This is a genomic window from Mesorhizobium comanense (assembly GCF_005503535.1).
Lineage (GTDB): Bacteria > Pseudomonadota > Alphaproteobacteria > Rhizobiales > Rhizobiaceae > Mesorhizobium > Mesorhizobium comanense.
On the sequence record NZ_SCNN01000007.1, the window covers coordinates 1 to 57,671 of the forward strand.

49 protein-coding genes and 1 pseudogene (1 of these 50 running past the window's edge) are annotated in these 57,671 nt (G+C 63.9%); 17 read left to right on the top strand and 33 right to left on the bottom strand.

All coding sequences use genetic code 11. The features are described from left to right. The 4 genes and pseudogenes from FFS37_RS13955 to rocF all read right to left on the bottom strand — a co-directional run. Positions 1-241, bottom strand: a pseudogene (locus FFS37_RS13955) (ABC transporter permease); the annotation flags it as partial. 89 nt (positions 242-330) lie between these two features. Beyond that, on the bottom strand, positions 331-1,314 hold the full coding sequence (locus FFS37_RS13960; protein ID WP_137931545.1) for an ABC transporter substrate-binding protein: 984 nt from the start codon (positions 1,312-1,314) through the stop codon (positions 331-333). A 496-nt stretch (positions 1,315-1,810) separates the two neighbouring features. Further along, positions 1,811-2,866: an ornithine cyclodeaminase gene (locus FFS37_RS13965; protein WP_137931546.1), complete on the bottom strand. Its 1,056-nt coding sequence runs from the start codon at positions 2,864-2,866 to the stop codon at positions 1,811-1,813. A 2-nt stretch (positions 2,867-2,868) separates the two neighbouring features. Further along, positions 2,869-3,801 (bottom strand): arginase, encoded by a 933-nt coding sequence (gene rocF, locus FFS37_RS13970; protein WP_137931547.1) that lies wholly within the window; start codon positions 3,799-3,801, stop codon positions 2,869-2,871. A gap of 131 nt (positions 3,802-3,932) precedes the next feature. Here rocF and FFS37_RS13975 point away from each other — a divergent pair, with 131 nt between their 5' ends. Beyond that, a complete protein-coding gene (locus FFS37_RS13975; protein WP_137931548.1) occupies positions 3,933-4,373 on the top strand; it encodes an Lrp/AsnC family transcriptional regulator in 441 nt (146 codons plus the stop codon). Positions 4,374-4,534: 161 nt separating this feature from the next. Here FFS37_RS13975 and FFS37_RS13980 read toward each other — a convergent pair whose 3' ends face one another. Next, positions 4,535-5,929: an aminotransferase-like domain-containing protein gene (locus FFS37_RS13980; RefSeq protein ID WP_137931549.1), complete on the bottom strand. Its 1,395-nt coding sequence runs from the start codon at positions 5,927-5,929 to the stop codon at positions 4,535-4,537. A 254-nt stretch (positions 5,930-6,183) separates the two neighbouring features. On the opposite strand from FFS37_RS13980, the gene FFS37_RS13985 reads away from it, so the two are divergent. Genes FFS37_RS13985 through FFS37_RS14000 form a run of 4 tightly spaced genes read left to right on the top strand, consistent with a single transcriptional unit; the run spans position 6,184 to position 10,651 of the window. Beyond that, on the top strand, positions 6,184-7,233 hold the full coding sequence (locus FFS37_RS13985) for a substrate-binding domain-containing protein (protein WP_171026275.1): 1,050 nt from the start codon (positions 6,184-6,186) through the stop codon (positions 7,231-7,233). Between the two features lie 16 nt (positions 7,234-7,249). Then, a complete protein-coding gene (locus tag FFS37_RS13990) occupies positions 7,250-8,752 on the top strand; it encodes a sugar ABC transporter ATP-binding protein (RefSeq protein ID WP_171026276.1) in 1,503 nt (500 codons plus the stop codon). Further along, entirely contained in the window at positions 8,749-9,705 is a 957-nt protein-coding gene (locus FFS37_RS13995; protein WP_171026277.1) for an ABC transporter permease, read from the top strand. Before FFS37_RS13990 ends, FFS37_RS13995 begins: the two co-directional genes overlap by 4 nt. 1 nt (position 9,706) lies before the next feature. Beyond that, the gene (locus tag FFS37_RS14000; protein ID WP_137931553.1) at positions 9,707-10,651 is read left to right on the top strand and encodes an ABC transporter permease; all 945 of its coding nucleotides are present in this window, start codon (positions 9,707-9,709) and stop codon (positions 10,649-10,651) included. 75 nt (positions 10,652-10,726) lie between these two features. On the opposite strand, the gene FFS37_RS14005 is transcribed toward FFS37_RS14000, so the two are convergent. The 10 genes from FFS37_RS14005 to FFS37_RS14050 all read right to left on the bottom strand — a co-directional run bounded on the left by FFS37_RS14005 (position 10,727) and on the right by FFS37_RS14050 (position 23,636). Then, positions 10,727-11,503: an SDR family NAD(P)-dependent oxidoreductase gene (locus tag FFS37_RS14005; protein WP_137931554.1), complete on the bottom strand. Its 777-nt coding sequence runs from the start codon at positions 11,501-11,503 to the stop codon at positions 10,727-10,729. 8 nt (positions 11,504-11,511) lie between these two features. Further along, positions 11,512-13,029, bottom strand: a complete 1,518-nt coding sequence (locus tag FFS37_RS14010; protein ID WP_137931555.1) for a sugar ABC transporter ATP-binding protein — start codon at positions 13,027-13,029, stop codon at positions 11,512-11,514. Then, positions 13,026-14,141, bottom strand: coding sequence for an SMP-30/gluconolactonase/LRE family protein (locus FFS37_RS14015; protein ID WP_137931556.1), 1,116 nt, complete (start codon positions 14,139-14,141; stop codon positions 13,026-13,028). Before FFS37_RS14015 ends, FFS37_RS14010 begins: the two co-directional genes overlap by 4 nt. A 28-nt stretch (positions 14,142-14,169) precedes the next feature. Then, positions 14,170-16,302, bottom strand: a complete 2,133-nt coding sequence (locus tag FFS37_RS14020; RefSeq protein ID WP_232375657.1) for an ABC transporter permease — start codon at positions 16,300-16,302, stop codon at positions 14,170-14,172. A gap of 68 nt (positions 16,303-16,370) precedes the next feature. Continuing rightward, positions 16,371-17,390, bottom strand: a complete 1,020-nt coding sequence (locus tag FFS37_RS14025; protein WP_171026278.1) for a sugar ABC transporter substrate-binding protein — start codon at positions 17,388-17,390, stop codon at positions 16,371-16,373. Positions 17,391-17,458: 68 nt separating this feature from the next. Continuing rightward, entirely contained in the window at positions 17,459-18,493 is a 1,035-nt protein-coding gene (locus FFS37_RS14030) for an ABC transporter permease (protein ID WP_232375658.1), read from the bottom strand. 39 nt (positions 18,494-18,532) lie between these two features. Then, complete coding sequence (locus FFS37_RS14035) at positions 18,533-19,852, bottom strand: pyruvate dehydrogenase complex dihydrolipoamide acetyltransferase (RefSeq protein ID WP_137931558.1); 1,320 nt, start codon at positions 19,850-19,852, stop codon at positions 18,533-18,535. Positions 19,853-19,884: 32 nt separating this feature from the next. After that, a complete protein-coding gene (locus tag FFS37_RS14040; protein WP_232375659.1) occupies positions 19,885-21,993 on the bottom strand; it encodes an alpha-ketoacid dehydrogenase subunit alpha/beta in 2,109 nt (702 codons plus the stop codon). Positions 21,994-22,404: 411 nt separating this feature from the next. Further along, positions 22,405-22,854: a VOC family protein gene (locus FFS37_RS14045; RefSeq protein ID WP_137931559.1), complete on the bottom strand. Its 450-nt coding sequence runs from the start codon at positions 22,852-22,854 to the stop codon at positions 22,405-22,407. Positions 22,855-22,886: 32 nt separating this feature from the next. Beyond that, entirely contained in the window at positions 22,887-23,636 is a 750-nt protein-coding gene (locus tag FFS37_RS14050) for an SDR family NAD(P)-dependent oxidoreductase (protein ID WP_137931560.1), read from the bottom strand. Between the two features lie 178 nt (positions 23,637-23,814). Here FFS37_RS14050 and FFS37_RS14055 point away from each other — a divergent pair, with 178 nt between their 5' ends. After that, positions 23,815-24,771, top strand: a complete 957-nt coding sequence (locus FFS37_RS14055) for a LysR family transcriptional regulator (protein WP_137931561.1) — start codon at positions 23,815-23,817, stop codon at positions 24,769-24,771. A gap of 127 nt (positions 24,772-24,898) precedes the next feature. On the opposite strand, the gene FFS37_RS14060 is transcribed toward FFS37_RS14055, so the two are convergent. The 11 genes from FFS37_RS14060 to FFS37_RS14110 form a co-directional block, all read right to left on the bottom strand. Further along, positions 24,899-27,919, bottom strand: coding sequence for an FAD-binding and (Fe-S)-binding domain-containing protein (locus tag FFS37_RS14060; RefSeq protein WP_232375660.1), 3,021 nt, complete (start codon positions 27,917-27,919; stop codon positions 24,899-24,901). After that, entirely contained in the window at positions 27,916-28,749 is an 834-nt protein-coding gene (locus FFS37_RS14065; RefSeq protein ID WP_137931562.1) for a phosphoenolpyruvate hydrolase family protein, read from the bottom strand. Before FFS37_RS14065 ends, FFS37_RS14060 begins: the two co-directional genes overlap by 4 nt. Positions 28,750-28,762: 13 nt before the next feature. After that, on the bottom strand, positions 28,763-30,082 hold the full coding sequence (locus FFS37_RS14070; protein ID WP_137931563.1) for a Tm-1-like ATP-binding domain-containing protein: 1,320 nt from the start codon (positions 30,080-30,082) through the stop codon (positions 28,763-28,765). Positions 30,083-30,286: 204 nt separating this feature from the next. After that, positions 30,287-31,363, bottom strand: a complete 1,077-nt coding sequence (locus FFS37_RS14075; protein WP_137931564.1) for an ABC transporter ATP-binding protein — start codon at positions 31,361-31,363, stop codon at positions 30,287-30,289. A 44-nt stretch (positions 31,364-31,407) separates the two neighbouring features. Beyond that, positions 31,408-32,232, bottom strand: coding sequence for a carbohydrate ABC transporter permease (locus FFS37_RS14080; protein ID WP_137931565.1), 825 nt, complete (start codon positions 32,230-32,232; stop codon positions 31,408-31,410). Next, on the bottom strand, positions 32,229-33,188 hold the full coding sequence (locus FFS37_RS14085; protein ID WP_171026279.1) for a carbohydrate ABC transporter permease: 960 nt from the start codon (positions 33,186-33,188) through the stop codon (positions 32,229-32,231). The genes FFS37_RS14080 and FFS37_RS14085 overlap by 4 nt, the downstream gene beginning before the upstream one ends. Before the next feature lie 104 nt (positions 33,189-33,292). After that, positions 33,293-34,540 (bottom strand): extracellular solute-binding protein, encoded by a 1,248-nt coding sequence (locus tag FFS37_RS14090; RefSeq protein ID WP_137931567.1) that lies wholly within the window; start codon positions 34,538-34,540, stop codon positions 33,293-33,295. 51 nt (positions 34,541-34,591) lie between these two features. Next, positions 34,592-35,227, bottom strand: coding sequence for a cupin domain-containing protein (locus tag FFS37_RS14095; RefSeq protein ID WP_137931568.1), 636 nt, complete (start codon positions 35,225-35,227; stop codon positions 34,592-34,594). A gap of 17 nt (positions 35,228-35,244) precedes the next feature. Further along, the gene (locus FFS37_RS14100; RefSeq protein ID WP_171026280.1) at positions 35,245-35,997 is read right to left on the bottom strand and encodes an SDR family NAD(P)-dependent oxidoreductase; all 753 of its coding nucleotides are present in this window, start codon (positions 35,995-35,997) and stop codon (positions 35,245-35,247) included. A gap of 315 nt (positions 35,998-36,312) precedes the next feature. After that, complete coding sequence (locus FFS37_RS14105; protein WP_232375674.1) at positions 36,313-37,026, bottom strand: FadR/GntR family transcriptional regulator; 714 nt, start codon at positions 37,024-37,026, stop codon at positions 36,313-36,315. A gap of 246 nt (positions 37,027-37,272) precedes the next feature. Beyond that, the gene (locus tag FFS37_RS14110; RefSeq protein ID WP_137931571.1) at positions 37,273-37,953 is read right to left on the bottom strand and encodes a GntR family transcriptional regulator; all 681 of its coding nucleotides are present in this window, start codon (positions 37,951-37,953) and stop codon (positions 37,273-37,275) included. Positions 37,954-38,089: 136 nt separating this feature from the next. Between FFS37_RS14110 and FFS37_RS14115 the strand changes: the two genes are divergently transcribed. From FFS37_RS14115 to FFS37_RS14165, 11 genes are all read left to right on the top strand, one after another. Next, entirely contained in the window at positions 38,090-39,211 is a 1,122-nt protein-coding gene (locus tag FFS37_RS14115) for a cupin domain-containing protein (protein WP_137931572.1), read from the top strand. A gap of 10 nt (positions 39,212-39,221) precedes the next feature. Next, positions 39,222-40,142: a fumarylacetoacetate hydrolase family protein gene (locus tag FFS37_RS14120; RefSeq protein ID WP_137931573.1), complete on the top strand. Its 921-nt coding sequence runs from the start codon at positions 39,222-39,224 to the stop codon at positions 40,140-40,142. 88 nt (positions 40,143-40,230) lie between these two features. Beyond that, on the top strand, positions 40,231-41,262 hold the full coding sequence (locus tag FFS37_RS14125; protein WP_137931574.1) for a carbon-nitrogen hydrolase family protein: 1,032 nt from the start codon (positions 40,231-40,233) through the stop codon (positions 41,260-41,262). A 50-nt stretch (positions 41,263-41,312) separates the two neighbouring features. Continuing rightward, positions 41,313-42,065 (top strand): maleate cis-trans isomerase family protein, encoded by a 753-nt coding sequence (locus FFS37_RS14130; protein ID WP_137931575.1) that lies wholly within the window; start codon positions 41,313-41,315, stop codon positions 42,063-42,065. Between the two features lie 134 nt (positions 42,066-42,199). Continuing rightward, entirely contained in the window at positions 42,200-43,252 is a 1,053-nt protein-coding gene (locus tag FFS37_RS14135) for a peptidase M29 (RefSeq protein ID WP_137931576.1), read from the top strand. Positions 43,253-43,286: 34 nt separating this feature from the next. Continuing rightward, entirely contained in the window at positions 43,287-44,597 is a 1,311-nt protein-coding gene (locus tag FFS37_RS14140; protein WP_137931577.1) for an acyl-CoA dehydrogenase family protein, read from the top strand. Positions 44,598-44,603: 6 nt separating this feature from the next. Beyond that, positions 44,604-45,896 (top strand): alpha/beta fold hydrolase, encoded by a 1,293-nt coding sequence (locus FFS37_RS14145; protein WP_137931578.1) that lies wholly within the window; start codon positions 44,604-44,606, stop codon positions 45,894-45,896. Next, positions 45,893-46,582 carry a TetR/AcrR family transcriptional regulator gene (locus tag FFS37_RS14150; RefSeq protein WP_137931579.1) on the top strand — a complete coding sequence of 230 codons (690 nt, stop codon included), beginning with the start codon at positions 45,893-45,895 and terminating at the stop codon, positions 46,580-46,582. The genes FFS37_RS14145 and FFS37_RS14150 overlap by 4 nt, the downstream gene beginning before the upstream one ends. Beyond that, complete coding sequence (locus FFS37_RS14155) at positions 46,572-47,912, top strand: glutamine synthetase family protein (protein ID WP_137931580.1); 1,341 nt, start codon at positions 46,572-46,574, stop codon at positions 47,910-47,912. Before FFS37_RS14150 ends, FFS37_RS14155 begins: the two co-directional genes overlap by 11 nt. Before the next feature lie 5 nt (positions 47,913-47,917). Then, on the top strand, positions 47,918-49,084 hold the full coding sequence (locus FFS37_RS35765; RefSeq protein WP_210240456.1) for a LysR substrate-binding domain-containing protein: 1,167 nt from the start codon (positions 47,918-47,920) through the stop codon (positions 49,082-49,084). 90 nt (positions 49,085-49,174) lie between these two features. Beyond that, positions 49,175-50,608: an APC family permease gene (locus tag FFS37_RS14165; protein ID WP_137931581.1), complete on the top strand. Its 1,434-nt coding sequence runs from the start codon at positions 49,175-49,177 to the stop codon at positions 50,606-50,608. Positions 50,609-50,806: 198 nt separating this feature from the next. Here the strand turns inward: FFS37_RS14165 and FFS37_RS14170 are convergent, their stop codons facing one another. The 7 genes from FFS37_RS14170 to FFS37_RS14200 form a co-directional block, all read right to left on the bottom strand. Further along, complete coding sequence (locus FFS37_RS14170) at positions 50,807-51,535, bottom strand: ABC transporter permease (protein WP_137931582.1); 729 nt, start codon at positions 51,533-51,535, stop codon at positions 50,807-50,809. A gap of 3 nt (positions 51,536-51,538) precedes the next feature. Then, entirely contained in the window at positions 51,539-52,246 is a 708-nt protein-coding gene (locus FFS37_RS14175; RefSeq protein WP_137931583.1) for an ABC transporter permease, read from the bottom strand. A gap of 79 nt (positions 52,247-52,325) precedes the next feature. Beyond that, entirely contained in the window at positions 52,326-53,123 is a 798-nt protein-coding gene (locus tag FFS37_RS14180; RefSeq protein WP_137931803.1) for a transporter substrate-binding domain-containing protein, read from the bottom strand. A 67-nt stretch (positions 53,124-53,190) separates the two neighbouring features. Next, positions 53,191-55,221 carry a DUF2817 domain-containing protein gene (locus tag FFS37_RS36440; protein WP_137931584.1) on the bottom strand — a complete coding sequence of 677 codons (2,031 nt, stop codon included), beginning with the start codon at positions 55,219-55,221 and terminating at the stop codon, positions 53,191-53,193. Positions 55,222-55,271: 50 nt separating this feature from the next. Continuing rightward, positions 55,272-56,393, bottom strand: a complete 1,122-nt coding sequence (gene hisC, locus FFS37_RS14190) for a histidinol-phosphate transaminase (RefSeq protein ID WP_269750875.1) — start codon at positions 56,391-56,393, stop codon at positions 55,272-55,274. Between the two features lie 45 nt (positions 56,394-56,438). Then, the gene (locus FFS37_RS14195; RefSeq protein WP_332311479.1) at positions 56,439-57,491 is read right to left on the bottom strand and encodes a 2Fe-2S iron-sulfur cluster-binding protein; all 1,053 of its coding nucleotides are present in this window, start codon (positions 57,489-57,491) and stop codon (positions 56,439-56,441) included. 65 nt (positions 57,492-57,556) lie between these two features. Next, a protein-coding gene (locus tag FFS37_RS14200; RefSeq protein WP_137931587.1) for an aromatic ring-hydroxylating dioxygenase subunit alpha crosses the window boundary here: on the bottom strand, positions 57,557-57,671 show its 3' portion. 926 nt of this gene lie beyond the right edge of the window; the window shows 115 of its 1,041 coding nt (coding positions 927-1,041); its start codon lies off the right edge, out of view — the gene reads right to left on this strand; the stop codon is at positions 57,557-57,559.

Consider the following 57,671-nt stretch of genomic DNA (forward strand, 5'->3'; position numbering starts at 1 on the left):
CCTTGGCGCTGGTCAAGGTGTGATAGAACAGGCTGCCATCCAGGGACATGCGATAGGTCGTCTGCAGCACCGTTCCGGGCGTCGGCAGGAACATGTTGGGCACGACGCGTCCGTAGGACAGCAAGGCCCAGCCACCGATCACGACAACCCACATAGCGAGGGCGAGCGTTGTCGCCGTGCTGGCGGGAATGTTCGCGAATGGGGTCGTCAGGCGTGTCCACGCCGTCCGCCTCTGTGCCATCAGCTGGCCTCCGTTGTTTTAGCCCGGGATCTTGATGCTCGACAAAATGGAGGCGGCCCGCCCGGGTCGCCTCCCTGCACCTCGAACGCTCACTGTTCCTTGATGAAGTCGGTATCGAGGATGGTTTTCGCGTCGATCGTCATCTTGAGCTTGCCGGCCTTGCCCCAGATATCCTGCGCGAAGTTCACCAGGTCGGACGCCTCGCTCTTTTCCGGCGTGCCGAAGAATTCCAGGTTGCGGGCGCGGTCGTAGTAGCGCACGCCCTTGGCGCCGGCCGCGAAATCCTCGGGCTTTTCAAGGTAGCCGCCGATGCCCTTGGCCATGATCTCATAGGCCTTCTCCGGGTTGGCCTTGATGTATTCGACCGCCTTGTAATAGCCCTTGACGAGGGCCTTCACGTCCTCCGGATGCTTTTCAATCAGGTCGCATTTGAGAGCGATCACATCCACGATCAGGCCGGGAGTTGTCGTGGAATCGATCAGCACCTTTCCCTTTCCGCCCTTGCGGACTTCGGTCAGGTGCGGCTCCCAGGTGACGGCCGCCGGAACCTGGCCGGCGATGAAGGCGGTTGCGGCATCGTCGGCCGTCATGTTGGTGACGCTGACATCGTCCTCGGTCATGCCCTCCTTCTTCAGGAGCACATTGAACCAGAATTCGGAGACGGAGCCCTCGTTCAGGGCGACGGGCTTGCCCTTCAGGTCCTTCAGCGAAGAGACGTCGGCCTGCGTGACGACGCCGTCTCCGCCATGGCTGTCGTCGAGCGCCAGAACATATTTGAAGCAGAGCTCGTCGGAGCGGTATTTCATCAGCTCGTCCACGGTGGACGCAGCGCCGTCGAGATCGCCGCCAGCGACAGCAGCCATGTAGAGCGCGGATTCTTCGATGACTTTCAGGTCGACATCGACGCCGGCTTCCTTGAAGTAGCCGAGGTCGCGGGCGAGAAACAGCGGACCATAGCCGACCCAGGTCGTCATGCCGAGACGAATGGCGCCCGCATTGGCGGGGGCGGCAAGCCCCAAGCCCAGCAGGCCCGCGCTGACCGTGGCCAGCAGGCAATTGCGGAATGTCTTCATTGTCGTGGTTCCCCTATGATTGTTGTTGGCATCGGCCTTGTTCGAGTTGCGTACGCCAAGTTGCGCCTCGGCAGTCGCCCTCTTGTTATGCGTCGCCTCCCGGGCGGACCTTGCGTGTTCTAGGTCCGGAAAGAGAGCATTGGGGCCCGATCGCAAAAAGAAGTCTTTTTCTGTCCTTTGCTTCGCCGAATCCGAAGCAGCCCATCGGCGGGCAGACACTTGGCAGAGGGGAAGGGAATACCAGGGCCTTGCTCTGGGCCGGGCAAAGCGCCTGCCGGCCAAGGTGTTGAGCAGGTATCCGGCAGTACGGCTCAAGCGCCACAGGCGCCGCACGGGCAGGCCGGGAAATCACAGACGGCCGTTATGAAATGCAAGCTGCCGGACAGCCGGGCGCGCCCGAGGAATTCTCCCCGGTCGACATCGTCGAGGGCATGAAGGTAGCGGCGGTGACGAGCTGGACGTTCGCCCGTAGCGCCTTGTTCGCTACCGGCGGCTGTCAGGCCGCCGGCTGCATTGCCGCTCTCAGCAGCATGCCGAACAGGTCGCGCGGCTCGTCGGGATCGGCGAGCAGATCGAGTTCCTCATAAAGTCCGGTCGCCTGCAGCTGGTCGCGCACATAGCGCAGCGCCGAAAAATCCTCGATCGCGAAGCCGACCGAATCGAACAGCGTTATCTGCTTGGTGTCCCGCCGGCCTTGCGTCTTGCCGGCAATCACCTGCCATAGTTCCGTTACCGGATGCTCGGGATCCAGCTGCTGTATCTCGCCCTCGATGCGCGTCTGCGGCGGGAACTCGACGAAGATGTCGGAGCGCAGCAGGATGTCCCCGTGCAGTTCGGTCTTTCCGGGGCAGTCGCCGCCCACTGCGTTGATGTGGACGCCTGAGCCGACCATGTTGTCGGTGAGAATGGTGGCGCACTGCTTGTCGGCGGTGACGGTGGTGATGATCCCGGCCCCCTCGACCGCCTCCTGCGCGGTTTCGCAGACAGTGATGTCGAAGCCCATGCCGGCCAGATTCCTGGCGCACTTGCGCGAGGCGGACCGGTCGATGTCGTAGAGCCTGAGGCGGTCGACGCCGGTCAGCGCCTTGAAGGCTATCGCCTGGAACTCCGACTGGGCGCCGTTGCCGATGATGGCCATGGTGCGGGCGCCGCGCGGTGCCAGATATTTGGCGGCGACGGCTGATGTGGCGGCGGTGCGCAACGCCGTCAGGATGGTCATTTCGGTGAGCAGCATGGGGTAGCCGCTGCCGACATCGGCGAGCACGCCGAACGCGGTGACCGTCTGCAGGCCCTGGCGCATGTTCTTGGGATGGCCGTTGACATATTTGAAGCCGTAAAGCCGCCCATCGCTTGTCGGCATCAACTCGATCACGCCATCATGGCTGTGCGAGGCGATGCGGGGCGTCTTGTCGAAAAGCTCCCAGCGGCGGAAGTCCTCCTCGATGTAGCCGGCGAGTTCGGTGAGGAAACGCTCGACGCCGATGGCGAGCACCAGCTTCATCATGCGGTCGACGCTGACGAAGGGGACGATGTTGAGCTTTGCCGCCGTCATGATCAGAAGCTCCCGGAATGGCTGCGTGTGGGGCGGTCCATGATGCGGCGTCCCATCAGGCTTGCCGTCAGGTCGACCATCAGTGTCGCGGTCCGGCCGCGCTCGTCCAGAAAGGGATTAAGCTCCACCAGATCGAGGCTCGACACGAGGCCGCTGTCCGACAGCATCTCCATGACGAGATGCGCTTCGCGGAACGTCGCGCCGCCGGGCACCGTGGTGCCGACCGCCGGCGCGATCGAAGGATCGAGGAAGTCGACATCGAGGCTCACATGCAGCAGCCCCTCTTCCCCCGCCACGCGCGCCAGGAAGGCACGCAGCAGCGGCGCGATGCCATGCTCGTCGATGGCGCGCATATCGTGCACGGTCACCCCCGCCTGGTTCAGCGCGCTGCGTTCGGCCGGATCGACACTGCGCAAGCCCATGGTGCAGATGCGGGAAGGATCCACCGCCGCCGGCAGATCGGGGAAGTAGCCGTTAAACCCCGGCTGGCCGCTGGCGTAGGCGAGCGGAACGCCATGCAGATTGCCGCTGGCGGTGGTGTCGAGCGTGTGGAAGTCCGGATGCGCGTCGAGCCACAGCACAAACAGCGGCCGCCCCGTCTCGGTGGCGCGGCGGGCAAGACCCGATACGGTCCCGGCAGAGATCGAATGATCGCCGCCCAGAAAGATCGGCATCGCATTCTCGCTCGCGGCGTAGGCGGCTTCGGCGATGGAATATGTCCAGGCCGAAATCTCGGGCAGCGCCTTCAGCGCCAGATTGCCGTGCACAATGCGCCTGGCCGCAATTGGCTGGACGGCGCCCATATCCTCGACAACGTGGCCGAGGCCGGACAGTACCTGGGCCAGGCCGGCGGTCCTGAGGGCACTAGGCCCCATTTCACATCCCATCCTGCCAGCGCCATCCTGCACGGGCGCTCCGACGATTCTGCAACGCATCGCTTTTCCTGCTGCCTGGTTCGGGTACGGCGAGACAACCATGGCGAGCCGGCGATATGAACAGATAAAATTGGCAATCCGAAAAGTATGATTTATCGTAATGGCAGCATAAATGATCAAAGTGGTAAGCCATGGATGCACTCGATGAACGGCTCGTGACCCTGCTGCGGCATGACGCCCGCCGCAGCGTGTCGGACCTCGCGGTCGACCTCGGCGTCTCGCGGGCAACGGTCAGGGCGCGCATGGAACGGCTGGAGCGTTCCGGCGAGATCATCGGCTACACGGTGGTGCTGCGCGCCGATGCCGTCGACCAGCGCATTCGCGGCATCATGCTGGTCGAGATCGAGGGCCATGCGGCCGACCGCGTGGTGCGTGCGCTGGGCGGTTTCCCAGAAGTCTCGACCATCCACACCACCAATGGCCGCTGGGACCTCGTGGTCGAGCTTGGCACGGCCTCGCTGACGGATTTTGACGCCGTGCTCAGGCGCATCCGGCTCATCGCCGGCATCACCGGCAGCGAAACCAGTCTGCTCCTGGCAACGCCGCGTACGACCCGGGCAAGACTTGGGTGATGTTGCGGCACTGGGCGAGCCGCGGTTGCGATTTGCATCCGTGGCCTGACCGTCGTGCGATTGCCCGTCGAAAAGACCATTTTCGACCGGCATGCCGGAATACGAGATCGGCCGACGGCGCCGTGATCCGCCCTCGCCCCGACGCCAATGGCCGCAGATATTCAGTAATAGTATTCTGCCCGCGAGAGGCTTCCCCGGGCCGCGTTGGCGACGACCGACAAACCGGTCGAAAGCTCGGCGATCGACCGGCAGGAATTCAGGCTGATGCGCAAATAGCGGTCAGGATCGGAGCGCTTCGTGGCAAAGGCATCCGTGGGGGCCAGACTGACGCCCTGTTCTTCGGCGATCGCGACAATGTCGTGGCTGCGCACGCGTTCGGGAAGTTCGAGCCAGATAAAGGCCGGCGCCGCCGGTGCGCGGAAAGCCATGCCCTCGAGCATTGTCTCGGCGATCGCGCGGCGCTCCCGGAACTCGTTACGTTGCAGGGAAATGAGCCTCTTGATGTCCCCATCCCTTATCCACTGAGCCGCTATTTCAAGGCCAAGCGGCGGCGTCATCCACATGGAGCGTCGAATGACGGCGGCCACGCGGCTGGCATGTTGCGGCGGCGCCGCAACGCAGCCTGCCCGCAGGCCCGGCGCGACGCTCTTGGAGAGGCTGCTCACATAGAACGTCCGCTCCCGGGCAAGGCTCGCGACCGGGGGCAGTGCATGATCATGCACGAACGCATAGACGCCGTCCTCGATCAGCATCAGCCCGTGCCGCTCGGCGATCGCCAGAACCGCCTGGCGGCGCTCCTCGGGCATCACCGCTGCCGTCGGATTGTGAAGTCCAGGCATGAAATAAAGCCATTTGGCGCCCGACTGCGCCGCCCGCTCTTCCAGAGACTCCGGGATCAGGCCGTGCTCGTCCATCGCCACGGGTTCGATGCGCAGCTGCAGTTCCGACGCCAGGGCCTTGAAGCCCGCATAGGTGAATTCCTCGGTCAGGACGATGTCGCCCGGCCGGGTAAAGGCCTTGAGGACGACATAGATCGCGTGCAGGGCGCCGGCGGTCACGACCAGATCGCCGGGGTGCACGACAAGCTTCTCGTCGGCGAGCCAATCGGCGAAGGCCTCGCGATGCCCACCTGTGCCGGTATCGGGCTGGTAGGTCATCAGCGACAGCACCCGGGGGTTGGTGCTCAGGCTCTGAAAGGCATCCGCCAACAGCCGCTGGACTTCCGGGCTCGGCTGCCGGTTGACCGCGAGGTCGATAGAGCTTTCCATTTCATCCTGAGGCGTGCCGAGCTCAGTGCGCAAACCCGTGAAGGGTTTGCGCTGGACAAACGTTCCGCGCCCGACTTCGGATGATATCAGCCCCCGCCGCGCCAGCCTGATATAGGCGCGACTGATCGTACCCGCCGTCATGCCAAGCGTATGCGCAAGATCGCGATGCGTGGGAAGCTTACGCCCGTGCTCCAGCACGCCATCGGCGATGTCTGCGGCGATTGCCCGCTCCAGCCGCTCGGCTTTCGATCCCTCGAATCGGGAGACATTCGGCTCATAGGGTGTCATTCAATTCCAATAAGGCTGGAGATGATGCTTTTGCAACCTTGATCTCAATGGCGGCAAAGGCTCCGGCTGCCAGCGGTTCATTCTGCCTATCCCCCTTCCTGACCGCGACCGTCCTGGCCATGACAGTCATTTCGCTGTCGTGGCAAAATTGATATGATGTCAATTTGATGAATTATGGCAATATTGACAGCTATCATATGCCATGATTGAACGCTGCGGCCGACTAGATCGGCTCGATAAAAAGGGGAACAATGGTGAAAATCTCAAACCGGGTTTTGAAAATCCATATCGCGGCGGCCTGTCTGATGGGCGTGTCCGCGCTGCAGGCCCACGCCGCGTCCAGATGCTATGATGGCAGCCGCAAACCGCCCTTCAAGATCGGTTGGTCGAACATCTATTTCGGGCCGACCTGGATGAAGCAGACCGGCGAGTCGATGCAAGGCGAGGTCGACAAGGCAACCGCCCAAAACCTGGTCAAGGAGTACCAGGTCACCAACGCGGATGGCGACGCCACCAAGCAGGCCCAGCAGATCCAGGCCATGGTGGACAACAAATTCGACGCAATCATTGTCATTGCCGGTTCGGCAACCGCCCTCAACAAGGTGATCGACGAGGCGTGCAAGGACAATGTGGTCGTCATCAATTTCGACAGCCTGGTCTCCACCGACAATGTCACCTCCAAGATCAACACGGATCAGGAGGCGTGGGGCAAAAGCGGCATGAAATGGCTCGCCGAAGCCATTGGCGGCAAGGGCAAGATCGCGATGATCCGCGGACCGGAGGGGGTATCGGTCAGCGAGGCGCGCTTTGCCGGAGCCCAGTCGGCGCTCAAGGATTACCCGGACATCAAGGTCGTCGGCACGGTGGCGACCGAGTACAACCTCGCGCCAGCCCAGACCGCTTTCACGCAACTTGCCTTCGCCAACCCGCAAATCGATGCCGTCTGGGCGGATATGGGACCGCAGGCCGTCGGCGCCATGAAGGCGCTCAAGCGGGCCGGCCGCGACATGGTTCCCGTGACCGGCGACAACTACCGGCCGTTCCTCGAGCTTTGGCAGGAGAACAAATTGAACGCCTGGGGGACCGGCCAGCCGAACTGGCTCGGCGCCCTTTCGATCCAGGCGGCGCTGAAAGCCCTGCAGGGCGGCAATCTGCCGGAGCACATCAAGGTTCCCCTCCCCTCGATCACCAACAGCGACCTGCCGGGATACGCCGCACGCTTCAAGGACGCGCCGACCGATGGCTATGTCCAGGTTCCGGTCGACCAGGCGCTGTTCGACCGTTTGCTGGCCAACGGCTCCTGAGCGGCGGCCCTCGCGCATGACGCTGACGGCAACCGACCTCACCAAGTCCTACGGCGAAAATCAGGTTTTGAAGGGTGTGACGATCTTCGTCGAGCCGGGCCGCGTGCGCGGCCTGCTCGGCGAAAACGGAGCAGGCAAATCGACGCTTATCCGCATCCTTGCCGGCATCACCAGGGCGGATCACGGCGAGGTCACTGTGAACGGCGAACGGATGCGATCGAACCGGCCGCAACTCTTCCTTGCGGCCGGCGTGTCGGTCGCCCATCAGGAACTCAGCCTCTGTCCAAACCTGACGGTCGCCGAAAACATTGTCGTCGCCGCCGGGCAGTATCTGGGCTTCATCGCCTATCGACAGGTGGCGGAGAATTTCGAGCGGCTGCGCCGCGAATTGGAGCTGCCGTTTTCCGGCAGTTCCGTCGTCGGCAATCTGCCGCTCGGTTCGCGGCAGCTCCTCGAGATTGCCAAGGCGCTGGCAAGCGACCCGCGATACCTGATCCTCGACGAACCGACCTCCTCGCTGTCTTCGGCGGAGTTTCAAACCATTTGCCGGGCCGTGGAGAGGCGAACCGGCCAGGGCATGGGCACGCTTTTCATTTCCCACCGCATGGAGGAGGTCCGTCGTATCTGCCGCCCCCTGACGGTCCTGCGCGACGGCAAGGTTTCCGCCGATATCGACAACGCGGAAACCGTATCCGACATGGATCTCGTCGAACGGATGACCGGCCGCGAAGCCGGCACGAAATTCCCGCCCTATCACAACGCGACAACGAACCGCGTCGCCTTGCAGGTGGCGGGGCTTGGCGCGCCGTCGTCGGTTCCCATCACCGATGTCACGTTCGACCTGAGGGCGGGCGAGATTCTCGGCATTGGCGGGCTGGCCGGCCATGGCCAGGAAACGGTCCTGAGGGCGATCTTTGGCGCCGATCGCTCCACCGGCACCCTGACCGTGGACGGATCGGCCTTCGCGCGCGGTTCGGTCGGGGCAGCCATGCGCGCCGGAATTGCCTATGTTCCTGCTGACAGACGCCAAGAAAGCCTGCTCCTGCAGATGCCGGTTTCGACCAATGCGGTCCTGCCATCGCTGGGGCGGTTGGCGCGCCACGGCTGGCGCCGGTTCGATGACGAACATCGCCATGTCCATCGCATGCTGTCGCGGTTTTCGGTGAAGGGGCGCGCCAGCGATGCAATCGCAACCCTGAGCGGCGGGAACCAGCAGAAGATCGCATTGGGCAAATGGCTCGACAGGCAGCCGAAAGTGCTGCTCCTCAACGATCCGACGCGCGGCGTCGACATCCCGACCAAGCTGCTGATCTATCGCGAGCTCCAAGCGGAAGCCGAGCGCGGCACGGCGATCATCCTGTCCAGTTCGGACACTCTGGAACTTCAGGAATTCGCCGACCGCGTCCTCATCATGCGCAATGGCCGGATCGCCACGGAGCTCGACCACGCGCAGGCCAGCGAGCAGGCGATCGTTGCCGCATCGCTCGGCGTGGCGAACGCCTCGAAAGGAACGATATGACCCATCAACAACTCACGGCCGACAGGCTGTTGCTTGAGGGACAGCATCAGCGCCTGCGTGAAACCGCGCCCGTGGTGGTCCTGGCCTGCGTATTCGCCGCCGGCTACGCGTTTCTTGCTCCCCAGTTTTTCAGCCTCCGCGGCGGCAGCCAGTTCGGGCAATTCGCCATGCCCCTGGTCGCGGTCGCGCTGGGGCAGGCTCTGGTCATGATCAGCCGCGGCATCGACCTGTCGGCCGGCTCGATCGTCAGCGTCGGTTGCGCCCTGTCGGCGGTCCTGTTCGAGAGCGGCTGGGGCGGCTCGCTGGCGACTGTCGGTTGCACGCTGGGGGCCTGCACGCTGGCGGGCTGCCTGAACGGCGTCCTGATCGGCCGGCTTGGCCTGCCGGCCATTCTGGTCACGCTGGCAACGTCCTTCGTCTACTCCGGTCTCGCGCTTTTCGTCCTGCGGCAGCCAGGCGGCGGATCCGACAAAGGCCTCGCGGCCATCTACACCGACTGGCCGTTGACCCCCATGGTCCTGGTCATCTGCCTAGGAATAGGCTGGCAGATCTTGCGGTCGACCCGGCTCGGCCTGTGCATCCATGCGGTGGGAGACAACCCGCAGGCGGCCGAAAGGCTGGGCCTGCCAAGAACAGGACTTGTGACCCTGGTTTATGCGATTGCCGGCGCCCTGTACGGCCTTTGCGGGCTGTGCCTGACGCTGCTGACTGGCGCGGGAGACCCGCTCATCGGCACACCCTATACACTGAATTCCATCGCAGCCGCCGTCATCGGCGGCGTCGCCCTGACGGGTGGCGTCGGGACATTTCGCGGTGTCATCGCGGGCGTGATCGTCCTGCTGCTTTTGACCAACATTCTGTTCGCGCTCGGCATATCGGCTTTTTTCCAGCCGATTGCCCAAGGAGGCGTGCTTGTCGCGGCCATCGCCATCCAGATGTTGAGGAGGTCGTAAGTTGCGCGCGCTTTCCACATCCTTCCATCGCAGCAAGGCATTCTTCCTGTCAGTCATCCTTGTCATGCTTTGGGTTGGATCGGCTTCGATTTTCCCCGGCTACGCAAGCCAGGGTCATGTCATGTCGATCCTCGAACTGTCGGCCATTCTGGCGATCGTGGCGGCCGGGCAGACCCTGGTGATCATGACAGGGGGCATCGATCTTTCCATAGCCGGCATCATGAATGTCGTGGCATTCGTGATCCCTGCTCTTGCCGCGAATTTTCCCGACGACAGCCTGATCCCGGTGGTGCTGGCGGTAAGCGCCGGCGGGATGATCGGACTGCTCAACGGCGTGACCGTCACCTGCCTGAAAATCCATCCGCTGATCGCGACGCTGGCCATGAGCAGCATTCTCTATGGCGCCGTTCTCATCGCCACCGGCGGATCGGCCGCGTCCACCACCAACAACTTCGTCGATTGGGTCGGTTCCGGGCGGGTCGGCTTCATCCCCGCGGCCACGATCATCTGGCTGCCCATCGCGGTTGCGATTGTCGCCATTCTGCGGGCGACGACTTTTGGAACCTACATCGCCGCCATCGGGGAAAACCACGCCGCCGCGCGGCTGTCGGGTATTCCCATCTTTCTCACGACGGCATTGACCTATGGCCTGAACGGCATGCTGGTCGGGATCGCTGCCACGATCCTGGTCGGCTACACCGGGCAGAGCTATGTCGGCATCGGATCGCCCTACCTTCTGCTCTCCATCGCGGCGGTCGTGCTGGGCGGCACGTCGATCACAGGCGGCAAAGGCAACTATTTGGGAACCGCTTTGGGCGCGCTGGCGATCACGTCGGTTACCGCCACGACCACCATGATGAACTTCAGCGACGGCGACCGCCAGATCATCTTCGGGATCATCCTGATCGCACTGCTGATCGTCTATTCACGCGCCCGTTCCATCTGACGAGATCGCAGCGGCTGCGAGGTGCCCCAATCTCCGCCCCTGCAACAGAGCAGACATGAAAGCCCCGCGCCGAGCTCAACGCGCGAGATAGCCACCATCGACGGCCAGGACATGGCCGGTGACGATCTTGGCGGCGGGCGACGCCAGATACAGGACCGCGGCCGCCACGTCGGCCGTATCGGCGAAGGCACGCATCGGCATCAGGTCGAGCAACGTCTTCGACATCGACGGGTCGTCGAGCAGGGCTTTGGTGAACTCGGTCCGCACCCAGGTCGGAGCGATGGCGTTCACCCGGATGCCACGTGGCGCCCATTCGACCGCGAGACCGCGCGTCAGGTTGATCAGGCCGCCCTTGCTTGCGTGGTAGGAGGCGATCGGATAGACGCCGCCACCCGAGGCGCCCATGATCGAGGCGATGTTGACGATGGCGCCGCCACCGGCCTTGGTCATTTCCTCGGCGGCCCTGCACGAGCAGTTGAAGGCGGCGTTGAGGTTGACCTCCATGACCTCGCGCCAGACCTCCATGCTGGTTTCCAGCGCCGGCGTGCGGCGCACCAGCGCGGCATTGTTGACCAGGATATCCAGCCGTCCGAAATGCGCGACGGCGGCGGCAAAGGCCTGCGAGACCTGCTCCGGTTTCGAGATGTCGGCCGTAAGCGCCAGCGCCTCGCCCCCCTGAGCCGCGATCGAGGCCGCAGCATCGGCCGCGGCTTCGCCGTCACGGTCCAGAACGGCGATGCCGGCGCCGGCATTGGACAGAAGCAGCCCGGTCTCCTTGCCGATGCCGCGCCCGCCGCCGGTGATCAGCGCTACCTTGCCGGAGAGCGAGAAGAGTTGCTGGATCGTGGTCATCTGCGGCCTCAATGGATCGCCGCGTACATGATCTTCTCCTCGGTCGCCTCGGCGGAGGAAAACTCCTCCACGATCCGGCCCTGGCGCGCCACCAGGATGCGGTCGGACAGGCTCAGTATCTCGGGCAGGTAGGAGGAGATGACCACCACGGCGATGCCCTGCGCGGCCAGAGAGCGTATGAAGTCGTGGATCTCTTGGATCGCGCCGACGTCGACGCCGCGCGTCGGCTCGTCGAAGAACACCACCTTCGGATTCTGCACCAGCGATTTCGCGACCACCACCTTCTGCTGGTTGCCTCCCGACAGCTCGATGATCCTGGCGCGGCTGTTGATGGCGCGGACTTTCATGCGCTGCACCCATTCGTTGCCGACGCGCGACTGCTCCTTGCGCGAGAGCAGCATGGTGCGGCCCTCCGGCGTGGAGATCCGCCCGACATAGATATTCTCGTCGATGCGCATGGTCTCGAAGAACCCGTTCAGCTTGCGGTCCTCGGTGATGTAGACGATGCCGTCGGCGATGGCCTGGCGCGGTATGCGATAGCGGATCGGCTTGCCGTTCAGGTAGATCATGCCGCCATAGATGAAATTGCGCTTCAGCACGCCACTGACGACCTTGGCGATCTCGGTGCGCCCCGAGCCGATCAGGCCGGAAATTCCGGTGATCTCGCCGGCATAGACCGAGAACGACATGTTGCGGACCATCTTTCCCATGATGACGTTCTGGACCGACAGCACCTTCTTCTTGCGGGCGCCGTGCGCCCGCGGCTTGCGGGCGTCGGCGTAGTAGGTCTGCGACAGGTCGCGTCCGACCATGTGCTTGACCAGGATCTCGCGGCTGAGTTCCATCGTCGGGCCGGAATGCACGCGCTCGCCATCGCGCAGCACGGTGACCCGGTCGGTCAGTTCCAGCGCCTCTTCCAGCGCGTGCGAGATGAAGATGATGGCGACACCTTCCGCCTTGAGCCTGCGGATCAGGTCGAAGAAATGCAGCTTCTCCTCGGGCGTCAGCGTCGCGGTCGGCTCGTCGAAGATGATCAGGCGCGCCCGGTGATGCACGGCACGCGCGATCTCGACCATCTGCTTCTGCGCCGCGCCCAGCGTCGACACCATGGCGGTCGGGTCGACATGGAAATTCATCGACTGCAGAAGCTGCTGGGCGGCGATGTACATGCCGCGCAGGCGGGTCATGTATTTCTCCCGGCCGAGGATGATGTTTTGCGCCACCGTCATCGTCGGGATCAGGCTGGTCTCCTGGTAGACCATGACGATGCCAGCGCGCAGCGCATCCGCCGGCGTTGCGAAAGACTGTTTTTGGCCGTCGAGCAGGATGTCGCCTGACGACAGCGATATCGCTCCGGCCAGCGCCTTGCACAGCGTCGACTTGCCAGCGCCGTTCTCGCCGACGAGGCCATGTATCTCGCCGCGTCCGATATCGAAATCGACGCCGCTTATGGCCTGCGCGCCGCCATAGACCTTGGTTCCGTTGACGACGCGCAACATCGGCTCCTCCCGGTTCTGCGTGGTCATTGCGCCGGCCTCGCCGTCACCTGCATGATCTTGCCGTTCCCCTTGGAGGTGACGAACACCTGTTGCCCGTCGGTGGCCACGCCGGTGATGCCGTGGCACGTCCCGCCGACGCGGCTGTGCAGGCTCGATTCCGGCTCGAGCTCATCGTCCAGGAAGATGACCAGCCCGTAGGATCGCGGCGGCGCCCATGCCTTGAGGCTGCCATGTTTCTTCAGGCCGCCGCCCTGGACCGGCTCCAGATAATGCCCCTCGGAGCGCAACGCAGGCGCGATCCAGAACGCCGGCTCGATCCGCTCGATCATCTTGCGCCGGTAGGAGTCCTCGGTCAGCACGAAGTCGACAAGTTGCGTGCGCAGGGCGAACATGGTGAGGCAATAACCGGCCCCGTAGGGCACGATCCGCGCGGGATAGCCGGGCAGGTTCTGCTGTACCGCCAGCGGACGCCGGAGCGCGCCCGCGGCATCGAGAGGCAGCCTCAGAAGATCATGCGTCCATGCTTCGGACACGATCAGCGACTTGCCGTCCAGCGCCAGGCAGATGCCGTTCGGGTAGCCGAGTCCGTCGGCGATCACGTCGACCTGCCCGCTGGTCGGATCGATGCGCAACACGCGGCCGGAACGATTCTTCTGCATGAGATCGTAAGCCCAGCGGTCGGGCGCGTTGCCGCGCGAACCGTCGCAGACATAGATGTCGCCGGTGGGACCAACGGTCAGCGCCGTCGGGCACTTCAATCCGCCCTGGCCCTCGATGCGCAGCATTCGGCCTTCGTCCGCTCCGCCGATCAGAGCCACACCATGCCCCGCCACGCCCACTGCCACGCCGCCGGCGGGATGGGCGGCTATGCCGGTGGCCAGCCCGTCGAACTGTGCGACGACTATCGGGTTGGCGAAATCCGCGTCATCGAAGCGGTAGATGCTTCGCCCCGCGGTCACATAGAGGCTGCCGTCCGCCGCGACCGCGATGTCGTCCGGCTCGGCGATGGCCGTGCTCAGCACCGGGCATTCTTCCAGAGCCGAGTTCGGCCGCATGGGTCCGTCCAGCACCGGATTGGCGCGGCGGTCCCGGTTGCGGAACAGAAGCTCCTTCAGAATCTCGACGACCACGTTGCTCATCGGGATACTCCACGTGCCTCGATTGTGCTCATGGCCGGTTGCCCCAGTAGGATGCCGGACCGTTCCAGTTCTCGTCGACCCCGCTCAGCTTGACGCGGCCGATGCGGTCGTTGGAGAGGCCGCCAATATAGAGGTAGCCGCGCTCCTCGCGCATCGAGGTGACGGATGGATGTGACTTGCCGCCGATGTCGCCCAGGGTTTCGAGGATGGCGCCGCGTCCGTCGAACTTCACGACGCAGCCATTGTTGATGTTGGGATAAAGCCATTCATCGTTGGGAATGCGCTTGATCATGCGGGTGCGGAAACCCGGATCCTCCATGGCCAGGTCGTAGGCCGGCGTGCGCAGCCCGACCAGCGCCAGCCAGTAAGAGCCGTCGGATGCGCGGTTGATGTTGTCTGGCATGCCGGGCAGGTCGGCGATCAGTGTTTCCAGCTTGCCGGCCTTGGGGCCGGCGATCCAGTAGCGTTCGATGCGGCAGGCCCATGTCAGCGCGAACAGCACCGACTGGCCGTCATGGGCGACGCAGACACCATTCGGGAAGATCTGGTTCTGCAGCAGCGTCCTGGTTTTCCGGGTCGCCGGATCGTAGACGATGATGCGGCCGTTGCCGCGCCCTTCCAGCGCGTCGGTGGCCCAGGTGTGCGCGGTATAGCGCAGCGTCGCCTCGCTGAAGTAGATCTTGCCGTCCGGAGCGATGTCGAGATCGTCGGCCAGCACCAGGCGGGAGTCGTCGATCACCTTGCCGAAGGTGCGCGTCGTCTCATCGGTCAGCTTGTAGACGGAGCGGTCGGGACGCACGCCATAGACGCCCATGCCGGCCACGCAGATGATGAGGTTGCCGTCGCGGTCGAAGGCCATGCCGAGCGGGCGGCCGCCGGTGCGGGCGAAGATCTCCTGGGTCTGCAGGTCCTTGCCGCTGAAGCGCCAGATGAAGCCCTCGCGCGTACCGCAATAGAGGTTGCCGTCGCTGTCGAAGATCACGTCTTCCGGTCCGTCGAGCTTGCCCAGGCCGATCGCCTCGGCATCGCGCAGCCGGTTGTTGAGCGCATAGGGCGAAACGCTCTCAGGTGATATGTCATGTCGCTTGCCGAGCTTGAAATAGGTGGGCACGACATAGATCTTCTCGATCGCCTTGTTGCGGTTGCGCGACCATTTCACGTCGATGCCGACCGCCAGCAGCATCATGAAGCCGAGGAAAGCGGAGGTGGCGCCGCCGACCAGGCCGAAGCGCACCAGTCCGTTGATCAGCACGAGAACGATGGTGGCGCCGATGAGCGACTGCCCGATGGAGCCCTTGCCGCCGGAAAGATTGACCCCGCCCAGCACCACCGCCGTCAGCGCCAGCACTTCCATGCCGACGCCCGTATCGGAGCTCGGGCTGTTGAGACGCGCCGCGTAGAAGACGCCGCCAAGGGCAGTGAGAACGCCTGATATCACATAGGTCAGGAACAGATGCCGCTCCACCGGTATGCCGGCGTGGCGGGCCGCCTTGCGATTGGCGCCGATGGCGGCGATGTACCATCCGGGCCGCCCACGGCTGAGGAAGATATGGCCGACGATGGCGACGAGCGCCAGGATCAGAATGTTGGCGGGGATACCGAACACGCTGCCGCCGCCCAGCCAGTCCCAGACGCGGCTGTCGCCCATCGAGATCGCCATTTCGACCGAGTAGCGCAGGATCAGAAGATTGAGGATGGCGCGGAAGATCAGCATGGTGACGAGCGTCGTCAGGAAGGCGCCGAGGCCCACATAGCCGATCAGGAAGCCGTTGACGGCGCCCATCAACGCGCCGGCCCCCAGCGTCGCCATGATGGCGACAGGCGCCGACACCTCGTACATGTTGAACAGCATCAGGGCGATGAAGTTCGCCATGGCGAAGATCGAACCGACCGAAAGATCGATGCCGCCGGAAATGATGACGACGGCGATGGCAATCGCCACGAAGCCGAACTCGCCGAATTGCCGGCCGGTCGAGGCGATGTTGCCCACCGTCAGATAACCGGGAATGAGGAAGGCGAACGCCAGCACGACGAGCACGGCGGCGGTGAAGGGCACCACCGGCTCCATCCAGCGTTTCTGCAGCAGCTCGGCGATGAACTGCTGGAACGACCATTTGTAGCGGAGACGGATCAGCGTCTCCCTGAAGCTGGTGTCGGCCACCCGATCCCTCCTCCCTTGGATCCCTCGGGCGGCCCGATCGGGCCACCCGTGTCATTTGTCGTAAGCGGTCAGCTCTTCTTGGGGATATCGCTGCAACGCGCCTGGTCGACATTGTCCTTCGTTACCCAGAAATAGGACGAGAACGACGCGACGCTGTGCGATCCCGGCGGCTCGGCCGCCATCAGCAGGTTCTTCGCCATGACCATGACCTCGCGACCCTGGTTCCACGCATCCCAATCCATGTAGCGATCGATCAGTCCGGCGCGCACCGCGTCACAGCCTTCCTTGTAGCCGCCGCCGTTCGAGTAGACGATCACCTTGCCGCTGAGGCCGGCCTTCTTGACCGCCTGCGCGCCGCCGATCGTCATGATGTCGTACGGACCGAAGATCGCACATACGTCCGGGTGCTGCTGCAGCACGGCGGTGGTGATGTCGTAGGCCTTGGTGGCGTCCCAGTTCGTCGCCTGGCTGGACACGACCTGGATTGCCGGATCCTTGCCGAATTCCTTCATCAGCGCGTTGGTCATGTAGACGTTCTGCGCCGACGTCAGTTCACCCTGCAGGATCACCACCTTGCCGGACTTGCCGCTGCCGGTGCCGCATTGCTTGACGATATCTTTGCCGGTGACTTCGGCTTGTTCGATCCAGTCGCCGCCGACATAGCCGTCGCTCAACGTGTTCGACATCATCGACAGCTGGATGACGTAGATGCCGGCTTCCTGCGCCTGCTTGATCTGCTTGACGAGAAGCTGGACGTTCGGGTTCTGGACGATGATCACGTCCGGCTTGTCGGCGATCGCGCCCTCGAAAGCCTGGGCCAGCGCCGTGCTGTTCCACGCCGGGTCCTTGACCGAATACTTCATGTTGCTGCGTTCGGCCTCGGTGCGGATGACATATTCCCAGGTGTCCATCAGCGGCGCGCCCAGGGTCATCGGCAGGAAGGCGATGGTCTTGCCTTCGATAGCCTTTGTGTATTGCTCCTTCAGCTGCACGCCGCCATCGGCCGCGTTTGCCGGCAGTGCGGCGATGCCGAGCATTGCCGCGAACATCAGTGCAATTGGCTTCGACAGCCGACTGCCTCTACTCATCAACGTCATCTTATCCTCCCGAGATGATGCGCCTTGATTGTTGGATCGTGTCGAGGAAGGCGTCGCCTCTACAGATCTCCTTGCCTTGCCGTCTCCTCGTCGCGAGGATGCAGCTTGCGATCGAGCGTAATGGCGCCGAGAAGCACCACACTCTTGACGATGTTCTGGACGTCGCCCTGCACATCCAGCAGGATCATGGCGTTGAGCAGCGTGCCGATGAGCGCCGTTCCGGCAAGCACGCTGGCAATGGAGCCGCGACCGCCGCTGAGGCTCACGCCCCCCAGCACGACGATCAGCAGCACGTCGAAGATCAGGCTTGAACTGAACACATTGGTGTTGATCGAGGCGACCGAGCCCGCCGTGACCAGCCCGGCCAGAAAGGCAACAGCGGCCGAAAAGGCATATTGGCCAATGGTGAGCACGCGCACCGAGACGCCGGTAAGCCTGGCAGCCTCGGCATTGTCGCCGAACGCGTAGACGAAGCGCCCGGCCGAAGTTCGCGACAGGATGAAATGACCAACCAGCGCGACCGCCGCGAAGATAACCAGCGGCACCGGAATGCCCAGCACTTCACCCTGTCCCAGAGCGAGCAGGAACGGCTGGTTGTCGGGCGCATAGGTGATGATGCCGTCGAGCATCAGCCACCTGCCGATGCCATAGACCAGGGTTCCGGAGGCCAGGGTGGTGAACAGGGCCGGAATGCCGATGATGGAAATGGCGAAGCCGTTGAAGGCGCCGATCGCGACAGCCATTCCGAGGCCCATGGCGATGCCCGCGGCGAGTCCATAGCCAAGCCCGATCAGCTTAAGCGACCAGGCGGCGCAGATGGCAAGCACCGCGACCTGCGACAGGTCGAGGCCGCGCCCGATCACGACGACAGTCATGCCGACGCCGAGAATGCCCAATACCGAGACACTGCGGGCCAGTGTCGAAATGTTCGGCAAGGTCGCGAAGCCGTTGACGAACAGCGCGCACGCCAGGAAGATCACGACCGTCGTGGCCAAGACCAGCGTTTCCTGGCTCAGAGTGCCGAGGCCGAATTTTCCCTCGCTCATCTTCACGGCGGCGCTTCCCCCATCCTTTATCGCGACTGCGTCTGCCATCGGCCCGGTCCCCGTCAAGCGCTGAATGTCTTTCGATCCTTAAACCAGCATCGTCATCGGCTGCTCCATCAGCGCCTTGAACGCCGACAGCAGTTCGGCGCCTGCTGCTCCGTCGATCGCCCGGTGATCGACGGACAGCGTTGCCGTCACCAGTGTCCGGACCTCGGGCTTGCCGTCCCTGGCGACGACCCGCTGCTCCGACGCTCCTATCGCCAGGATAGATGCCTGGGGCGGATTGATGATAGCAGCGAAGTCGCGAACGCCGTGCATCCCGAGATTTGAAACGCTGGCTGTGCCGCCCTGGTATTCGTCTGGCCGAAGAAAGCGTGTCCTGGCGCGTGCCGCCAGTTCCTTCATCTCGTTCGATATCACCGCGAGCGTCTTCGTCTCGGCCTTGCGCACGATCGGCGTCATCAGTCCTCCGGGAATAGCGACAGCGACGCCGATATCGGCGTGGCGATGGCGCAGCAAGGCACTTTCCGTGAAGGAGACATTGGCATCGGGCACCCGATGCAGCGCCAGCGCCAGCGCCCGGATCACGAAGTCATTGATGGAGAGTTTGTAGGCGCGCGTGCCGTCGCGCAGCTTCGGTGCCGCGTCGTTGAACTGTCCCCGCAGGGCGATCAGCGCATCGATCTCGCAATCGGCCGTCAGGTAGAAGTGCGGGACCGTACGCTTGGACTCGGACAGCCGGCGCGCGATGGTGAGACGCATCGCATCATGCGCGACCTCCTCGAAGCTGCCGGGCTCGAACAGGGCCTTCATGCCGGTGCCGGCTTCGGTCGGTGCCTGCGCCGGAATTGCCGGAGAAGGCGCGGCCGGAGCACCGGCCGGCGATGGCTTGCCGGTTGCTTCGGCCCTGGCGGCGGCCGCCAGTGCATCGATGGCCCGCGTGACATCGCGCTCGACGATCCGGCCATGCGGACCGCTGCCTGTGATGCCTGACGCGTCGATGCCGGCTTGGGCCATCAATCTGCGCGCGATCGGCGAAGCGAAAACGCGGCCGTCCCGGGCGTCGGAAGCGCTCGTGCTGGAAGCCGGCGCCGGCTCGGGCAGCACGATCGGCAACGACGGTTCGTCGGGAACCGCCGGCGCTGTCGCGGGCGCCACCGTCTCGCCGTCGGCGGCGAGCACGCCGATCATGCGGTTGACGGGAACGTCGACCGAACCGGCGGGGATGGCGATGCTGACCAGCACGCCGTCAACCGCGGCCTCCACTTCCATGGTCGCCTTGTCGGTCTCGATCTCCGCCAGAACGTCGCCGGCGCGCACCGGATCACCGACCGCCTTCAGCCACTGGATCAGGTTTCCCTTCTCCATGGTGGGTGACAGCGCTGGCATGAGGATGTCTATTGGCATCGCGGTTCGGGTTCCAGGGCGCCGGTCCAATTTCAGCGGTAGCAGACGCGGCGAACCGCATCGGCGATGGCATTCTGGTTGGGGATCACTGCCCGTTCCAGCTTGTCGTTATAGGGCATGGGCACCTCCATCGCGCCGAGCCGTTCGACGGGGGCGTCGAGCCAGTCGAAGGCGCGTTCATTGATCTGCGCGGCGATCTCGCCACCCAGGCCGCCGGTGCGCCACGCCTCGTGAACGACAACGCAGCGATGCGTCTTCTTCACGCTGCGGATGAAGCAATCCATGTCCAGCGGCCGCAGCGTGCGCGGGTCGATGACCTCGACGGAAATGTTTTCACGCGCCAGCATGTCGGCGGCCTGCAGCGCGCGCTCCACCATGACCTGGGTGGCGATGACGGTGACGTCGGTCCCCTCGCGCTTGACGTCGGCCTTGCCGAGAGGAATTTCGTATGGCGTTTCCGGCACCGGCGCGGCCTGGCCGAGATAGAGCATCTTGTGCTCCAGGAACATGACCGGGTTGTCGTCGCGGATCGACGCGATCAGCAGCCCTTTCGCATCGTATGGTGTCGAAGGCGCCACCACCACCAGGCCGGGTACATGCGCGAACCATGCTTCGAGAGACTGCGAGTGCTGGGCCGCCAGCCGAATGCCGCCGCCTTGCGGCCCGCGGAACACCACCGGCACGGTCGGTGAACCGCCAAGCATGTAGCGCAGCTTCGCCGCCTGGTTGACTATCATGTCCATCATGAAGGTGACGAAGTCGAAGATCTGGATCTCGGCGATCGGGCGGCGTCCGCAGACGGCCGATCCGACGGCGGCGCCGGCGATACCCATCTCGGAGATCGGAGTGTTCATGAGGCGGTCCTTGCCGAAACGCTGAAACAGGCCACGCGTCACGCCAAACGTGCCGCCGATCGGCCCGACATCCTCGCCGATGACGAAAACCCGCTCGTCGCGCTCCATCTCCTGCGCCATCGCTTCCTTGAGCGCCTCCAGATAGGTCAGTTCCCGCGTGCCGGGCGCGGGCTCGACCACGCCGGTCGACTTGAAGGGAGCGGAGACGGCCGGCGCCAGGCTCTCGAGGTCCGGCTCAGGCGAATTCCTGGCGAATTCGACGGCGCGCTCGATCTCGGCATCCGTCTCGGCGACAAGCGCCTCGTATTCGTCGTCGGTGAGCGCGCCACGCTCCATCATCATCGAAACACAGCGGTTGATCGGATCCATGGCCTTCCAGCGCTCGACCTCCTCATCCTCGCGGTAGCCGGGCAGATTGGCGCGCATGGAGTGATCGCCATGGCGATAGGTGATGGCCTCGATCAGCGTCGGGCCTTCACCGGCGCGAGCCCGCGCGATGGCCTCGTCGACCGCCGCATAGACGGCGACGACATCGTTGCCGTCAATGGTTTCGCCAGGCACGCCGTAACCCGCGGCGCGCGCCGAGACCGATCCGCCCGCGGTCGATTCCAGGAAGGACGTCGACAGGCCGTACTGATTGTTCTCGCACAGGAAGACGATCGGCAATTTCCAGATCGCCGCCATGTTCAGCGCCTCGTGGAAGATGCCTTCGTTGGCGCCACCGTCGCCGAAGATCGCCACGCCCGCGTCCGTCGACATGCGCTGCTTGGCGGCCAGCGCCGCGCCGATGCCGAGGCCCATCGAAGCGCCGACAATGCCGTTGGCGCCGATGATGTTGAGGCCGATATCGGCGACGTGCATGGACCCGCCGAGACCGCCACAAATGCCGTCCTTGCGGCCGAGCAGCTCCGCCATCATGCGCGAGACATCGGCGCCCTTGGCGATACAATGCCCGTGGCCGCGATGATGGGTGGCTATGAAGTCGCTGCGCAGCAAGGGATAGCCCGCACCCGCCGCCACGGCTTCCTGGCCGACAGACGAATGGGCCGTGCCCTTGACCAGCCCGCTATGGAACAATTCGGTGGTGCGCGTCTCGAAGGCGCGGATCACAAGCATCGTCCTGAGCAGTTGTTTCAGTTCCGCGGCATCGAGCTTGGGCGCATTGCGGGTCGCCAGCCGATGAGGGGACCCGCCATTGGCGATGATTGCGGCGGCGACCGCGTCGCCGCTGGTTTTTGGCGCGCCGCGCGTCGAACGGGCCGCGCGGGCCAAGCCGGAATTTTTCATCGTGTCCCATCCATTGCCGGTCCCTCCGCCGCGTTGCTGGCGACGGAATACCAAGATGCCGGTGTGCTGGTCGTTCTTCCCATTGACGTCACTCTTGGGACGCCTTGAGTGAAGACTTCCATGATCCCGATCTCAAAACAAACACAAAGTACCTATGGGAGAAATGCGTTTTGGTTATGGGTCACCGCAACACGCAGACGAACGTGCACCGCCCTGCGGACAGGGCGATGCACGTGTGCTCCGAGGGCCGCGACGCGACCCTTTTCAAGGGCGCATCACAGCTGTCGGTCAGGACGGAAGGACCAGAATTTCAATGGCTGCGCGAGCGGAAGGCCGCGATGCAAACGGATGCGCGGGCGCGCAACGACATGGCCGGCATTGTACGCCGAACGAAGACCGCCGGCGGGGCCTCTACACCCGTTCGATAAGCTCGACCGTCACCTTGTCGGGAGTCGTCAGATAGGAGACGCGCACGCCCGCATTGGGGCCGCCGCGCTTGTTGACATAGGGCGGCGAGATCGCCACCGCGCCATAGAGCGCCAGATGGGCTATGGCGCCGTCCAGGTCGGTCACATCGAACGCGATGTGGGCGAAGCCGACGTCGCAAGGCCTCGCCTCGACCACCCTTCGATCGTCGGGACCGGTGTATTCGATCAGCTCGACCGTATGGTCCGGACGCCGGAGATAGGCGATCTCGACCTTGGCTCCCGCGACGCCTGTGATGGTCTGGATCGAGGCGGGATCGCGGCCCGCGCGCGAGGTCAGTTCGAAACCCAGTCCGTCGCGGAACAGAGCTATCGCCCGGTCGAGGCTTCCGACGGTGAAGCTGGTGTGGTTGGTCGCGCTGATGGTGTTGTGCATTTTGTATCCCTCCCCGCGCTCGCAGCTCGCGCCTAATAGTCGGTGCGCCCGCCGGACATATCGAAGACGGCGCCAGTGCTGAAGGATGCCTCGGGCGAAGCGACATAAGCCACCATGGCGGCGAGTTCCTGCGGCAGGCCGAACCGGCCCATCGGAATCTTGGCCAACAGCGATGCCACATAATCGGCGGGCCAGCGGTCGAATATCGCGGTCCTGATCGCCGCCGGCGTTATGCAGTTGACGGTGACCTTGGTGTTGGCGAGCTCACGGCCGAGTGTCTTGGTGAAGCCGATGACGCCGGCCTTGGAGGTGGCGTAAGCGCTGATCAGCGGACTCGCCTCCTTGCCCGCGACCGATGCAATGTTGATGATGCGTCCGTAATTCGCCGCGATCATATGCGGAGCGACGGAACGGCAGCACAGGAAAACGCCGGTCATGTTGACGTCGATGACCCGCTGCCATTCGTCGAGCGACAGGTCCCAGACGCTGGCATGAGGGCCTGAGATGCCGGCGTTGTTGACCAGGATGGAGATGCCGCCGAAGCGCTCGAGCGTAGCGTCTCGCGCACCTTCGACCAGGCTCTGGGACGTAACATCGACCACGGCGGTATGGACGCGGTCAGGCGCCGCCAGCTCGTCGGCGGCCCGCGCCAAAGAGTCCGGCTCGCGGTCCCACAGACTCACATTGGCGCCCTCGGCCAGAAGCTGGGCAGCGATGGCCAGCCCAAGACCCTGCGAACCACCTGTCACCACGGCGGTCTGACCACCCAAACGCGCTGCCATGAATCCTCCCCAGGCATCCCGCCGTTTTTTCGGAAGTCGTCTTGTCCGTGGCGGGTTGTTCAATCTGCTTGAAGCCAGTAGTAGCGCGTGCCAGACATCAACACTAAGACAAAAGCCAAATTGCAACCATTAGATTTGGTTATGGCTTGTTTCGCGTGCGGCGGCGGGAGGAAAACGGATGGATGTCAGGCAGCTCGAATATTTCATGCATGTGGCGAACACGCTGAACATCACGCACGCGGCGATGCGGGCGCATGTGTCGCAACCGGCGCTGAGCCGTCAGATCCGGCTCCTCGAGCAGGAGCTCGGCACCAAACTCTTCAAGCGCAAGGCGCGCGGCGTGGTGCTGACCGAGACGGGGCAGCGGCTGGTCGACCGGACCAGGGTGCTGCTTGCCAATGTCGGCCGCATGAAGAGCGAAATCATGTCTTCGACCGACGAGCCGGTGGGTACGGTGAGGCTGGCGGCCTCGAACTCGCTGAGCGGCCTGCTCACGTCCCGGGTGGTCGCGCGGTTCCGCCGTACCTATCCGCAGGTTTCGGTGCACGTGACCGAGAACACCTCCATGATCGTGCGGGAATCCATCGCCAATGACGGGGCGGACGTGGCCTTGTTGTCGGACCGGGAATCCTTCACCACGCTGACCAAGATGCCGCTGGTGACAGAGAGCCTGCTGCTGATCGCGCCGCTAGAAGTGGGACTTGAACTGTCGCGTCCGGTTTCGGCCAAATCACTCACTGGCCATAACCTCATCCTGACGCCATTCCCGAACGGGCTGCGCCGCGCCGTCGATGAAATCCTGGTCAGGGCGGGCCGCGTCGCCGAACCGAAACTCGAGGTCGACACGAACTCGCTAATGACCAGCCTGACCAAGTATGGCACCGGCTATTGCGTGCTTCCCTATAGCGGGGTCCATGAGCTTCTGGTGCGCAAGGAAGTCTCGGCGGCGCCGATCCGCAATGTCCGATGGGGCTGGGTGACCGCCGTGTCACGAGAACGCGCAATGTCTACGGCCACGAAGAAGCTGATAGAAATGATCGCCGAGGAAGCCCGGATCCTGACCAGCAACGGCACCTGGAAAACCGCAACGCTGGACCTGGCCCCGAATACTCTGAAACATCCTGGGCTGGACTGATACCGGCCTGCTCGTTCTTGCGCCGTCTGTGTGGCCGGACCATTGAGGCCGTGGCGTACAGCCGAAACGGAGCGCGACAGTCCCGGCGACGGGCCAACAATCCATGCCACAGGCTGCAAGACCGTTTTTAGCTCGACGCCTCGGACGCGACTTCGGCGGCGCTCGGATAGATAGCGTGCTTAGCCTTTGCTTTTTCCAAGCGCAGGGCGATCAGCTCCATGGGGTGAGTGGCCGCGACATCGGCAAAGCGCTCGACCTGGCATCGGCAGGAAAATCCGGTCGCATAGACCGACGCGGCGGCTTCGACGGGCTTGCGCCATGAAAGGTCGAACAGCTTGCGCGACCAGTCGGCGTGCCGGCCCTCATGCCCGAACGAACCCGACATGCCGCAGCAGCCGGTCGACTGCGGTAAAACCTCGATGCCGAGCGCCCGCATGAGGCGTCTCCAGTCGTCGCCAACCCGAGGCCGCATGGCCTGTTCCGTGCAATGGAGGAAAATCGTGTCGGCGGCAGCCGGCTCGGCCCGGGGGAAGACACGGCCCCGGTCCATTTCCTCGACGAGGTATTCCTCGACCGACCACACTTTCGGCAGTCCCGCGAAGCCCGCTTTCGGATACTCGCTTCTGAGCATGTAGATGAAGGCGGGATCGGTTCCGATGATCGGCATGCCCGTCTCTTCGAGCGACCGCAGGAGGCTGGCAAGCCGCACCGCCTGCCTGACGAAACCGGCCCGGTCGCCTTTGGCGTGCGCGGCCTTTCCACCCGAAACCGGTTCGAGCACCAGTGGCGTGTAGCCGAGTGTGGCGAGGCCACGAGCGATCGCGGCGACGGCAGCGGTGTCGAACAGCGCCGAGAACGGATCCTGCAGCAAGAGGACCTGGTCCCGCTCGGCCCTGATGCCATGGATATCGCGATGGGACACCTGCCGAAAGCCGAGCTGTTTCAGCCCGTAGCGCGAAGGCACCGGCGGATCGACGATGCCCAGCGCCTGCGCGGCGTGGCGATAGATACCGGTTGCCGCGAATGCACGCAGCAGCGGCCGCACACGACACAGCAGCGGCGCGAAGCGCTCCAGCGCGATAGCGGCGGCATCGCCGGGCGAGCGGCGCCGGTGGCGATGATAATGCTGGAGGAAATGCGACTTCAATTCGGGGATGTCGACATGGGTCGGACAGCTTCCGGCGCAGGACTTGCAGCCCAGGCATCCATCAAGCGCCTCGAAGACCTCGGCCTCCATCGCATCGGTCGCGGTGCCGTCGTCGCGGGCGTTCCGCCACGCTTGCAACGCCTCCGCGCGGCCCTTGGGCGAATGGCGAAGCTCCCGGCTGACCTTGAACGAAGGGCACATCGGGGTGGTGGCCGCATAGGTCAGGCACAAGGCGTTGCCGTTGCAGGCAAAGGCCTGCGCGAAGACATCGCCGGCGGAGGCCGGCGCCGAGCGCATCGGCGCCGACGCCACGCCGTAAAGCTCGCCGCCGCCCGCCACCAGCTTGCCCGGATTGAACCTGCCGCCAGGATCGAAGGCCGCCTTGATCGCCCGGAACGCGGCATAGGCCTGCGGTCCCACGAAGGCTTCCAGATACTCGCCCCTGATCCCCTTGCCGTGCTCGCCCCAGAAGATACCACCATGGGCGGTCACCGCCGCGAAGACTTCATCCGAGATCTGCTTGTAGAGCCGCCTGTCATGTGCCGAATGGATGTCGAGCGCCGGACGGGTGTGCAGGCAACCGACATCGGCGTGGCCGTAAATGCCGTAGGAAATCCCATGCCTCGACAGGATGGTCGCGAAATCCGTTACGAATGCCGACAGGCTCTGCGGCGGCACCACGCAATCCTCGACGAAGGAGATCGGCTTGCGCGTGTCCTTGGCGGCACCGAGCAGACCGACGCAGGCGGAACGGACCGTCCACAGATGCCTTATCTCCGCCGGCGCCGTGGCTCGATGGGCGCCGCGAAATCCCACCATGCGGCCCGCGATCCCCAGGCATTGGTCGGCCTGGCGCTCCAGGACATCGACCTCGTCGCCAGCCAGTTCGACAAAGGCAAGCACCGGATTGTCTTTCCCCGCGCCTCGGATGGCGGGAGGCAGATCCGACAGCAGTCCGGCGTCACCGGCGAGGCTCTGCACCCATTCGTCAATGACTTCGATCGCGACCGGTTCGGCCTTCAGGAGTTCGGCCGTGGCATCCAGCATCTCGGCAAAGCGCGCGAAGGCGAGAACCAGGAGGCTCTTATGGCGAGGGATCCTGACAAGCTTCAGGCGCGCCCTCGTGACGAGGCCGAGGGTTCCCTCCGCGCCGATCGGCAACCGCCACCAGTCGAGGCGATCGGACGCCGGCCGCGCGCGCTCCAGATCATAGCCGGTGAAGCGCCGTGACAGATGCGGAATCCGCTCGAGAAGAGCCGGCCTGCCGCTGTCACACGCCCGCGCGACGGCCCGCAGCATATTTTCAGCCCACGCGGCCGGCTTCTCGGCGCTGTCGAGAACCCTGCCGCCGGCGAGCATCAGTTCAAGCCCAAGCACGTTGTCCCCGGTCTTGCCGTAGAGGCGCGATCCCTTGCCCGACGCATCCGTGGCAATCATCCCGCCGATCGTGCAGCGGTTCGCGGTCGACGTCGACGGGGCGAAGAAAAGACCGGTCCCGGCCAGCTGTTCGTTGAGATCGTCGAGCACGATGCCGGGCTCGACCTCGACCCATCCCGCCTGTGCGTCGACGCGCAGGATGCGGTTCATGTGCCGGCGGAAATCCACGACCACGCCGCGGTTGAGAGCCTGGCCATTGGTTCCGGTCCCGCCTCCCCGCGCGGTGACGGCAAGACCATGGAAAGGCTCCTCGTCAAGGACACGCAGCAGGCGTTGCGTGTCGGCAGCATCGCGCGGCGCGACGACGATGTCGGGCACGATGCGATAGACGCTGTTGTCGGTCGAGGCGGCGAAGCGCGAGGCCGTATCCAGGGCGATGTCACCGGCAAAGCCCGCTTCGGCAAGCCTGTCCCGCAGGCTTTGCCAGACATCGGCTTTCATGCCCGGCGGCAAGTCGCGGCCCATGGCTGGCGCTTCGTCCGAAGAGAGGGCCAAACCGCCGCCGGAGCCGGGCCTCGCCACGAGACGCCGTGCGGCGGCATGGCCGCCCCTGGGAGGGGTCATCGCAGGCTGATTTCCTTGAACCGCGTGGTGACGTCCCGCACTGCGGGCTCGACGGGAATCCGTTCGATGCTGGACGCGCCGACGAAACCGACGGCGGGTGTCCGCTCGCTGATATAGGCCGCGTCCTGCGGCGTGATGATCGGGCCGCCATGGGACAGGAGCACGGCGGTGTCGCTGACTTCGCGAATGGCGTCGAACATGTTGCGAAGATCCTCGACGGCCCGATCGAGACCGATCGCCTGCGTCGCGCCCACATCGCCGCCGGCAGTCAGCCCGACATGGCCCACGATCATGTCGACGCCGGCCTTCGCCATCATCGCCGCCTCCATCGGCTGGTAGACATAGGCGACGGTATAGAGGTCGTGCTGCATGGCGCGCGACATCAGGTCGACCTCGCGCTGGAAACTGATGCCGACGGATTCGAGATCGTTGCGGTAGGTGCCGTCGATGCGGCCGATCGTCGGGACGTTGATGACGCCCGAGAAGCCGGCCGCCTTCACGTCGGCCAGGGAGCGCTCGTGGTCCCGCGTCGGGTCATGCGCGTAGATGCCGCCGATCAACGGCACCTCCTGCACGACCGGGACGATCTGGCGCGCAAGGTCGAGCACGACGTCGTTGGCATTGCCGATCGGCAAGGTGCCGTAGATGCTCGCCCAGCCATTCATGCGGTAGTGGCCGGTGTTGTAGACGGCGATCAGATCGACGCCGGCTTTCTCGACCAACCGGGCGATCAGGCCGATGCCGGCGCCCTGCATCAGCAGGAACCGCTTCCTGTCGATCTCGCTCTTGATGCGCGCAACGACTTGCGCGCGGGAATACCGCTTCGCCATGGAGTTGTTTTCCTCAGCTGGTTGCCCGGACATGGTCGAGAAGACGCTCGCAGGCGCCTCTGACAAAGGCCGGATCGTTGATGTGGAGGTCGGGCGTCTCGATGCGGATGTCGGGCCGCGCCGCAAGTGCCTGCGATATGCCTTCCACAAAGGCATCCGTGGCGCGTGGATCGAAGAACGCGGAGCCCTTGCGGTCATAGGACGAGAACCCCGCCATGGGCACGAAAACGGAAGCAGGCCCCTTCGCGTGAAAAAGCTTGGCGCCGATCCAGGCGCCGATCTGTCTGCTCTCCTCGGGAAGCGTGCGCATTAGCGTGCTGGACGGCGTGTGCGACACCAACTGGCGATCGCGGAAGCGCTCGGGGACGCTCGCCGGCCCACTGAAGTTGACCAGGTCGACGGCTCCGGGAATGACGACCTGCGGAATGCCGGCGGCGACCGCCGCTTCCATGCGATGCGGGCCCGCGCTGCGCAGGCCGCCGACGACCTCGTCGGTCACCTCGGTCGTCGCCAGATCAAGGGCGGCCGCGATGCGGCCCTGCGCGATCAGATCCTCGAATGCCAGCCCGCCCGGTCCGCGAGCATGGAACATGTATGTGCCGAATCCCTTGTCCTGGAACAGCGCCGCGGCGGTTTCGGCCGCGAGCGTGGTGGCGCCGACCGCCGTCACGCCGATGATCGACGACGCGTCCTCGGCCGCCCAGAACGGAATGGACAACATCGCCTCCATGGCCGCCGCCGCGCGCGACAGGCTGGCGCGCAACGGCGCGTTCAAGCCGATGAAATCCACGACCGGATGGATGAGGACGGCATCGCTGCCCTCGATGAAGGGTTTGGTGTCGCCGGAGACCGCCGTCGAGACGAGGATTTTCGGAACGCCGTAAGGCAGCACCTTGAACGCGCGCGCGGCAAGCGATGCGTTCGTCCCGCCGCCAAGACCGATGAAGCCGGTCAAGAGCCGCCGCGCCTGCAGGTCAGCGATACAGGCCTCGATGCCGACCAGCATCTGCGCCAGCGCCGGCGCCCTTTCCGGCCAGCGGCGGACAGCCTCGATCGTCGTCCCGGCATATTCGGCGACCATCTCGGCGCCAAGGTCGATGCGATGCGGGCCGGCCGGGCGGATGCCGCAATCGACGACGATGACGGCAAGACCGCGCTCCTCGAGTTCCTTGCGCAGGAAATCGACATGCTCGCCCTTGGTGTCCATGGTCGCGGCGACAACGACCGACGGCGTCAACCCGGCCGCCAGCCGATTGCAGGAAGCTCCGGCGGAGGCGGGTTCGCCTGCGGCTGCATCGGTACGCGATGCGGTCGTTGTGTCGACGAATTTCAACCGGGCCTCCTGTTCAGCACTGACATCCTTGCCGCTTCTATTCGCTTATTAATCCTGACAAATCCTGTCAATCTGTAAATTTAAATTTACACCTTTTGGGAATATTTTACACCTCTGGTCAATTTTCACGGCTATGCCGCTCCGACGCATCCGCCGGGGGAGTTCCTCTGAAAGACCTGAGTCGAACCCGCGAATGGCCTTGTGTCAGGCCGCCCGGTCGAGATCCGCCGCCACCAACCTGCGCCCGCTTGCCGCGTCGAAAATATGGACCCGATCGATCTGCGGGCTGAAGCCAACCTTGTCGCCCGGCGAGACGGACGGAGCATCGCGCAGCACCGCGACGATCTGCTCCACGCCGAGCCTGGCGAAGACCTGGACTTCCGGCCCGGTCGGCTCCACGACGGACACCAGGGCGGGTGCGCCTCCGACATCCAGCGTAAGATGTTCGGGCCGGATGCCGTAGATCACGTCGGTCCGCGTGCCGCCGTAGCCATCGGGCAGAGGAAGCGTCTCGCCGCCCTTTGTCAGGAAGCGGCCATTCTCGATGCGCCCCGCCATGAAGTTCATCCCCGGCGATCCGATGAAGCCGGCGACGAACAGGTTGTCGGGATGATTGTAGAGATCGAGCGGCGCGCCTATCTGCTCGACCGCGCCGTCGCGCATCACCACGATGCGGTCGGCCATGGTCATCGCCTCGATCTGGTCGTGCGTGACGTAGACCGTGGTCGTCTTCAGCCGCTGATGCAGTTCCTTGATCTCCATCCGCATCTGCACCCGCAGCTTCGCGTCGAGGTTGGAGAGCGGCTCGTCGAAGAGGAAGACCTGCGGATCGCGCACGATCGCGCGTCCCATGGCGACACGCTGGCGCTGGCCGCCCGAGAGCTGCTTGGGATAACGTTTGAGCAGCGGCGCGAGGCCGAGGATTTCCGCGGCGCGGCGCACTCTCTTTTCGATCTCTGCCCGTTCGGTGCGCTGCAGCGTCAGCGCGAAGGCCATGTTCTCCTCGACCGTCATGTGCGGATAGAGCGCGTAGTTCTGGAACACCATGGCGATGTTGCGGTCTTTCGGCGCGATGTCGTTGACCACGGTCTCGCCAATCGAGACTTCTCCCTCGGTGATCTCCTCGAGGCCGGCGATCATGCGCAGCAGCGTCGACTTTCCGCAGCCCGAAGGGCCGACGAGGACGACGAACTCACCGTCCGCGATGTCGACGCCGATGCCGCGCATCACGGTCACCGGACCATATCGTTTGCCGACGTTTCGAATTGCGACGGATGCCATTGGCGAAAGCCTTTCTTGTCGAGCTGGCGGAGACCGCCTTTGCGCTAGCCCTTGACCGCGCCTGCGGCCATGCCGCGAACCAGATGCCGCTGCATGAACAGCATGAAGACGAGGATCGGCAGCATGATGCCGAAGGCGGCCGCGGCAGAGAGCGACCAGTAGCTGATGTCCTCGGCGCCGTATTCGGCGATGGCGACCGGCATCGTCTTGGTGCCGGTGCGCGTCAGCACCAAAGCGAGCAGGAATTCATTGTAGGCCAGCAGCAGCGAGAACAGGGTCGTCACCCAAAGGCCGGGCTTCACGATCGGCAGCGCCACGCGCCGGAAGGTCTGCCAAGCATTGCAGCCGTCCATCACGGCGGAATCATAGAGTTCACCGGGCACTTCCGCGAAGAAGCTGCGCATTAGCCAGATGGTGAAAGGCTGGTTCAACGCGACCACGGCGAGGATCATGGCGATGTAGGTGTCGATCAAGTGGGCGGCCTGCGCGATCACGAAGAACGGTATCGCAAGCAGGATGTGAGGGAACATGCGCATGGCCAGCAGGCTGAACAGCAGGCCGGAGGCGAGACGCGAGCGCAGCCGCGACAGCGCGTAGGCGGCCATCGATCCGATCGACACCGATATGGTAACCGCGCAGACCGAGACGATCGCCGTATTGATGAGGAAGCGCCAGAAACCCTTGTCCACCCAGATCTGCCAGTGGAATTCGAGCGTCGGCGTGAAGATCAGCTTCGGCGGCACGGCGAAGGCGTCGACAGGTTGCCGGATGGAAGTGAGGAAACCCCAGGCCACCGGCGTCAGGTTGACGATGCAGAAGCACAGCAGGATGAGGAACAGCGGCACCTGCTTCATGAGTGTGGATCTCATTGGCTTTCTCCCCTGCGGCGGAAGACGACCCACAGCATGACGGCGGTGACGCTGGCGACAAACAGCAGCGTGATGACGCCCAGCGCCGAGGCCTTGCCGACCTCGAAGAAGCGGAAGGCGAGCGCATAGGTGTACATGGTGAGCGTTTCGGTCGCTGTGCCTGGCCCGCCCGCTGTCAGCACATAGATCGTGTCGAAGAAGCGGAACGCATCCATGAAGCGGACCGAGAGCACGAAGACGATGAGAAACTTGATCGACGGCAGCATGATGCGGAACAGGATGGTCAGCGGGCCTGCCCCGTCGATCTTGGCCGCCTCGATCAGGCTGGTGTCGACCGTGTTCAGGCCGGCATAGAGGGTGAGCACCATGAAAGGCGTGAACTGCCAGGCATCGGCGATGATGACGGTGAACTGCGCCCAGCCAGCGCTGCCCAGGAAATCGGGCGGATAGTAGCCCATGCCGATGATCATGCCGCTGATCAGCCCGAACCGGCCCATGAACAGCCAGCGCAGGAACAGCGCCGCGACCGTCGGCGTGATGACATAGGGAATGAAGACCAGCATCAGCAGCGACTTGGCGCCGAAGGTCAGCTTGTAGAGCCCGTAGGCAATCGCCAGCCCCAGTGCGAACTCCAGCGTTACGGCCGACGTGACGATGAACACGGTCCGCACCAGGGAGGACCAGAACCGCTCCTCGCCAAGCAGGTCCTGGTAGTTGGACAGGCCGACGAATGCCGTGGCGCCGCCCGTGGTGAGATTGTAGTCGGTGAAGCTGAGATAGATGGCATAGCCCAGCGGCACCAGGAGCACGCAGCAGATAACGGCAAGGCTCGGCACCATGAACAGCCAGAGCGCCCGCTGATCGTCCCTGCGGCGCGCGGGACGTCGCGGCAGAGGCCGGACCTCTTTCGCCGGCGCGGCCACCTTGTGCTGGGGATGCTCGATCTTGCTCACCATGTTCATCGCTTTGGGCCGCAATTATTCCCGCTCGACGCGGAGGAATTGGCAACGGCCCGGGAGGACAAAGCTCCTCCCGGACGGGATGATAGGACGCTTGAGGGCTATTTGTAGTAGCCGCTCTTGGCCAGGTAGTCGCGGGTTTCGCCCGCTGCGGTGTTGAGCGCGGTGGCGACGTCCATCTCGCCGGCGATCGCCTGCAGGATGCGCCGGCGGATGAACTCGCCCACCGCGAAGAATTCCGGGATCTTCGGGAACGGAACCGCCGTCCTGATGGCCTCGAGGCCCGCCGGGTAGTGACGGTACTTGGCCTGCACCGCGGGATCCGCGAGGATCGACATGCGCGGCACCATGGTGAAGCCGGTGGCCCCGCGCATGCTCTTGTCGCTTGCCGCGGCGCAGATCAGCCGGAACAGTGTTTCGGGATCCTGCGAGGAATAGGCCGAGATCGCGTAGCCATCGAGCGCAAGCCGGCCATGACCCTGCGGCGGCGGCACGAAGTCGACCTTGCCGACGACCGCAGACTTGGCCGGATCGTCCATCGCGGTCGCCCGCGTCGTCCAGGACAGCCCCATCGCGGCGATATTCTGCTGCATGGCGATCGTGCATTCGTCATTGTGCGCGTTCATGAAGCCCTGCTGGGCGTACTGCGTGGCCTCCTTCAGACGGCCAATGGCCTGGATGCCCTTTTCATTGTTGAAGATCGGGTTCCACTTGTCGTCGAACCAGCCATCCGCAAGGGCATTGATATACCAGTGGGATTCGCCAAGGGCGGAGTCACCGCGAAGACAGCTGATGGTGCCGGCGCGCGCCGGCGAATTCAGGTCGCGGGCAAGTCCGATATACTCGTCTATGGTCTTGGGAGGCGTCTTGCCGGCTGCGTCGAATACATCCTTGCGGTAGAAGAACAGGTGCGAGATCGAGGTCAGCGGAATGCCGTAGATCTTGCCCTCATAGGTGAAGTGCTTCAGCACGTCCGGATTAATGTCCTTGAGGTTGAACTCGTCCTCGAATTTTTCCCAGACATCGTTCAGCGGGCGCAGCCAGCCGCTGCGCATGAAGCCGGTCATGCTCTCGTTGACATACATCACGTCGATGCTGTTCGACTTCGACGACAGCGCGATGTTCATCAGTTCGAACGCCTTGTCGAAGGGCATCAGCTGCAGATTGACATTGCCCTCGGGCGCCGCGGCCGCGAACTGGTTGGCATAGTATTCGAGCGCCGGATAGCGATGGCTCACGAGCTGGATCGGCGCCGCCGCGTTTGCCTTGCGCGAGATGGCCGGCGTCGCGAGCGCCGCGACGGCGGCCGTCGAAGCGCCGGCGACGAATGTCCTCCTGGTGATCTGCATGTTGTTTTCCTCCCGTTGAAAGCTAGGTGTTGGCCGGATGCCTGGGGCCGCTCAGGCGCGGGCCGGGTCCGGCACGGCATTGCCGTGCGTGTGGTTCCAGAGATGGCCAATGCGCTTCTGGCGACCCAGGGTCGTTTCCAGGTACACGGCCTTGAATGGTGAATGGATGATGGGGATGTCGTGATGATGACCCATGCCGGTCGCCACGCAGTCGCCGCGACGCACGACGAATTCCCTGTCGCCGACCCTCGCCACGCCGGCCCCTTCGAGCACGATCCAGTATTCGTCGTAGTCGTGATAGTGGGAATCCACACCCGTCAGCTTGCGGTAGGAGACGGGATCGCCGACATTCTTCGCACCGTCGCCGGGATTGACCCGAAACACCCCGCAGCCGCCGATCTCGGCGCCCCAGCGTCCGCAAAGCCGCATGAACGCCGCCGGCCGGTCCGCCGCACGCATCGTATAGCTTTCGGCGCTTTCCGGCACCGCCGAGAATTGACCCTCGGCCAGCGCGCAGGATCCCATCGCATGAGCGAACTGGCCGGTCCCTTGCACCGAAACCACGATCTCCCGCGGCTCGCGCCGGTCGACCGCCATCGCCTCATGGGCGCCGAGTTCGACAAGTTCGAAATGGCGCAGCTCGCACCAGCCGGGAATGCTGGCGCTGTCTTGTCTGAAAACAGGCATGGTCGACGCTCCCGGGATCAGGTGATGACGAGACCGCCATTCGGGCTGACGATCTGCCCGGTGATGTAGTCGGCATCCGGAGAGGCAAGGAACGCGATGGCCCCGGCCATGTCTTCGGCGGTTCCCCACCTGCCGAGCGGTATCTGCTTGGCGCGTTCGGTGAAGTATTCCGGCGCGAGCCTGTTCGTCGTCATCGGCGTGATCGTCGGCCCCGGCGCGATCGCGTTGACCAGGATGCCGAAAGGAGCCAGTTCCTTCGCCCACCCCTTGGTCAATGCCGCGATGGCTCCCTTGGCGGCATTGTAGGTCGTCGCCATGGGATTTCCGACCGTACCGGAGATCGACGAGACATTGACGATCTTGCCGCCGCCCCGCTGCTTCATTCCAGGCACGACGGCCTGCGTGGTGAAGAGCGTTCCGCGCACATGCACCCTGATCGAGCGGTCGAACATCTCCTCCGTGACTTCATCGAGCGTGCAGAAGTCGCTGGTGGTGCCGGCATTGTTGACGAGAATATCGATGCCGCCGAACTTTGCTTCAGCCGCCGCAACCACGGCTCGCGTGGCGGCGACGTCGGAGACGTCGCTCAGAAATTCATGCGCCACGCCGCCGGCGCCCCGGATCATGTCGCAGGTCTCGCGAGCGGCTTCGGTCGAAAGGTCATGAACCGCGACCCGAGCGCCGGAAGCCGCAAGTCTCACCGCGGTCGCCCGCCCTATCCCCGAACCCGAGCCGGTGATGAAAACACTTTTGCCGTCGAAATTTTGCACGAATTTCCTCCACCGCCGCGAGGATGACGCGGCGTGTCCTTCCAGATCATTTCTCAATCGCGCCAGTCAAAGGCCGCGATGCGGCCGGCTCATCCCTAGGCGCCTGTCCTTAGAAATAACAGATTTGTAAAACATGTCAACATGCCTATCTGATTTTCCGGATCGTCTCTCGCCTGTAATGTGCGGGACCAGTCAGGCAGGACCCGTGGACGCTATGCCGTCCAGCGTCACGGCCAGGCTTGATCACGCCCGCACGGCCTGATGGAAAATGGCGCCTGGGCGCAAGCCGAGCCACGCCTGAGAGACCTTTGCCCCTCAGCGCGGCGGCACTTGCTGCCACAGGTCATGGCCCTCGATGGATTCGCCAAAGAACAGCCGGGCCTGCGCGGTGCGGATGTGGAACTGCATGCGGTCGCGCGCCATGGGCGCGTCGCCGGCGCGGATCGCGTCCAGGACGAGACTGTGCTCGTCCTGCACGGCTTCGATGTTCTTAACGGGCCGCGCCAGAAGCAGTGTCCGGGCAAGCCGGACGATGAACTGCATATCCGGCGCGATCTGGTCCAGGGCATCGACGAAGAACCTGTTCCCTGCCGCCACGGCAATTGCACGGTGGAAGACGATGTCTTCGTAGGTCCCATCGGAAGAACCGTTCATGGTCATCGCCAGATCGTCGGCCGCTTTCGCGATTGCCCTGACGTGATCCTCGGTGCGGTTCTGCGCCGCCAGGAAAGCCGCCTCGCCTTCCAGGAAGATGCGAAACTGATAGAGCTTCTGAACGTCCGAGATGCTGGCGACCGTACGATTCGTGGATGCGGGCGGCAGTCCATTCACCCGCTCGGCCTCGGCGACATAGCTGCCGGACCCTTTGCGGGAATGGATGACGCCCTCCTCCCGCAAGCGCCCCAGAGCCTCGCGAACGATCGGCCGCGAGACGCCAAATTGCGTGCTGAAATCGGCTTCGGAAGGAAGGCGTGTTCCGGCTGTGAACTTGCCGGAATTGATCTCGCGCAAAAGGTCCGCATAAAGCACATCGCTCAAACGCGGACGTTGACTTCCTGTTCTTGCCACGCCCGGCGAACTCCCCCGTTTGTTTGCAGATAGACTAACCTGTTAAGACAACTTCATCAACCTGACAAATGTATTCCAGCGCGACTGCCCTGCAGAATGTGCATGATCGGGGTGTCATGGCGGATCTGCAAAAGGCGCAGCAGCCATGGCAGGCCGCTGCGTTTTGGAACCGACGCGGTTAAAGCCGCGAAGTACGAGGCTCGCGCGTCAGCTAGCTGACGCGCGTCGGCTCACTTCACTTGACCGAATAGCCGCCGCCAGATCTTCCACCGTTCGAAGGTAGTGCTGGCTCAGCAAGCCCGAGGCCTCCTCGGCATTCCTGTCGAGAGCCGCTTGCGCAAGCGCGCCATGCTCGGCCTGGACATCGCGGCCCACCGGCAGCGCAGCCGCGAGCAGGACAGGAATGCGATAGCGCTCGGTCGCGGCGTAGAGCCGTTCGAAGAACTCCAGCGTCCAGGGCGAATTACAGGCAGCCAGCAAGGCGCGATGGAACGCGTGATGCCGCGCTTCGAGGGTCCAGATATCGGCTTCGGGACCAGTTCGCGCCGCCTGCACATTCAAGGCGTAAAGCGAGGAGACGATGCCCGATGCCCAGACATCGTCACCATGTCTGATCGAGGCTTTGAGCGCCTCCGTTTCGATGACGATGCGCAGCGACACAGCGTCATGCAACTCGTCGAGCGACAGCGGCGCCACGCGGAACCCGCGCAGCGATTCGACTGTCACCAATCGCTCGGCCTGCAGGCGGTTCAGCGCCTCGCGCAGCGGCGAGAAACCCATGCCGTAGCGCTCGCCGAGATCGGCAAGCCGCAGCGGCCGACCAGCCGCGAGCTCGCCGCGTATGATGTCGTGGCGCAGGGCTTCATAGGCTTTTTCGGTGAGCGTCATTCAGGTTCCTCACCATCCAGCCTTACCTCAAAGACAGGGTCGTCGGCAATTTCAATTATTTTCGATAATTTTCATTGCGTTCGAAAATATGCCGAGTCATATTCGATCTCAAGATGCCCCAAGTCAGGAGGATCGCATGGCAGGGAAACGCGAAAACCATCGCGAAGACGTCGTTGGGCGGGCAAACGTCGAGGACACTCCCGAATTGCTCGCCTACTACGAGGAGCTCGAGCGCCATAAGGCCGGCGCGCTGTGGACCGTCGCCAACAAGATCGAGCCGTGGGAGCCGAAATCGCAGTCGGTCCCGGTGGTCTGGCGCTATCGCGACCTGCGCGCGCATGTGCTGCGTTCGATAGAGCTGGTGACGCCGGAGAAAGCCGGACGGCGCGTTGTCTACCTGAACAATCCCGGACGCACGGACGTCGCCGCCGCGGTTGGCTGGATTTACGGCGGGTTGCAAGTGATGAACCCCGGCGAGGTTGCCTCGGCGCACCGCCACTCGGCCTCGGCGATCCGCTTCATCATCGAGGGCTCGGGCGCCTACACGGTGGTTGACGGGCACAAGATGACGCTCGGCGCGAACGACTTCGTGTTGACGCCCAACGGCACGTGGCACGAGCATGGCGTGGAGGCGACGGGGTCGCCTTGTATCTGGCAGGACGGTCTGGACATCCCCTTCGTCAACGCCATGGAGGCCAATTTCTACGAGGTGCATCCGGATCTGAGCCAGGCAGTCGGCTACGCGGTCGACGACATGACCAAGACCTGGGGAAATGCCGGCCTCAAACCGACGGGCGAAAGCTGGGGCAAGGGCTACAGCCCGATGTTCAAATACGAGTGGGCGCCGACCTACGAGTCATTGCTGAAATACGCCGATTGCACCGACGGCTCGCCCTTCGACGGCGTGCTGATGGAGTATGTCAACCCGGTGACCAACGGCCCGGTGATGCAGACACTGGGCGCATCGATGCAAATGCTGCGTGCCGGCGAGCATACGAAGGCGCACCGGCATACCGGCAGCGGCCTGTACCACGTGGCGAAGGGCAGCGGACATTCGATCATCAACGGCCGGCGCTTCGATTGGCAGGCACACGATATCTTCTGTGTCCCGTCCTGGGCGTGGCACGAGCATGTCAACGGATCGGATCGCGAGGACGCCTGCCTGTTCTGCCTGTCCGACCTGCCGGTGATGCGGGCGCTCGGGCTCTACCGCGAGCAGGCGTTCGGCGACAATGGCGGCCTGCAGCCGCTTCTTTGAAGGAACACGCATGAAACTCGTTACCTATCGCGCCTCGGTAGAGGCGGCGGCAAGGCTCGGCGTCCTGGTCGACGATCTTGTCGTGGATGCAAGCGCGCTCGCCGCGGCGCAGGACAAGACTCTGCCCGACACGATGCTCGGCCTGATCGATGCGGGGCGCGCCGCACTGAACACCCTACGCGACTGTCTCGACAAGGCCGCCGGACGCTTTCCGGTCGGCGTCGCAACGGCGATCGGCAATGTGAAGCTGCTGGCTCCCATTCCCCGGCCGCGCAAGAACATCTTCGGCATCGGCCTGAACTATGTCGAGCATGTCGCCGAGAGTGCGAAGTCGCTCGACACGTCGAAGGACCTGCCGAAGCAGCCTGTCGTCTTCTCCAAGCCGCCAACCACGGTGATCGGGCCTGGCGACGGCATCGAGCATAACAGGAAGATCACCCAGCAGCTCGACTGGGAGGTGGAACTCGCCGTCATCATCGGCACGACCGCCCGTCGTGTGCGCGAGGCGGAGGCGCTCGGCCACGTCTTCGGCTATTCGGTGATGATCGACATCTCCGCGCGCGACAACCGGCGCGCCGGTCAGTGGATCTTCTCCAAGGGCCAGGACACCTACGCTCCGTTCGGGCCGTGCATCGTCACGGCCGACGAAATCCCTGACCCGCAGGTGCTCGATCTTTGGCTCACCTTGAACGGCGTCGAAAAACAGCGCTCCAACACCCGCCACATGCTGTTCAAGGTCGATCACCTGATCGCCGACATTTCATCGGCCATCACGCTGGAGCCGGGCGACATCATCGCCAGCGGCACGCCGGAAGGCGTCGGCGCCGGGCGGACCCCGCAGGAATGGATGTGGCCGGGCGACGTGGTGATGGCTGGCGTCGCCGGCATCGGCACGCTGCGGCACTCAATCGTGGACGCGACACCAGAGTAGACACAGGGCGGCACCACTTGGGAGGGCCGGGGCCGACGGCGACCGCCAACCCCGCCTTGTCGGGCCGATCGCGAGCAGGAGAATTGCCATGCTGAAGCTTCCGAAGTTCATTGCCGCAGCCGTGCAGGCGGCGCCTGTCTTTCTCGATACGCCGGCAACGATCGAGAAGGCGGTCGGGCTCATCCGCGAGGCCAGGTCCAACGGGGCGGATATCATCGCCTTTCCCGAGGTTTTCATTCCGGGCTATCCGTACTGGAGCTGGATCACCGATCCGGTGACGGGCGGAGCCTGGTTCGACAGGCTGGCGCGCGCCGCCATAACCGAGCCAGGCCCCGAAGTCGAAATCCTGCGCGGTGCGGCACGCGACGCCGGCATCCATGTCGTGATCGGCATCAACGAGCGCAGCACGAGTTCGATCGGAACGCTCTACAACACGCTCCTGACCATCGGCCCCGACGGAGCTTTGCTCGGCAAGCATCGCAAATTGATGCCGACCTGGGCCGAGAAACTGACCTGGGCGCCCGGCGATGGGGCCGGGCTGAAAGTCTACGACACTGCGATCGGTCCGCTCGGAGCGCTTGCCTGCGGCGAGAACACCAACACGCTCGCCCGCTTCGCGCTGCTTGCCCAAGGGGAGCTGGTTCATGTCGCAAGCTACATTTCGCTTCCCGTTGCGCCGCCCGACTACGACATGGCGGAGGCCATAAAGCTGCGCGCGATTGCGCACTCCTTCGAGGGCAAGCTCTTCACGATCGTCTCCTGTTCGACCGTCTCGGAGGAGATCATAACGGCGATGGAAAGTGTCGTTCCAGACGCAAGGGCGCGCCTGCAGCGCAAATCCAGCGCCTTTTCGGGCGTGATCGGTCCGGACGGACGCGTGGTCGGCAAGCCGCTGATCGACGAAGAGGGCATCGTCTACGCCGAGATCGATCTCGGACGCTGTATCCAGCCGAAGCAGATGCATGACATAGTCGGTCACTACAACCGGTTCGACGTTTTCGACCTGAGGGTGAACCGGCGCAGGCTGGAACCGATATCCCTGATCGACAATGCGCACACCCTCGACGCCGATGACGCAAGTGCGGTCGAAGCAGCGGAACCAGCCGGTCAACGCGCATAGACCGGTGCTCACCTTGCCAGTTCAGACGGGTCAGACGGAAAGGATCCGCAATGCCGAACACCTATCGGATCGGACAAATTGTGCCTTCCTCCAACACCACGATGGAGACGGAAATCCCAGCGATCTTCCGTTCCCGCGAGATGTTCCTGCCTGAGCGTTTCACGTTCCACTCCAGCCGGATGCGGATGAAGAAAGTGGTCAAGGAAGAACTCGAGGCCATGGATCGCGACAGCGACCGCTGCGCGGCCGAGCTTTCCGACGCTCGCGTCGATGTCCTTGGCTATGCCTGCCTGGTCGCGATCATGAGCATGGGTAAGGGTTATCACCGCACCTCGGAAGCACGGCTGCATAAGCGTACCGTTGAGAACGGCGCGCCCGCTCCTGTCGTCACCAGTGCAGGTGCCCTCGTCGACGGCCTCAAGGTGCTGGGGGCGAAGAGGATTTCAGTGATATGCCCTTATGTGAAACCGCTTACCCAGCTGGTTGTCGACTATATCGAGCATGAAGGAGTGGCCGTGAAGGACTTCATCGCGCTCGAAATTCCCGACAACATCGAGGTCGGGAGGCACGATCCGAACAAGCTGCTCGAAATCTACAAAAAAGTCGACACGACGGGGATCGATGCGTTCGTCGCTTCGGCCTGCGTGCAGATGCCTTCCTTGCCGGTTATCGACGAACTCCAGAAAGCGCTGGGGCTTCCGGTTGTCAGCGCCTCTGTCTGTACCGGCTATCAGTTGATGTCACGGCTTGGACTGCTGGCGACATCACCCGGCGCCGGCGCCCTGCTCTCAGGCCGATATTAGCCCCCCAGCATCTTTGAATTCTCGAAAATAATAAAATCTTCGAAAATTTCGTTGACAGGCCCAGGTGACTGTGAAAACTTAACTGGCAAGTAAAGAAATCCGAAACAAGCCGGATCGTCAATGGGAGTTTCGCTATGATGCAAGAGCGCGTCGAAGGACGTTGGCTCGACTGTTTTCGGCGTGTCTTCACGCTGAATGCGATCGGCAAGGGCACGAGAGTTGCCCTGCTCTCCGAGACGCAGTCGCGTCCGGTGCTGATCCACCTGTCGGAACTCGCCCTGCATGATCTCGGCGCCGAATTCTGCATGATTCAGATGCCGACGCCGCGCCAGACGGCGCCAGTGCCGGTGAAGTCCACGGGCACGTCGTGGGCGATCCAGGGCAACCGCGCTGTCATCGAGGCGCTGAAGCTCTGCGACGTCATCGTCGACTGCACTGTCGAAGGCCTGATCCACGCGCCGGAATGGCCCGAGATCGAAGCGGCTGGGCGCACCCGGCTGCTGGTCGTCACCAACGAGCACCCCGAAATTCTCGAGCGCACCGAGCCTACCGCCGATCTCGGCCCGAAAGTAGCACTCGGCGTTCAGATGCTGCGCGAAGCCAACGAGATGCGGGTCACCTCGCCGGCGGGAACCGATCTCGTCATCGACCTGCGCAACGCACCTTGCGGCGGCACGCCCGGCTTCGGCACCACACCCGGCGCGGTGGCGCACTGGCCCGGCGGGCTCTGCCTCGCCTTCCCGGGAAAGAACGCAGTCAACGGCCGCATCGTCATGGACGTCGGCGACATGAACCTGACGTTCAAGACGACACTCACCAGCCGCATCGATTTCACCGTAGAGAACGACTTCGTCACCGCCATCAAGGGCGATGGCGTCGATGCCATCCACTTCCGCGAATACATGGAAGCCTGGAACGACCGCAACGCCTACGGGATGAGCCATGTCGGCTGGGGCATGCACCCGCGCGCCCGCTGGGTCTCGGCCGCCATGTACGACAAACGCGACATGCAGGCGGTGGAGTTCCGCGCGCTGGCGGGGTCGTTCCTGTGGTCGACAGGCGCCAACCAATATGCCGGCCGCTACACGCTCGGCCATTTCGATCTGCCGATGCGCAACTGCACGATCAAGCTGGATGGGAAAATCGTCGTCAAGGACGGCGTCCTGCAAGGCGAACTGGCGTCCTGACGCCCTAGACGAAAAAGACGCCCTCGGAGACATCATGAGCGACATTGCCGACTATTACGATCTTTCCCGCATACGCCCCGAGGTTCAGGCCAAGCTGCGGCTGGTGAACGAGCTCGGCCGCGACAAATTCGCTGTGCGCGCCAAGGGGATCGACGACGACGCCTCCTTCCCGGTCGAGAATTACAGGGATCTGGCCGCCGAGGGCTTTCTCGGCCTCTGCATCCCCGAAGAATTCGGCGGCTGGGGCTTTTCGATGTTCGAATACGCCATGGTCGGCGCCGAGATCGGCAAATATTGCGGCGCCACGGCGCTGACCTTCAACATGCACAATTCATCCATGGCCTGGTCGCGCTTCATGTTCGACATGCCGAACCTGACGCCCCAGGAAAAGGCTGAATTCGCGCCGCTGCGCGAGCGCCAGTTCCGCCGCGCCATCGCCGAAAGGGCGATCTATTCGCAGCCCATCTCCGAAGGCGGGCAGAACTGGACGTCGAAGCCGAACCAGACGCAGTGCCGCAAGGTGGACGGTGGCTGGACAATCAACGGCTTCAAGAAGTTCGCCTCGCTCGCTGGCTATTGCGACTACTACACCATCGTCTGCACGGAAGTGTTCGAAGGCCAGGAGCCGCGCCACGAAGACACCATGCTGTTCGTCGTCCACAAGGATGCGCCCGGCCTCAGCGTCAAGGGCGACTGGGACCCGCTTGGCATGCGCGGCACCAACAGCCGCGACCTCATTTTGAAGGATGTCTTCGTCACGGATCAGGACCTGCTGATGCCGCGCGGCATCTTCGGCAAGACGCTGCCCAACTGGCCGCACATGATGGTGACGCTGTCGCCGACTTATATGGGGGTAGCCCAAGGCGCCTTCGACTTCATGGTCGATTATCTCAAGGGCAAGATCCCGGGCCAGCCGCCGATCGACCGGCGCATGTACGCGACCAAGCGCGTCGCGGTCGGCAAGATGTATGCACGGCTCGCCAACATGCGCGCGCTCTGGTGGCAGGCCTTCGGCGAGGCCAAGGGCTTCCCGACCAAGGGCGAGGTGCTGCGCATGTATGCCGCGCAATACAACGTCATGGAGGGCGCGGCCGAGATAACCTCGATGGCGATCCGCACCTGCGGCGGCCAGTCGATGCTGAAGTCCCTTCCCCTTGAACGCATGTACCGCGACAGCCGCTGCGGCGCGCTGATGCTGCCCTTCACATCCGAGATCATGGAAGACTACCTCTCTGTCCTGGCGCTGTACGAGATGGACGAGATCGACAACGCGCCCGGTGACGAAGGCGGCGCCCGCATGTCGCTGTGGCGCGGCGATCACGACGCCGCGCGGTCGGCGCGGTAGACGCAAATGGCGCGCGAAACGGTTGAAGTCATCGGCGCTTCAGCTGCCTCGCCCGAGGCGGTCTGGTGCATCGCCTCGGATTTCTGCGGTGCATGGCACCCGGCCATCGCCACCATCCACGCCGAGCGCGACGAGCGCGGCGCGCTGGTCCGCGCCTTCACCGTGGATGGCGAGGACACCGTCTATCGCGAGCAGCTCACCTGGCTGAGCGACAGCGATCGCACGCTCGCCTATACGCATCTCCAAGGCATCGTCGGTGCTGAAGCCTATGACGGCCGCATCGCCATAAGCGCCGGCGACGGTGGGGGCAGCAGCGTGCGCTGGAGCGCGCGGGTCGAGGCCGCATCGCCGCGGCTGCAGGTGATCTGCGAGGGCACGAAAGCAATCTTTGAGGCGGGCATCGCCGCCCTGTCGGAGACAGCGCTCGCTACCCGGGCGGCGGAGCAGCCAGGCCCCCTGCCCGCTCCCGCCGCCACGCGCGACATCGTCATCGATGGCGATCCGCGCCTGGCGCTCACGGCGACGCCGGACGGCGACGGGCCGCTCTGCCTGTTCCTGCACGGCATCGGCGGTTCGCGCGGCAACTGGCTGCCGCAACTCGGCGCCGTCGGTGGCGTGACGCGCGCGGCGGCGCTCGACCTGCGCGGCTATGGCGGCAGCGCGCTCGGGCGACACCCGTCGACCGTGGAGGATTACTGCGACGACATCCTGCGCGTGAAGGAAGACCTTGGCGCCGATCGGCTTGTGCTGGTCGGTCTGTCCTACGGCTCATGGATCGCCACTTCCTTCGCCATGCGCCACCCCGGGATGCTGGCGGGGCTGGTGCTGTCCGGCGGCTGCACAGGCATGTCGGAGGCTAGCCTCGAGGAGCGCGAGGCCTTCCGTGTCAGCCGCAAGGTACCGCTCGACGCTGGCCAGACGCCGGCCGATTTCGCACCCGCGGTGGTGAAGGTGCTGGCAGGGCCGAACGCTTCCGACGCGGTAAAGAAGCAGCTTCTCAACTCGATGGCGGAGATTCCGGCCGCCACCTATCGCGACGCGCTGGTCTGCTTCACCAATCCCTCCGGACGTTTCGATTTCTCGCGCCTTACCATGCCGGTGCTGATGATGACAGGCGAACATGACCGGCTGGCGCCGCCAACGGAGATCCGTGGCGTCGCCGAACGCATCCTGGCGCAAGCGGCCCGGCCGAACGTCCGCTACGAAACGATCGCCGATGCGGGCCATGTCTGCAATCTGGAGCAACCCGATGCCTACAATCGCATCCTGCTCGAATTCCTGAGCGGGCTGGCGGCATGAGCCCCCTTCCCAAACGACAGCAGAACAAGCTCGATCGAGAGCGGCGCATATTGAACGCCGCGTTGAAGGTCTTTGCGGAGACAGGCTATTCCGGCGCCAACATGGATGCCGTCGCCATTGAAGCGGGGGTGTCGAAGCCGACGCTCTACCAGTACTTCCAGTCCAAGGAAGCGCTGTTCTCGGCCATGATGCTGGGCGAGCGCGACCAGATGCTCGATGTCTTCGAGCACCCGTCCGCGCGCGGCATGGTGGCGGACCTCATGGAGTTCGCCTGGGACTATGCGGACACCGTGCTGCGGCCGGACCTGTTGTCGCTGGCGCGGCTCATCATCGGCGAGGTGCAGCGCTTTCCGGAGATTGGCCGCGCCTATCAGGAAGTCGGGCCGGACCGCCTGTTGCGTGGCATCATGGACTATCTGGAAGGCCAGCGGCGCGCTGGCCGGCTGGCGTTCGATGATGCCGAACTCGCCGCGCAGGATCTGTGGGGCCTGATCCTGTCGGCGCCGCGCACGCAGGCGCTCTATATGCCCGACCGCACGCCCACGCGCGCCGAGATCGCGCGCTATCTGAACAACGGCCTGCGCGTCTTCCTCAAGGCCTATTCGACACAGCCCGAGACCGATCTCGCCGAACTTGTCCGCCTCATCGCCGACCATTCCCTCAATCAGGTGCAACATGACGATTGACGATTACCTGGCCGATCCGGCCAGCCGTTTTGCCACGGTCGCGATGACCGACACCAACGGGCTGTTGCGGGGGCAAATGGTCTCGGTCAACAGCCTCAAGGGCATCGCCAGGAACGGCATGGGCATGGCGCCGGCGCAACTGGCGCTGGATCCCACCGATGCGATGCTCATCATCCCGGGCGTCAATGACGACAAGGGTGATTTTCACGACGACCCCTTGCTGCTCGACCCGAGCTCGACGCGCCGCCTGCCGTGGTCGAAGCCGGGCCATGACCTGCTGGTGCTGTCGAACTACACAGGCGCCTCGGCGCAGATCTGCCCCCGCGCGATCCTGAAATTCGTCCTGGCCCGCGCAAACGAAGCGGGGCTGGTGCCCAAATACGGCATGGAGCTGGAATACACGCTGTTCGACGAGACGCCGGAGAGCGCGAAGGCGAAGGGCTACCGCAACCTCAAGACCGCGACGGCGCATGCCAGCCATGACCTGATCCTCTACCAGGTCGTCCAGACCGAGTGGTATGAAGCCTTGGCCGCCATCTGCGAGCCGCTCAAGATCGACCTCGCCAAGATGCACGAGGAGATCGGCGCCGGCTTCATGGAAGCCTGCATCGGCGCTGGCGAGGGCCTGGAGCCGGCCGACCAGCTGGTCCTGCTGAAGAACTTCATCCGGGCGCTCGCGCTGCGACAGGGACGGTCGGTCACCTTCATGCCGCGCTGGAACGAGAAGGCGGACAGCCAGTCGATCCACCTCCACATCAGCCTGAAGGACAAGACAGGCAAACCGCTGTTCTGGGACCCGGCGGAAAAGAACGGAGTCAGCCGCGCCTTTCGCCACTTCCTCGGCGGCCTGCAGGCCCATATCGGCGACATGACGCTGGTCTTCCAGCCGACGGTCAACAGCTACCGCCGCTTCGCCCCCGGCACCTTCGCGCCGCCGGGCCTGACCTGGGGTTTTGAAAACCGCACCACCTGCTTTCGCCTGGTCGGTCATGACGCAGGCACGCTACGGGTGGAGAACCGACTGCCCGGCGCCGATTGCAACCCATACCTCTCGGCCGCCGCGACCATCGCCGCCGGCGTCGCCGGCATCATCGGCGAGATCGAGCCCGATCCCGAGACCATCGGCTCGGGCTACGCGCAGAAACCCGCCCGCGACTTCGCCCGCTCGATGCCCGAGGCGATCGAGCGGCTGCGCGGATCTGATTTCGCCAAGGATTGGCTGGGGCCGCGCTTCGTCGAGGCGTTCACAGCCACGCGCGAGTGCCAGCACGACGAATTCCGCCGCAAGGTTCCAGACGTTGAACTGGAACGCTTCTTCGACCTGGGGTGATGACCATGGACGCCGATCTGCGTGCCCGCTTCATCGAAGGCATGAGCCGCGTGGCCTCGGCCGTCACCGTGGTGACCACGGATGGCGAGGCGGGCCGCTTCGGCGTGACCGTTTCATCGATGACGTCGGTGTCGGCCGACACCAGCCGGCCCTCGCTTTTGATCAGTGTCCATCATCTCAGCCCCGCATGCGAGGCGATCAAGAAGAACAGGCGGTTCTGCGCCAATGTGCTGAGCGGCAACCAGAGCTTCGTCTCGGATCTCTTTTCGGGCCGCCTCAAGCATCTGAACCAGGACCGGTTCGGCGCGATCGCCTGGCATCCCGGCGCGACCGGCGCGCCGGTGATCGACGGCGCCGTCGTTTCGCTCGACTGCGAACTCAAGACGGCGTTGATGTGGGGAACGCACTTCCTGTTCATCGGCGAGGCCGAGAGCATCGATCTCTCCGCGCAGCGCTCGCCGCTGGTCTACGGCAACCGCGGTTACCGGCGCGCCATCCCGATCGCGCCGGACGACCATCGGCCGCCGCACCCTGAAAACCATCTCAGCATCGGCTTCTTCATCACGCTTGGGCCGCAATTCGTGCCGGGCCTTGTCGCCGGCTTCGCCAGCCAGCAGCCGGATGTCGACATCCGGCTGCTGGAGGCCGACCACGACGATCTCATCGAGCAGATGCGCGCCGGCAGGATCGAGGCGGCCATCACCTTCGGGACGGTAAACGAGCCCGATCTCGACGCCGAACTGGTCTGCCCATCGGCTCCGCATGTGCTGCTGAGCGCCGGCCATGCGCTGGCGGGCAGACCCAGCTTGCGGCTTTCCGACCTGGCCGATCTGCCCATGATCCTGCTGGACTATCCCTCGGTGCGCGCGGCCACGGACGCCCTGTTCAAGCGCGGCGGGCATCAGCCGCTTGTCCGTTTCCAGTCGCCGTCCTTCGCCATGGTGCGCGGGCTGGTCGCCGAGGGCCTTGGATATTCCATCGTCCCGCAACCGCCCCAGGCCAGGGCCGCGCCCGATGGCAAGGAAGTCCTCGCCATACCGCTGGACGAGGACTTCCCGGAAGGCGCGGTCGTGGCGATCACGCCGCGCGGCAATGGCCGCAGCGAATGGGTCGGGCAATTCCTGGCCAAGTGCCGGGGATCCTTCGGGCATACGCTCAATGCAGAGAAATAAGTGCCGGACGGAACGGCCTCACGCAACAGACACCAACCAACAATGGACCGGTCGATCGGCCATGGGGAACACAGAGGGAGAACGACACAAATGAGCACCGCAGGCAGCAATCAACTTCGCAGGAATTCGCTTGGCCTGATCGCCGTCACCTTCATGGTGATCTCGGCCGCAGCCCCGCTTACCGGCGTGGCCGGCGCAATGCCGCTGGCCTTCATGCTGGGCAACGGCGCCGGCATTCCGGCAACCTTCATCTTCGTGACACTTGTCATGCTCGCCTTCTCGGCCGGCTATGTCGCGATGTCGCGGCATGTCACCAATGCCGGCGCCTTCTACGCCTATGCCGCGCGCGGGCTTGGCGGGCGCACCGCCGGCGCCGTCGCCGTCGTGGCGCTGGTCGCCTACAACGCCATGCAATTCGGATTGATCGGCCTGCTCGGCGGCATCGCTGCCGGCGTCTTCGGCGAGCTCGGGCTGACCTTGCCCTGGTGGGGTTGGAGCCTGCTCGCCATCATCCTGGTCGGCATACTGGGCTACCGGCAGGTGGACCTGTCGGCGAAGGTTCTGGTGGTGGCCGTGGCGCTTGAATACCTGATCGTGCTGATCGTCGATTTCGCCATCCTCAGCAAGGGCGGCGACCACGGCCTGGCGCTGAACGTGTTCGACCCCACCGCCATCTTCTCGGGCTCGCTGACCGCCGCCACCCTGTTTTGCCTGGGCTCCTTCATCGGCTTCGAAGCGACGACGATCTATGCCGAGGAGGCGCGCGAACCCGAAAAGACCATTCCGCGCGCCACCTATCTCTCGGTGCTGATGATCGGCATCTTCTTCGTTTTCACCACCTGGCTGATGATCGTCGGCATAGGCGCCGACAAGCTGGTGCCGACCATCCAGGGCTATGGCGACCCTTCGGCGCTGTTCTTCGATCTGGCGGGACGTTATGTCGGCGGCCCGGTGCCGACGATCGCCGGCATTCTTCTGGTGTCGAGCCTCTTCGCCGCGCTTTCGGCCTTCCACAACTACATTGCAAGATACAGCTACGTGGCAGGGCGCGAGGGCCTGCTGCCGGCCGCCTTCGGCCGCACCCATGACGCGCACCAGAGCCCGCATATCGGCTCGGTCGCCCAGACGGTCGGCGCGCTGGTCGTGCTCGCCATCTTCGCCGGCCTGCATCTCGATCCGGTGCTCAACATGTTCACCTGGGTCAGCCAGGTCGGCACGCTCGGCGTGCTCGGCATGATGACGGTCACCTCGCTCGCGGTGATCGCATTCTTCCGCAGGAAACAGGGAGAGGCTTCAGCCGTGTCGACTGTTATCCTGCCTGCCGTGTCGGGCCTGATCATGGCGGCGCTTTTCGTCTACATCTTCCTGCATTTCGGCGACCTCACCGGCACCACCGGCGGCGCGCTCGGCATCATCCTGCCGGCGCTGATCCCTGCCGCCGCCGTGGTTGGATATGTGCTGGCCTTGCGGTTGGAGAAAGCCGATCCGGCTCGCTTTGCCCTGATGGGGCAAAATCTCAATTGAACCGGAGGGCCTGGGCGGCGCTCGACATCTGCCCAGGCCCTTCATCGTCGCATGACAGATGGCGAAGATCAGCTTCTTGGATCGTCGCGTGAAATATAGCGCGCAAGCCGCCTCGAAAAGTACGGTCACAATCGAATTTAAATGTGATTCCGCTTCACAATCAATCGCCATAGTGGCCGCCGCGTTGAGGTTGGTCCGCTAAACCGTCACTGTTCCGTCCAGAAGCGGTGTGGATACGCCTTGCCGGGCCCGTGCTTCGTGTCTCATGAGATATCGCTCGATCGAGCGGACAGCCGCGACCAGCAACAGATTGACGACCAGATACAACATTCCGGCGATCGCGAAGATTTCGAAGATCGCGTAGGTCTGACTCATCAGTCGCTTGGCATAGCCGGTGATTTCCAACACGGTGATGGTAGAAGCCAGGCTTGTGCCCTTGACCACGAGAATGAGCTCGTTGCCATAGGCCGGGAGCGCTTGGCGGATGGCCAGCGGGAACTCGATGCGGCGAAAGCGCAGGAGCCGCGACATGCCGCAAGCCTGGGCTGCCTCGACCAGGCCCGCCGGGACCGACATCAGCCCGCCGCGCAAGATTTCGGATGTGTAGGCCGCGGTGTTGAGCGCCAGCGCCAGCACGGCACAGCGCGAACCATCGCTGATCACCCACCACAGGACGGCGTTGTTCCTGATCAGGCTGACCTCGCCAAGCCCGTAGTAGAAGATGAATATCTGAACCAGCAGCGGCGTGCCACGAAAGACATTGCTGTAGTACTTGGCAAAGCCGATCGCGAAACGATTGGACGACAGCCGCATCAGCGCCAATCCCAGGCCCAGATTGAAGCCTATCAGCACCGAGACCAGTGTCAGCGCGGCGGTGACCCACAGGCCCTTGAGAAGAACCGGAACCGCAAGTTGGATGAGTTCCATGACCTATCTCCGCGCCCGCAACCGAAGCAGGCGCTCCATGCCATCGAAGCCGGCCTGGCTGACAAGCGTGATCACCAGATAGACGACTGCCGCGATCAGATAAAAGATGAAGGGATGACGGGTTGAGTTCGCGCCGATGTAGGAGGTGCGCATAAGCTCCTGAAGCCCGACCACGGACACCAGCGCCGTGTCCTTGACCGTGGTCTGCCAGACATTGTTGATGCCGGGAACCGCAATGCGCAGCATCTGCGGGGCGATGATGCGGCGGAAGATACGGCTGCCGGGCAGACCGAGCGCGCGCGCGGCCTCGATGTGTCCGCTGGGTATCGACGCCAACGCACCCCGGATGACCTCGGTCGAGTAGGCGCCCGAGATCGCGCCGATGGCGATCACCGCGATGACGAACGCGTAGCCACTTTCCGCCAGCCCGGCGTAACCGAAAGCAGTGATGACCTTGGTCACGAACTCAACCGAGCTGAAAAACAGCAGGTAGATGACGAGCAGTTCGGGAACGCCTCGCACCACGGACGTGTACCCATCCACAAGCAGCGACAATGGAAATATCCTTGCCCATTTGATGAGGCCGCAGGCAATGCCGATCAGCAGGCCGGCGACCATGCTGAGCAAGCCGACCGCGATCGTCACCGCGGCACCGCGCAGGATAGCGCCTACCCAACCAGCGTCCCAAATCTGCCAGAGACCGAATTCCATCTGTGTTGCTCTGTTCCCAAGGGTGAAGGAGACGGCCGCATGCGCCGGCCCGGCGCATGCGATGCCACGTTGAACAACGTCAGTTGCAAGGCCTGGAGATGTCAGTCTTGAACCATTTCTGGCTGGCCTTGCCGACCGAGCCATCAGCGATCAGTTCGCACAGCGCCTTGTCGATCTTGCCCTTGAGTTCGGTGTTCTCCTGCGCGATGCCGACGCCGATCCCCTCGCCGAGCGTGGCATCGGAGCTGCTTTTGATCTGCACGTTGACGAGCTGAAAATTCTTGCCATCGGGCTTGTCCAGGAAGTCCTGCAATGCGGATTGATCGGCGAAGGCCGTGTCGATGCGGCCGCTGGCAAGGTCGATCTGCATCTGGTCAAGCGTGTCGTAGGTCTTCAGGTCAGCATCCGGCGCACGCTTCTCGAGGAAATGCGCGTGGGTCGTGCCGGCCTGCACGCCGACCTTCTTGCCGGCCAGGGATTTGAGCAGCGTGTCGACATCGGTGATGCCCGCAAGATCCGAGCCTTTCGGGGCGACGAACATGTTGGCGAGTTCGGCGTAACCGACGCTGAAATTGATCTCCTTCTTGCGGTCGGCGGTGATCGACATCCCCGAGATGATGACATCGAAACGCTTGGCCTTCAGCGCCGGGATCAGGCCATCGAAAGCCTGCACGACGAAATGGCATTTCAGCTCGAGCTTGGCGCAGAGCAACGCGCCGACATCGGCGTCGAAGCCGGTGACGTTGCCATTGGCATCGGACATGCTCCATGGCGGATAGGCACCCTCCGTGCCGATGGACAGCTCACCGTCCGCGGCGAGCACGCTTCCTGTGCTCGCGATTAGACATGCGAGCAACGACAGGACTTTCAGTTTCATGGTCAGTTCCCCTTTTTTGAGTTTCATTGCTATGACCTCCCGGCGCCAAAGGGAGGCTTCGAGGGTGTCACAGCGTCCGGGCCAGGAACTGGCGCAGACGCTCTGAACGCGGACTGCCAAACAACTCCGCCGGCGCGCCCTCCTCCTCCACCTTTCCCTGGTGGAGAAACAGAATCTTGTGTGAGACCTCGCGCGCGAACTGCATCTCGTGCGTCACGAGGATCATGGTGTTGCCTTCCTCGGCCAGCTGACGGATCACCCGCAGCACCTCGCCGACCAGTTCGGGGTCGAGCGCCGATGTCGGTTCGTCGAACAGGATGACCTTGGGCCGCATCGCCAGCGTGCGGGCGATCGCGGCGCGCTGCTGCTGGCCTCCGGACAACTGGCCGGGATAATGCGCGTGCTTGTCGGAAAGCCCGACCTTCTTCAACAAGGCGTGAGCGTGGTCGACAGCCTTCTCGCGCGGCTCCTTCAGGACATGCCGTGGCGCCTCGATGATGTTCTCCAGCACCGTCATGTGCGGCCACAGATTGAAGCTCTGAAACACCATGCCGACGCGGGCGCGAATGCGCTCGACCTGGGCCATGTCGGCCGGTCCGGCACGGCCGTTCGACAACTGCTTCATCTTGATGAGTTCGCCATCGATGGCGACCTTGCCGCCATCCGGCTGTTCCAACAGGTTGATGCAGCGCAGGAACGTGCTCTTGCCCGAGCCGGACGAGCCGATCATCGAAATCACCTCGCCGGCATGAGCGGCGAGGTTGACGCCTTTCAACACCAACAGGGAGCCGAAGCTCTTGTGCAAGTCCTCGATCTGCACCGCTGGTGTCGTGGCCGCTGGGGTATGATTCGCTGCCGCGCAGCGGGCCGGCGGCGTCTGCCCGCTCTGGCTCAGCTTGGTTGTCGGCACTTCGATTGTCCGCAGTTCGGTTAGCGCCCGATCGAAGTATCGCAGGCTGGTGGACAGGCAGGTCCGCTGCCAATCCGGATCTTCAGGGATGAAAGCAACGCGCAACGCTGCCTTGATCCGCTTGCCGATGGCGGAATCGATCCTGCCGAAAAGATGCAGCCAGTTGTCAGCCTGGACGGCATCCATGACGGAAGCTCCGTCCAGCGTGCCACATTCCACGACGAGCGGCAGCACCCGCGCATTAGGCAAAGCCCTGACGACGGCTTCAGAGACATAGCCGGTCGCGGTTGCGGCGATGCCGGTGCCGGTCGTCGCATTGGATCCGGTGAGCACCGTGGCGAGCGCCGGTCCGAAAACGGACTTGCCCCAAGCCATGCCGGGATGCTCGGAACTGGCAACCGAAAGCAGTGCTGGATAGGCGTAGGGTCCGGCACCCGTGTGCAGGTCGAAGACGACGGCATGGCGCGCGCCGGCGGCAAAGGTCGACAGGATGTCGATCAACGTCCGGTTCGACCAGACGGGACCGGCGCCGCCATAGAAAAGTCCGTCGGCAAATTCGTATTGACCGGCCTCGACAATCGCCGCCAACCCGGTCTGACCGAGTTTTTTTCTGGTGGCGAGCAGTTTCTCGTCAGCGGCGACGCGCTCCGGTCCTTCCCATTCCCTGCACGTCAATATGCCGTGCAGTCCGGCATAGCTGTTATTCTCAGGCGGGGTCGCGGACCAGTCGACAAAATTGCGGTTGAGGTCGACATTGTCCTCGTTGACGCGTCGCGACCACGCCGTCCCCCAGGGGTTGATAAGATGGATCGCCAGCACGGCCGTTTCCGCGTCCAGCTTCCAAGAACCTTTCTGGCTGAGCCAGGCGGTCTGGCAGGCTGAGCCGAACGCGCCCTCCACGCCATGGGTACCGGAAACAAGCACGATCAATTTCTGCGCGTCGCGACGCCCTAGCAGCGCGACGTCGGTCGCCAAGACCTCACCGTCCGGCCCATGCAGCGGATGCAAATACTCATACAATTCCGCGCCCGCGCGCTGCGCCGACTTGCGAAACCTGTCACGCATCGTCGAGAAGGTGGCGGCGTATGGCTGCACCGCATGATCGTGCCGCGTCGTGGGCTCTTCGACACGGCTTACGGTTTCGGCGAGTGGGTCCGTTCCATGAAGTTTCACCGTGGGGCTATTCATTGATGAGACCACTCCAGATGGTTCGTCCCGGCCTGCGACAGCGGCGGCTTTCATTGGCCTGCAAGCTCCTGAAGCGCTGCGATCAGACGGTCATTGTCGGCAGGCGAGCCGATGGTGACGCGCAGATAATGTTCATAGCCGCTCTCGCGCCACGCCTTGACGATGATCCCCTGGCCGAGCAGGGAGGCCGCCAGACGCGCACTGTCGCCGTTGCAGCCGAAGAAAAGGAAATTGGTCTGCGACGGCGCAACCTGAAAGCCAAGTGCGGCGAGTGCGGCCGCGACACGCTCCCGCTCCGTTCGCACACGATTGGCCGACGCTTTCATCCAGTCGTCGTCGGCCAGCGCGGCGATGGCGGCGATCTGCGCAGCGCCGTTGACATTGAAAGGCGTCTTCGCGGCGCCGATGACGCCTGCAAGCTCGGGGCTGGAACACAGGGCATAGCCTACGCGCAGCCCGGCCAGACCATAGGCTTTCGAGAATGTGCGCAGGACGACATAGTCGATGCCGCTGTCCCGCAAGATTTCAATGCCATCAGGCGCGCCTGGATCGGAGAATTCGAAATAGGCCTCGTCGAGAACGAAAAGCGTGCCGGGGCGAACGGCCGCGATCAGGAGTTGCAAGGCGGCATGGTCGAGCCCTGGCCCCACGGGGTTCCAGGGCGAGGAGAGGAAGACGATCCGCGGTACTGCCGCAATCGCGGTTTCGAGTGCGCCAAGATCAAATCCCATCTCGGCGGTCATGGGGATCTTGATCACCTCGGCGCCGACCGCCAGGGGCTCTATCTCGTGCAGGCCGAAGCTCGGCACCGTCGTGACCACACGGGCGCCCGGCGACAGCACGGCGCGGGAGATCGCGGCGATCATTTCCTCCGATCCGTTGCCGGCAACGATCAGACCGGGGTCAACCGCGACCTTCTCGCCAAGGGCCGCTCGCAATGCCGTGCAGGCCGGATCGGCATAGCGCCATGGCTCGAACGACGGCGATGCCAGCGCCTTCATCACATTGGGAGAACAGCCGTCGGGGTTTTCGTTGCTGGCCAGCCGGGCGATGTCGTCGCGTCCGCTGAGCGTGCGCGCCACCGCGATGTTCATGCCCGCATTGTAGGGAGGCAAGGCCGCAATGTACGGATTGAAGAGAAGCTTTGACCTTGGTCCGCTCGAACTTTCCAACCTCGACCTCCTTCCCGATACGTCCTTTTGGCGGAATGCCATCCATCAGATATCCAGGACGACCGACCCGCGCGGCCTGGAGCAGCACAGCAGCACTTCACCCGGCTCAAGCTCATCGAGCGGTTCTTCGAAATAGCTGACCTCACCGTCGATCAGCCGAGATTTGCACGTGGAACAGACGCCGGCGCGGCAGCTGAACTCCGGTTCGAGGCCTTGTTCCTCGGCGAATTCGAGCAGGGATGAGACACCGTCCCATGCCGCCTTGACCCCCGATTTCCGGAACTCGACCACAACCGCTTTGTCGTCGGCCGCAATCTCCACCTTTGGCGGGGCGGTGACAGTGGGCGGCGCGATATCGAGCACAGTGGCCGGTCCGAAAAACTCGTAGGCGATGCGCGTCTTCGGCACGCCAAGTACCCGCACGGTGGCATAGACAGCCTGCATGAAGGGCGGCGGGCCGCACAGATAGAAGTCGTAGTCGTCGAGCGGCAAAAGACGCTGGAGCATTTCGCGCGAGACCACGCCCTCGCTGTGAAATTTCCGGTCCGATCCGTCGCGCTCCGTCGGGTAGCGGTAGCAGAAGTGAACCGTGATTCCGGGCCGCGTAGCCGCCAGGGCCAACACCTCTTCCCGCAAGGCATGAACGTCGCCGTTCTCGCATGCGTGGATAAAGACCACGCGGCGATCCGGTGTCGAAGCAAGCGCATGCAGCATCGACACCATCGGCGTCAGGCCGACGCCGCCGCTGACCAGGACGACGGGCCGGTCACTGCCCATGTCGAGAACGAAGTCGCCGCGCGGACCCTCGGCCGACAGGACATCGCCCACCTCGACCTTGTCGTGCAGGAAGCAGGAGCTGACCCCCACGGGAAGCCCCGGAGCGGGCGCCGCCTCTCGTTTGACGCTGATACGATACGTGCCGACAACGCTCGACGAACCGGAAACGCTGTAGTTTCGCAGGACGTATTCCTTCGCACCCGCCGTTTCCTCAGACACGGGAATGCGGAACACCAGGAACTGCCCGGGCTGGTAGGGACGCCAGCCCTGCGCCTGCACCGGCTCGAGGAGAAATGATGTGATGATCGCGTTTTCCTTCACCTTCGCGACGACCTTCAGGTCGCGAAACCCGCTTCGTCCGACACTTGCGCGGGCTGACAGTGAGCTCATTCGGCCGCGGCCAATTGCTGGTTCTCGGCGGCAATCAGTTTTGAAAGATTGCGACGGAAGCGCATCGGGCCGACATCGATCTTGAGATCGAGATTGGGTGTCCGTTTGTTG

Excerpts from the sequence above, each read along its gene's own strand:
- FFS37_RS14110 (WP_137931571.1), bottom strand. The coding sequence starts at position 37,953 with ATGACGCTCACCGAAAAAGCCTATGAAGCCCTGCGCCACGACATCATA.
- FFS37_RS13975 (WP_137931548.1), top strand. The coding sequence starts at position 3,933 with ATGGATGCACTCGATGAACGGCTCGTGACCCTGCTGCGGCATGACGCC.
- FFS37_RS14080 (WP_137931565.1), bottom strand. The coding sequence starts at position 32,232 with ATGAGATCCACACTCATGAAGCAGGTGCCGCTGTTCCTCATCCTGCTG.
- FFS37_RS13990 (WP_171026276.1), top strand. The coding sequence starts at position 7,250 with ATGACGCTGACGGCAACCGACCTCACCAAGTCCTACGGCGAAAATCAG.
- FFS37_RS14065 (WP_137931562.1), bottom strand. The coding sequence starts at position 28,749 with ATGGCGAAGCGGTATTCCCGCGCGCAAGTCGTTGCGCGCATCAAGAGC.
- FFS37_RS14130 (WP_137931575.1), top strand. The coding sequence starts at position 41,313 with ATGCCGAACACCTATCGGATCGGACAAATTGTGCCTTCCTCCAACACC.
- FFS37_RS14120 (WP_137931573.1), top strand. The coding sequence starts at position 39,222 with ATGAAACTCGTTACCTATCGCGCCTCGGTAGAGGCGGCGGCAAGGCTC.
- FFS37_RS14180 (WP_137931803.1), bottom strand. The coding sequence starts at position 53,123 with ATGAAACTGAAAGTCCTGTCGTTGCTCGCATGTCTAATCGCGAGCACA.
- FFS37_RS14145 (WP_137931578.1), top strand. The coding sequence starts at position 44,604 with ATGGCGCGCGAAACGGTTGAAGTCATCGGCGCTTCAGCTGCCTCGCCC.
- FFS37_RS14165 (WP_137931581.1), top strand. The coding sequence starts at position 49,175 with ATGAGCACCGCAGGCAGCAATCAACTTCGCAGGAATTCGCTTGGCCTG.
- FFS37_RS14075 (WP_137931564.1), bottom strand. The coding sequence starts at position 31,363 with ATGGCATCCGTCGCAATTCGAAACGTCGGCAAACGATATGGTCCGGTG.
- FFS37_RS14035 (WP_137931558.1), bottom strand. The coding sequence starts at position 19,852 with ATGCCAATAGACATCCTCATGCCAGCGCTGTCACCCACCATGGAGAAG.
- FFS37_RS13980 (WP_137931549.1), bottom strand. The coding sequence starts at position 5,929 with ATGACACCCTATGAGCCGAATGTCTCCCGATTCGAGGGATCGAAAGCC.
- FFS37_RS13995 (WP_171026277.1), top strand. The coding sequence starts at position 8,749 with ATGACCCATCAACAACTCACGGCCGACAGGCTGTTGCTTGAGGGACAG.
- FFS37_RS14090 (WP_137931567.1), bottom strand. The coding sequence starts at position 34,540 with ATGCAGATCACCAGGAGGACATTCGTCGCCGGCGCTTCGACGGCCGCC.
- FFS37_RS14040 (WP_232375659.1), bottom strand. The coding sequence starts at position 21,993 with ATGAAAAATTCCGGCTTGGCCCGCGCGGCCCGTTCGACGCGCGGCGCG.
- FFS37_RS14115 (WP_137931572.1), top strand. The coding sequence starts at position 38,090 with ATGGCAGGGAAACGCGAAAACCATCGCGAAGACGTCGTTGGGCGGGCA.
- FFS37_RS14060 (WP_232375660.1), bottom strand. The coding sequence starts at position 27,919 with ATGACCCCTCCCAGGGGCGGCCATGCCGCCGCACGGCGTCTCGTGGCG.
- FFS37_RS14125 (WP_137931574.1), top strand. The coding sequence starts at position 40,231 with ATGCTGAAGCTTCCGAAGTTCATTGCCGCAGCCGTGCAGGCGGCGCCT.
- FFS37_RS14045 (WP_137931559.1), bottom strand. The coding sequence starts at position 22,854 with ATGCACAACACCATCAGCGCGACCAACCACACCAGCTTCACCGTCGGA.
- FFS37_RS14025 (WP_171026278.1), bottom strand. The coding sequence starts at position 17,390 with ATGAGTAGAGGCAGTCGGCTGTCGAAGCCAATTGCACTGATGTTCGCG.
- FFS37_RS14050 (WP_137931560.1), bottom strand. The coding sequence starts at position 23,636 with ATGGCAGCGCGTTTGGGTGGTCAGACCGCCGTGGTGACAGGTGGTTCG.
- FFS37_RS14005 (WP_137931554.1), bottom strand. The coding sequence starts at position 11,503 with ATGACCACGATCCAGCAACTCTTCTCGCTCTCCGGCAAGGTAGCGCTG.
- FFS37_RS35765 (WP_210240456.1), top strand. The coding sequence starts at position 47,918 with ATGGACGCCGATCTGCGTGCCCGCTTCATCGAAGGCATGAGCCGCGTG.
- FFS37_RS14030 (WP_232375658.1), bottom strand. The coding sequence starts at position 18,493 with ATGGCAGACGCAGTCGCGATAAAGGATGGGGGAAGCGCCGCCGTGAAG.
- rocF (WP_137931547.1), bottom strand. The coding sequence starts at position 3,801 with ATGCGTTGCAGAATCGTCGGAGCGCCCGTGCAGGATGGCGCTGGCAGG.
- FFS37_RS36440 (WP_137931584.1), bottom strand. The coding sequence starts at position 55,221 with ATGAATAGCCCCACGGTGAAACTTCATGGAACGGACCCACTCGCCGAA.
- FFS37_RS14055 (WP_137931561.1), top strand. The coding sequence starts at position 23,815 with ATGGATGTCAGGCAGCTCGAATATTTCATGCATGTGGCGAACACGCTG.
- FFS37_RS13960 (WP_137931545.1), bottom strand. The coding sequence starts at position 1,314 with ATGAAGACATTCCGCAATTGCCTGCTGGCCACGGTCAGCGCGGGCCTG.
- FFS37_RS13965 (WP_137931546.1), bottom strand. The coding sequence starts at position 2,866 with ATGACGGCGGCAAAGCTCAACATCGTCCCCTTCGTCAGCGTCGACCGC.
- FFS37_RS14150 (WP_137931579.1), top strand. The coding sequence starts at position 45,893 with ATGAGCCCCCTTCCCAAACGACAGCAGAACAAGCTCGATCGAGAGCGG.
- FFS37_RS14140 (WP_137931577.1), top strand. The coding sequence starts at position 43,287 with ATGAGCGACATTGCCGACTATTACGATCTTTCCCGCATACGCCCCGAG.
- FFS37_RS14010 (WP_137931555.1), bottom strand. The coding sequence starts at position 13,029 with ATGACCACGCAGAACCGGGAGGAGCCGATGTTGCGCGTCGTCAACGGA.
- FFS37_RS14015 (WP_137931556.1), bottom strand. The coding sequence starts at position 14,141 with ATGAGCAACGTGGTCGTCGAGATTCTGAAGGAGCTTCTGTTCCGCAAC.
- FFS37_RS14135 (WP_137931576.1), top strand. The coding sequence starts at position 42,200 with ATGATGCAAGAGCGCGTCGAAGGACGTTGGCTCGACTGTTTTCGGCGT.
- FFS37_RS14095 (WP_137931568.1), bottom strand. The coding sequence starts at position 35,227 with ATGCCTGTTTTCAGACAAGACAGCGCCAGCATTCCCGGCTGGTGCGAG.
- FFS37_RS14155 (WP_137931580.1), top strand. The coding sequence starts at position 46,572 with ATGACGATTGACGATTACCTGGCCGATCCGGCCAGCCGTTTTGCCACG.
- FFS37_RS14175 (WP_137931583.1), bottom strand. The coding sequence starts at position 52,246 with ATGGAATTCGGTCTCTGGCAGATTTGGGACGCTGGTTGGGTAGGCGCT.
- FFS37_RS14170 (WP_137931582.1), bottom strand. The coding sequence starts at position 51,535 with ATGGAACTCATCCAACTTGCGGTTCCGGTTCTTCTCAAGGGCCTGTGG.
- FFS37_RS14085 (WP_171026279.1), bottom strand. The coding sequence starts at position 33,188 with ATGGTGAGCAAGATCGAGCATCCCCAGCACAAGGTGGCCGCGCCGGCG.